The 53,742-nt window shown below is 75.3% G+C and carries 63 protein-coding genes and 2 pseudogenes (2 of these 65 only partly in view); 20 read left to right on the plus strand and 45 right to left on the minus strand.

Going from position 1 to position 53,742, the window contains the following annotated elements; genetic code table 11:
- The 11 genes from F1C76_05985 to F1C76_06035 form a co-directional block, all read right to left on the minus strand.
- Positions 1-211, minus strand: the start of a protein-coding gene (locus F1C76_05985; GenBank protein ID QNG36198.1) for a TlpA family protein disulfide reductase. The gene continues 359 nt to the left of window position 1, outside the view; the window shows 211 of its 570 coding nt (coding positions 1-211); the start codon lies at positions 209-211; the stop codon falls past the left edge of the window.
- A complete protein-coding gene (locus F1C76_05990; protein ID QNG39044.1) occupies positions 208-819 on the minus strand; it encodes a histidine phosphatase family protein in 612 nt (203 codons plus the stop codon). Before F1C76_05990 ends, F1C76_05985 begins: the two co-directional genes overlap by 4 nt.
- Positions 820-839: 20 nt before the next feature.
- Positions 840-2,198 (minus strand): glutamate-1-semialdehyde-2,1-aminomutase, encoded by a 1,359-nt coding sequence (hemL, locus tag F1C76_05995; protein ID QNG36199.1) that lies wholly within the window; start codon positions 2,196-2,198, stop codon positions 840-842.
- The gene (locus tag F1C76_06000; protein ID QNG36200.1) at positions 2,195-2,689 is read right to left on the minus strand and encodes a hypothetical protein; all 495 of its coding nucleotides are present in this window, start codon (positions 2,687-2,689) and stop codon (positions 2,195-2,197) included. Before F1C76_06000 ends, hemL begins: the two co-directional genes overlap by 4 nt.
- A 19-nt stretch (positions 2,690-2,708) precedes the next feature.
- Positions 2,709-3,698, minus strand: a complete 990-nt coding sequence (hemB, locus tag F1C76_06005; protein ID QNG36201.1) for a porphobilinogen synthase — start codon at positions 3,696-3,698, stop codon at positions 2,709-2,711.
- Complete coding sequence (locus F1C76_06010) at positions 3,695-5,254, minus strand: bifunctional uroporphyrinogen-III C-methyltransferase/uroporphyrinogen-III synthase (GenBank protein QNG36202.1); 1,560 nt, start codon at positions 5,252-5,254, stop codon at positions 3,695-3,697. Before F1C76_06010 ends, hemB begins: the two co-directional genes overlap by 4 nt.
- Positions 5,255-5,339: 85 nt before the next feature.
- Positions 5,340-6,272 carry a hydroxymethylbilane synthase gene (gene hemC / locus F1C76_06015; protein ID QNG36203.1) on the minus strand — a complete coding sequence of 311 codons (933 nt, stop codon included), beginning with the start codon at positions 6,270-6,272 and terminating at the stop codon, positions 5,340-5,342.
- A complete protein-coding gene (locus tag F1C76_06020) occupies positions 6,269-7,645 on the minus strand; it encodes a glutamyl-tRNA reductase (GenBank protein ID QNG36204.1) in 1,377 nt (458 codons plus the stop codon). Before F1C76_06020 ends, hemC begins: the two co-directional genes overlap by 4 nt.
- Complete coding sequence (locus F1C76_06025; protein ID QNG36205.1) at positions 7,642-8,337, minus strand: redox-sensing transcriptional repressor Rex; 696 nt, start codon at positions 8,335-8,337, stop codon at positions 7,642-7,644. Before F1C76_06025 ends, F1C76_06020 begins: the two co-directional genes overlap by 4 nt.
- Positions 8,338-8,544: 207 nt before the next feature.
- Positions 8,545-8,799, minus strand: coding sequence for a glutaredoxin family protein (locus F1C76_06030; protein ID QNG36206.1), 255 nt, complete (start codon positions 8,797-8,799; stop codon positions 8,545-8,547).
- Positions 8,792-10,369 carry a long-chain fatty acid--CoA ligase gene (locus F1C76_06035; protein ID QNG39045.1) on the minus strand — a complete coding sequence of 526 codons (1,578 nt, stop codon included), beginning with the start codon at positions 10,367-10,369 and terminating at the stop codon, positions 8,792-8,794. The genes F1C76_06030 and F1C76_06035 overlap by 8 nt, the downstream gene beginning before the upstream one ends.
- A 117-nt stretch (positions 10,370-10,486) precedes the next feature.
- Here F1C76_06035 and F1C76_06040 point away from each other — a divergent pair, with 117 nt between their 5' ends.
- The 3 genes from F1C76_06040 to F1C76_06050 all read left to right on the plus strand — a co-directional run bounded on the left by F1C76_06040 (position 10,487) and on the right by F1C76_06050 (position 13,675).
- Positions 10,487-11,365, plus strand: coding sequence for a sigma-70 family RNA polymerase sigma factor (locus tag F1C76_06040; GenBank protein ID QNG36207.1), 879 nt, complete (start codon positions 10,487-10,489; stop codon positions 11,363-11,365).
- Positions 11,366-11,477: 112 nt separating this feature from the next.
- Complete coding sequence (locus F1C76_06045; GenBank protein ID QNG36208.1) at positions 11,478-12,707, plus strand: hypothetical protein; 1,230 nt, start codon at positions 11,478-11,480, stop codon at positions 12,705-12,707.
- Positions 12,708-12,760: 53 nt separating this feature from the next.
- A complete protein-coding gene (locus F1C76_06050) occupies positions 12,761-13,675 on the plus strand; it encodes an HAD-IB family hydrolase (GenBank protein ID QNG36209.1) in 915 nt (304 codons plus the stop codon).
- Here F1C76_06050 and F1C76_06055 read toward each other — a convergent pair.
- The 7 genes from F1C76_06055 to F1C76_06085 all read right to left on the minus strand — a co-directional run bounded on the left by F1C76_06055 (position 13,672) and on the right by F1C76_06085 (position 19,334).
- On the minus strand, positions 13,672-14,583 hold the full coding sequence (locus F1C76_06055) for an acyltransferase family protein (protein QNG36210.1): 912 nt from the start codon (positions 14,581-14,583) through the stop codon (positions 13,672-13,674). The genes F1C76_06050 and F1C76_06055 overlap by 4 nt on opposite strands.
- The gene (locus F1C76_06060) at positions 14,576-15,697 is read right to left on the minus strand and encodes an NAD-dependent epimerase/dehydratase family protein (GenBank protein QNG36211.1); all 1,122 of its coding nucleotides are present in this window, start codon (positions 15,695-15,697) and stop codon (positions 14,576-14,578) included. The genes F1C76_06055 and F1C76_06060 overlap by 8 nt, the downstream gene beginning before the upstream one ends.
- 10 nt (positions 15,698-15,707) lie before the next feature.
- The gene (locus F1C76_06065) at positions 15,708-15,806 is read right to left on the minus strand and encodes an AURKAIP1/COX24 domain-containing protein (GenBank protein ID QNG39046.1); all 99 of its coding nucleotides are present in this window, start codon (positions 15,804-15,806) and stop codon (positions 15,708-15,710) included.
- Positions 15,807-16,014: 208 nt separating this feature from the next.
- Positions 16,015-16,353 (minus strand): helix-turn-helix domain-containing protein, encoded by a 339-nt coding sequence (locus F1C76_06070; protein ID QNG39047.1) that lies wholly within the window; start codon positions 16,351-16,353, stop codon positions 16,015-16,017.
- A 418-nt stretch (positions 16,354-16,771) separates the two neighbouring features.
- Positions 16,772-17,599 (minus strand): pyrroline-5-carboxylate reductase, encoded by an 828-nt coding sequence (proC, locus tag F1C76_06075; protein QNG36212.1) that lies wholly within the window; start codon positions 17,597-17,599, stop codon positions 16,772-16,774.
- A 23-nt stretch (positions 17,600-17,622) separates the two neighbouring features.
- Complete coding sequence (locus F1C76_06080) at positions 17,623-18,393, minus strand: hypothetical protein (GenBank protein ID QNG36213.1); 771 nt, start codon at positions 18,391-18,393, stop codon at positions 17,623-17,625.
- Entirely contained in the window at positions 18,390-19,334 is a 945-nt protein-coding gene (locus tag F1C76_06085; protein QNG36214.1) for a hypothetical protein, read from the minus strand. Before F1C76_06085 ends, F1C76_06080 begins: the two co-directional genes overlap by 4 nt.
- 56 nt (positions 19,335-19,390) lie before the next feature.
- Here F1C76_06085 and F1C76_06090 point away from each other — a divergent pair, with 56 nt between their 5' ends.
- Entirely contained in the window at positions 19,391-20,200 is an 810-nt protein-coding gene (locus tag F1C76_06090; protein ID QNG36215.1) for a hypothetical protein, read from the plus strand.
- Here F1C76_06090 and F1C76_06095 read toward each other — a convergent pair.
- Positions 20,093-21,169, minus strand: a complete 1,077-nt coding sequence (locus F1C76_06095; protein ID QNG36216.1) for a helix-turn-helix domain-containing protein — start codon at positions 21,167-21,169, stop codon at positions 20,093-20,095. The genes F1C76_06090 and F1C76_06095 overlap by 108 nt on opposite strands.
- A gap of 82 nt (positions 21,170-21,251) precedes the next feature.
- On the opposite strand from F1C76_06095, the gene F1C76_06100 reads away from it, so the two are divergent.
- Complete coding sequence (locus F1C76_06100; protein QNG36217.1) at positions 21,252-21,503, plus strand: hypothetical protein; 252 nt, start codon at positions 21,252-21,254, stop codon at positions 21,501-21,503.
- 10 nt (positions 21,504-21,513) lie between these two features.
- A complete protein-coding gene (locus tag F1C76_06105) occupies positions 21,514-21,741 on the plus strand; it encodes a DUF3072 domain-containing protein (GenBank protein QNG36218.1) in 228 nt (75 codons plus the stop codon).
- Between the two features lie 75 nt (positions 21,742-21,816).
- Here F1C76_06105 and F1C76_06110 read toward each other — a convergent pair whose 3' ends face one another.
- Both F1C76_06110 and F1C76_06115 read right to left on the minus strand, forming a co-directional pair.
- Complete coding sequence (locus F1C76_06110) at positions 21,817-22,497, minus strand: response regulator transcription factor (GenBank protein QNG36219.1); 681 nt, start codon at positions 22,495-22,497, stop codon at positions 21,817-21,819.
- Positions 22,494-23,783, minus strand: coding sequence for a two-component sensor histidine kinase (locus tag F1C76_06115; protein ID QNG36220.1), 1,290 nt, complete (start codon positions 23,781-23,783; stop codon positions 22,494-22,496). The genes F1C76_06110 and F1C76_06115 overlap by 4 nt, the downstream gene beginning before the upstream one ends.
- A 225-nt stretch (positions 23,784-24,008) precedes the next feature.
- On the opposite strand from F1C76_06115, the gene phoU reads away from it, so the two are divergent.
- On the plus strand, positions 24,009-24,665 hold the full coding sequence (gene phoU, locus F1C76_06120) for a phosphate signaling complex protein PhoU (protein ID QNG36221.1): 657 nt from the start codon (positions 24,009-24,011) through the stop codon (positions 24,663-24,665).
- A gap of 72 nt (positions 24,666-24,737) precedes the next feature.
- Here phoU and F1C76_06125 read toward each other — a convergent pair whose 3' ends face one another.
- The 6 genes from F1C76_06125 to mshA form a co-directional block, all read right to left on the minus strand.
- Positions 24,738-25,493: a phosphoglyceromutase gene (locus F1C76_06125; GenBank protein ID QNG36222.1), complete on the minus strand. Its 756-nt coding sequence runs from the start codon at positions 25,491-25,493 to the stop codon at positions 24,738-24,740.
- A 20-nt stretch (positions 25,494-25,513) separates the two neighbouring features.
- The gene (locus F1C76_06130; protein QNG36223.1) at positions 25,514-25,816 is read right to left on the minus strand and encodes a hypothetical protein; all 303 of its coding nucleotides are present in this window, start codon (positions 25,814-25,816) and stop codon (positions 25,514-25,516) included.
- Positions 25,817-25,821: 5 nt separating this feature from the next.
- Complete coding sequence (locus F1C76_06135; protein QNG36224.1) at positions 25,822-26,445, minus strand: hypothetical protein; 624 nt, start codon at positions 26,443-26,445, stop codon at positions 25,822-25,824.
- A 79-nt stretch (positions 26,446-26,524) separates the two neighbouring features.
- Positions 26,525-28,000 carry an MFS transporter gene (locus F1C76_06140; GenBank protein QNG39048.1) on the minus strand — a complete coding sequence of 492 codons (1,476 nt, stop codon included), beginning with the start codon at positions 27,998-28,000 and terminating at the stop codon, positions 26,525-26,527.
- Positions 28,001-28,071: 71 nt separating this feature from the next.
- Positions 28,072-28,587 (minus strand): YbjN domain-containing protein, encoded by a 516-nt coding sequence (locus F1C76_06145; GenBank protein QNG36225.1) that lies wholly within the window; start codon positions 28,585-28,587, stop codon positions 28,072-28,074.
- Entirely contained in the window at positions 28,584-30,008 is a 1,425-nt protein-coding gene (mshA, locus tag F1C76_06150; protein QNG36226.1) for a D-inositol-3-phosphate glycosyltransferase, read from the minus strand. The genes F1C76_06145 and mshA overlap by 4 nt, the downstream gene beginning before the upstream one ends.
- Positions 30,009-30,030: 22 nt before the next feature.
- Between mshA and F1C76_06155 the strand changes: the two genes are divergently transcribed.
- Positions 30,031-30,816: an SDR family oxidoreductase gene (locus F1C76_06155; protein QNG36227.1), complete on the plus strand. Its 786-nt coding sequence runs from the start codon at positions 30,031-30,033 to the stop codon at positions 30,814-30,816.
- Here the strand turns inward: F1C76_06155 and F1C76_06160 are convergent.
- Positions 30,813-31,817, minus strand: coding sequence for a UDP-N-acetylmuramate dehydrogenase (locus tag F1C76_06160; GenBank protein QNG36228.1), 1,005 nt, complete (start codon positions 31,815-31,817; stop codon positions 30,813-30,815). The two genes, F1C76_06155 and F1C76_06160, sit on opposite strands and share 4 nt — an antisense overlap.
- Positions 31,818-31,856: 39 nt before the next feature.
- Between F1C76_06160 and F1C76_06165 the strand changes: the two genes are divergently transcribed.
- From F1C76_06165 to F1C76_06180, 4 genes are read left to right on the plus strand one after another with little or no spacing between them, the layout of a single operon-like run.
- Complete coding sequence (locus tag F1C76_06165) at positions 31,857-32,714, plus strand: class I SAM-dependent methyltransferase (GenBank protein ID QNG36229.1); 858 nt, start codon at positions 31,857-31,859, stop codon at positions 32,712-32,714.
- Positions 32,527-33,492 (plus strand): maleylpyruvate isomerase family mycothiol-dependent enzyme, encoded by a 966-nt coding sequence (locus F1C76_06170; protein ID QNG36230.1) that lies wholly within the window; start codon positions 32,527-32,529, stop codon positions 33,490-33,492. The genes F1C76_06165 and F1C76_06170 overlap by 188 nt, the downstream gene beginning before the upstream one ends.
- On the plus strand, positions 33,492-34,370 hold the full coding sequence (locus F1C76_06175) for a methyltransferase domain-containing protein (protein QNG36231.1): 879 nt from the start codon (positions 33,492-33,494) through the stop codon (positions 34,368-34,370). Before F1C76_06170 ends, F1C76_06175 begins: the two co-directional genes overlap by 1 nt.
- Positions 34,371-34,406: 36 nt before the next feature.
- Positions 34,407-34,598: a PspC domain-containing protein gene (locus tag F1C76_06180; protein QNG36232.1), complete on the plus strand. Its 192-nt coding sequence runs from the start codon at positions 34,407-34,409 to the stop codon at positions 34,596-34,598.
- Here F1C76_06180 and F1C76_06185 read toward each other — a convergent pair whose 3' ends face one another.
- The 10 genes and pseudogenes from F1C76_06185 to F1C76_06230 all read right to left on the minus strand — a co-directional run bounded on the left by F1C76_06185 (position 34,599) and on the right by F1C76_06230 (position 41,646).
- Complete coding sequence (locus F1C76_06185) at positions 34,599-35,000, minus strand: PaaI family thioesterase (protein ID QNG39049.1); 402 nt, start codon at positions 34,998-35,000, stop codon at positions 34,599-34,601.
- 59 nt (positions 35,001-35,059) lie between these two features.
- The gene (locus F1C76_06190) at positions 35,060-35,347 is read right to left on the minus strand and encodes a DUF2516 family protein (GenBank protein QNG36233.1); all 288 of its coding nucleotides are present in this window, start codon (positions 35,345-35,347) and stop codon (positions 35,060-35,062) included.
- 133 nt (positions 35,348-35,480) lie between these two features.
- A pseudogene (locus F1C76_06195) lies at positions 35,481-36,140 on the minus strand (hypothetical protein).
- A 41-nt stretch (positions 36,141-36,181) separates the two neighbouring features.
- Entirely contained in the window at positions 36,182-36,646 is a 465-nt protein-coding gene (locus F1C76_06200; GenBank protein ID QNG36234.1) for a helix-turn-helix transcriptional regulator, read from the minus strand.
- Positions 36,647-36,711: 65 nt separating this feature from the next.
- Positions 36,712-37,674, minus strand: coding sequence for an asparaginase (locus tag F1C76_06205; protein ID QNG36235.1), 963 nt, complete (start codon positions 37,672-37,674; stop codon positions 36,712-36,714).
- Complete coding sequence (locus F1C76_06210; protein ID QNG36236.1) at positions 37,674-38,243, minus strand: aerial mycelium formation protein; 570 nt, start codon at positions 38,241-38,243, stop codon at positions 37,674-37,676. The genes F1C76_06205 and F1C76_06210 overlap by 1 nt, the downstream gene beginning before the upstream one ends.
- A complete protein-coding gene (locus tag F1C76_06215; protein ID QNG36237.1) occupies positions 38,240-39,085 on the minus strand; it encodes a 3-keto-5-aminohexanoate cleavage protein in 846 nt (281 codons plus the stop codon). The genes F1C76_06210 and F1C76_06215 overlap by 4 nt, the downstream gene beginning before the upstream one ends.
- Positions 39,082-40,200: a folate-binding protein YgfZ gene (locus F1C76_06220; protein QNG36238.1), complete on the minus strand. Its 1,119-nt coding sequence runs from the start codon at positions 40,198-40,200 to the stop codon at positions 39,082-39,084. Before F1C76_06220 ends, F1C76_06215 begins: the two co-directional genes overlap by 4 nt.
- A complete protein-coding gene (locus F1C76_06225; GenBank protein QNG36239.1) occupies positions 40,197-40,667 on the minus strand; it encodes a transcriptional repressor in 471 nt (156 codons plus the stop codon). The genes F1C76_06220 and F1C76_06225 overlap by 4 nt, the downstream gene beginning before the upstream one ends.
- Before the next feature lie 10 nt (positions 40,668-40,677).
- The gene (locus tag F1C76_06230; GenBank protein ID QNG36240.1) at positions 40,678-41,646 is read right to left on the minus strand and encodes a squalene cyclase; all 969 of its coding nucleotides are present in this window, start codon (positions 41,644-41,646) and stop codon (positions 40,678-40,680) included.
- Positions 41,647-41,679: 33 nt separating this feature from the next.
- Between F1C76_06230 and F1C76_06235 the strand changes: the two genes are divergently transcribed.
- The 5 genes from F1C76_06235 to F1C76_06255 all read left to right on the plus strand — a co-directional run bounded on the left by F1C76_06235 (position 41,680) and on the right by F1C76_06255 (position 44,355).
- A complete protein-coding gene (locus F1C76_06235; GenBank protein ID QNG36241.1) occupies positions 41,680-41,883 on the plus strand; it encodes a zinc-ribbon domain-containing protein in 204 nt (67 codons plus the stop codon).
- A gap of 3 nt (positions 41,884-41,886) precedes the next feature.
- Positions 41,887-42,735 carry a branched-chain amino acid aminotransferase gene (locus tag F1C76_06240; protein ID QNG36242.1) on the plus strand — a complete coding sequence of 283 codons (849 nt, stop codon included), beginning with the start codon at positions 41,887-41,889 and terminating at the stop codon, positions 42,733-42,735.
- Between the two features lie 10 nt (positions 42,736-42,745).
- On the plus strand, positions 42,746-43,552 hold the full coding sequence (locus tag F1C76_06245; GenBank protein QNG36243.1) for a nucleoside hydrolase: 807 nt from the start codon (positions 42,746-42,748) through the stop codon (positions 43,550-43,552).
- A 63-nt stretch (positions 43,553-43,615) separates the two neighbouring features.
- Complete coding sequence (locus tag F1C76_06250; GenBank protein ID QNG36244.1) at positions 43,616-44,146, plus strand: AAA family ATPase; 531 nt, start codon at positions 43,616-43,618, stop codon at positions 44,144-44,146.
- Complete coding sequence (locus tag F1C76_06255) at positions 44,143-44,355, plus strand: hypothetical protein (protein ID QNG36245.1); 213 nt, start codon at positions 44,143-44,145, stop codon at positions 44,353-44,355. The genes F1C76_06250 and F1C76_06255 overlap by 4 nt, the downstream gene beginning before the upstream one ends.
- A gap of 14 nt (positions 44,356-44,369) precedes the next feature.
- Here F1C76_06255 and F1C76_06260 read toward each other — a convergent pair whose 3' ends face one another.
- The 3 genes from F1C76_06260 to F1C76_06270 all read right to left on the minus strand — a co-directional run bounded on the left by F1C76_06260 (position 44,370) and on the right by F1C76_06270 (position 47,266).
- Positions 44,370-45,587, minus strand: a complete 1,218-nt coding sequence (locus tag F1C76_06260) for a DUF222 domain-containing protein (protein ID QNG36246.1) — start codon at positions 45,585-45,587, stop codon at positions 44,370-44,372.
- Positions 45,588-45,704: 117 nt separating this feature from the next.
- The gene (locus tag F1C76_06265) at positions 45,705-46,601 is read right to left on the minus strand and encodes a pyridoxal-phosphate dependent enzyme (GenBank protein QNG36247.1); all 897 of its coding nucleotides are present in this window, start codon (positions 46,599-46,601) and stop codon (positions 45,705-45,707) included.
- A complete protein-coding gene (locus F1C76_06270; protein QNG36248.1) occupies positions 46,598-47,266 on the minus strand; it encodes an SDR family NAD(P)-dependent oxidoreductase in 669 nt (222 codons plus the stop codon). The genes F1C76_06265 and F1C76_06270 overlap by 4 nt, the downstream gene beginning before the upstream one ends.
- A 113-nt stretch (positions 47,267-47,379) precedes the next feature.
- On the opposite strand from F1C76_06270, the gene nhaA reads away from it, so the two are divergent.
- Positions 47,380-48,741 carry a Na+/H+ antiporter NhaA gene (gene nhaA, locus F1C76_06275; protein QNG36249.1) on the plus strand — a complete coding sequence of 454 codons (1,362 nt, stop codon included), beginning with the start codon at positions 47,380-47,382 and terminating at the stop codon, positions 48,739-48,741.
- Between the two features lie 354 nt (positions 48,742-49,095).
- Here the strand turns inward: nhaA and F1C76_06280 are convergent.
- Positions 49,096-49,185 (minus strand): annotated as a pseudogene (locus F1C76_06280) (RNA-binding protein).
- A gap of 518 nt (positions 49,186-49,703) precedes the next feature.
- Between F1C76_06280 and F1C76_06285 the strand changes: the two are divergent.
- A complete protein-coding gene (locus tag F1C76_06285; GenBank protein ID QNG36250.1) occupies positions 49,704-50,090 on the plus strand; it encodes a hypothetical protein in 387 nt (128 codons plus the stop codon).
- On the opposite strand, the gene F1C76_06290 is transcribed toward F1C76_06285, so the two are convergent.
- The 3 genes from F1C76_06290 to F1C76_06300 all read right to left on the minus strand — a co-directional run bounded on the left by F1C76_06290 (position 50,077) and on the right by F1C76_06300 (position 53,389).
- Positions 50,077-51,768 carry a DUF885 domain-containing protein gene (locus F1C76_06290; protein ID QNG36251.1) on the minus strand — a complete coding sequence of 564 codons (1,692 nt, stop codon included), beginning with the start codon at positions 51,766-51,768 and terminating at the stop codon, positions 50,077-50,079. The genes F1C76_06285 and F1C76_06290 overlap by 14 nt on opposite strands.
- The gene (locus tag F1C76_06295) at positions 51,765-52,337 is read right to left on the minus strand and encodes an FABP family protein (GenBank protein QNG36252.1); all 573 of its coding nucleotides are present in this window, start codon (positions 52,335-52,337) and stop codon (positions 51,765-51,767) included. The genes F1C76_06290 and F1C76_06295 overlap by 4 nt, the downstream gene beginning before the upstream one ends.
- Before the next feature lie 131 nt (positions 52,338-52,468).
- On the minus strand, positions 52,469-53,389 hold the full coding sequence (locus F1C76_06300) for an NAD(P)H-binding protein (GenBank protein ID QNG39050.1): 921 nt from the start codon (positions 53,387-53,389) through the stop codon (positions 52,469-52,471).
- Positions 53,390-53,518: 129 nt separating this feature from the next.
- Here F1C76_06300 and F1C76_06305 point away from each other — a divergent pair, with 129 nt between their 5' ends.
- Positions 53,519-53,742, plus strand: partial view of a TetR/AcrR family transcriptional regulator gene (locus F1C76_06305; GenBank protein QNG36253.1) — the start only. The gene runs 454 nt beyond the window's last position; the window shows 224 of its 678 coding nt (coding positions 1-224); its start codon is at positions 53,519-53,521; its stop codon lies off the right edge, out of view.

Below are 53,742 nucleotides of genomic sequence, written 5' to 3' on the forward strand. Positions count from 1 at the left end.
CCAGCGAGGTGGACTCGAACTCCCCGCCGCCGAGCAGCGTGCCGGAGAACTCCGGACCGGAGGCCCGCTCGGCCTCGGGGATGACGTCACCGGACGGGGTGCCCTCGACGAACCGGAACTCCCCGCCGTTGTTGACGTCCACGGCGTTGGCCCCGGTGGTGCACCCGGTCAGCACGGCGCCGGCGAGTGCGAGACCCAGCAGCCTCCTCATGCGCCACCCACCGTGCCCTTCCCCGCGGGGCCGGCGGGCTCGGCGTAGTCGACCCGGGCCAGCCGGTCGTCCTCGAAGGTGAACGAGGTGACGCTGGCCAGCCCGCACTGCCGCTTGCGGGGGTCGTGCAGGTAGGAGCGGCCCTCGGCGTTCAGCCGCAGGGTCCAGATCGGCAGCTGGTGGCTGACGCAGACGGCGGCCGAGCCGCGGGCGGCGTCCCGGGCGGCGTGCACGGCACCGGTCATCCGCCCGGCGATCTCGGTGTACGGCTCGCCCCAGGAGGGCGTCCACGGGTTGCGCAGCCGCCACCAGTTGGCCGGGTGCTTGAGCGCGCCGTCGCCGACCCCGAAGGTCTGGCCCTCGAAGGAGTTGCCGGCCTCGATCAGCCGCTCGTCGGTGGCGATGGGCAGGTCCAGCGCGGTGGCGATCGGGGCCGCGGTCTCCTGCGCGCGCTGCAGCGGCGAGGCGACCAGGTGGGTGATCGGCGGCCGCTGGGCGAACCAGTCGGCGGCCGTGGCGGCCATCCCGTGGCCGGCGTCGGACAGGTGGAACCCGGGCAGCCGGCCGTAGAGCACGCCGGTCGGGTTGAACACCTCGCCGTGCCGCATCACGTGCACCACGGTGGTCGTCACGGCTGGAGCACCTGGGCGTCGTGGGAGACCGCGGGGGCGGTGCCCGGGGTGGCCACGGCGGCGGCGCGGGCCGCGGCCGGCAGCGCGTCGAGCACGTGGGAGACGGCCTCGTCGTCCATCGCGGCGTTGACGAACCACGACTCGAAGGCCGAGGGCGGCAGGTAGACGCCCTGGGCGAGCATCGAGTGGAAGAACGCGGTGTGCTGCGCGGTCTCCTGGGTGCGGGCGTCGTCGTAGTCGCGCACCACGCGCTCGTCGGGGACGAAGAAGACCGAGAACATCGAGCCGGCCTGCTGCACCCGGTGCGGCACCCCGGCCGCCGACAGTGCGGTCGACACCGCACCGCGCAGGGTGGCGGCGACCGCGTCGCAGCGCTCGTAGACCTCGGGGGTGCAGTGCTGCAGCGTGGTCAACCCCGCGGCGACCGCGACCGGGTTCCCGGCCAGCGTCCCTGCCTGGTAGACCGGCCCGAGCGGGGCCAGCTGCTCCATGAGGTGCTGCTTGCCGCCGAAGGCCGCGGCCGGCAGGCCACCGCCCATCACCTTGCCGAAGGTGAACAGGTCGGCGTCGACGGGGTCCAGGCCCTGCCAGCCGGCCCGGGTGACCCGGAAGCCGGTCATCACCTCGTCGACCACCAGCAGGGCACCGTGCGCGGCGGTGATCCGGCGCAGGTGCGCGTTGAACCCGTCCAGCGGGGGGACGACGCCCATGTTGCCGGCGGCGCCCTCGGTGATCACGCAGGCGATCTCGCTGCCGCGCTCGGCGAACACGGCCTCGACCGCGGCGACGTCGTTGTAGGGGAGCACCACGGTGTCCGCGGCCGCCCCGGTGGTGACACCGGGGGTGTCGGGCAGGCCCAGGGTCGCGACGCCGGAACCGGCCGAGGCCAGCAGCGCGTCGACGTGCCCGTGGTAGCACCCGGCGAACTTGACGACGACGGGACGACCGGTCGCACCGCGGGCCAGCCGGATCGCCGACAGCACCGCCTCGGTGCCGGAGTTGACCAGCCGGACCTGCTCGACGGCGTCCACCCGGTCGACGATCTCGGCCGCCAGGTCGATCTCCCCGGCGGTGGGGGTGCCGAAGGAGAACCCGCGCCCGGCGGCGGCCACCACGGCCTCGACGACGGCGGGGTGCGCGTGGCCCAGGATCATCGGGCCCCAGCTGCTGACCAGGTCGACGTAGCGGCGCCCGTCCACGTCGGTGATCCAGGGGCCGGACCCCGACGCCATGAAGCGCGGGGTGCCCCCCACGGCGCGGAACGCGCGCACGGGTGAGTTGACGCCACCGGGGGTCACCCGGGCGGCCCGGGCGAACAGCTCGGCCGATGCGGGGGCCTCGTACGGGAAGGTCACGTCCCCACTGTCCCAGGCGCGTCGGGCGGGGTGGTGGCCCCCGGGTGAGCTGTGAGCAGGGCCTCCGTCAGCTGTGCGGGGCGGCGCGTGGGGGCGAGCACGGTGGTGCCGTCGGTGCGCCGCAGCGGCAGGCCGACCCGGCCCTTGGGCACGGTGACCCCGCCGCCGAGCACCGGGGCGCCGACGTCGACCCCCGCACTGCCGGTGCGCAGCGCGTGCAGGTCGACCTCGGCCAGCGGCAGCCGCTCCCGGCCGACGACCAGGGTCGCGTCGGTGCCCCGGCCCTCGACCTGCACGGTCCAGACCCGGTCGGCCGACACGACGCCGGCGGCGATGATGCCCAGCACCACGACGATGGCCAGCACCCACAGCAGCGGCGGCACGTCGCCCCCGGGCAGCAGCACGTCGGCGACAGCGAGGACGAGGAACACCGCGGTGACGCCGTAGAAGGTCCGCCAGGACCCACCCGGCTCCCGGTAGCTGGGTTCCATCAGCGGTTCAGCACCGGGATCAGCGCAGCCAGCCGGCTGCCTCGACCGCCCAGTAGGTCAGCACGGTCCCCGCGCCGGCCCGGCGGATCGAGGTGAGGGTCTCCAGCACCGCGCGCTGCCGGTCGACCATGCCGCGGGCGGCGGCCGCCTCGACCATCGCGTACTCACCGCTCACCTGGTAGGCGCTGACCGGCACGTCGACGGCGTCGGCGACCTGCCGGACGATGTCCAGGTAGGGCAGCGCCGGCTTGACCATGACGGCGTCGGCGCCCTCGGCGAGGTCCTGGGCCACCTCGCGCAGCGCCTCGGCCGCGTTGGGCGGGTCCATCTGGTAGGTCGACCGGTCGCCGAACTGCGGGGCGCCTTCGGCGGCCTCGCGGAACGGACCGTAGAAGCCCGAGGCGTACTTGGCCGCGTAGGCCAGGATCGGCACCTCGGTGAAGGCCGCGGCGTCCAGGCCGGCGCGGATCGCCGCGACCTGCCCGTCCATCATCCCGCTGGGGGCGACCAGGTGGGCCCCGGCCTGCGCCTGGGCCACGGCGACGGCGGCATAGCGGTCCAGGGTGGGGTCGTTGTCGACCACGCCGGCCGGGGTCACCACGCCGCAGTGCCCGTGGTCGGTGTACTCGCACAGGCACAGGTCGGCCATCAGCACGAGCTCGTCGCCCAGGTCGGCCCGCAGCTGCTGCAGCGCCACGTTGACGATCCCGTCGGCGGCGTCGGCCTGGGAGCCCACGGCGTCCTTGTCGGCGGGGATGCCGAAGAGCATCAGCCCGCTGATCCCGGCCTTGGCCGCCTCGTGGGCGGCCTTCCGCAGCGAGTCCAGCGAGTGCTGGACGACGCCGGGCATCGAGCTGATCGGCACCGGGGCGGTGACGCCCTGCTTGACGAAGACCGGCAGCACGAGGTCGGCGGGGCTCACCCGGGTCTGCGCGGTCATCCGGCGCATCGCCGGGGTCGAGCGCAGCCGCCGTCCCCGCGCGAAGCCCGGGTGCGCCCCGCCGGTCACTCGGCGTCCTCGCTGGTGGCGGTCTCCCCGGCGGCCTCGGCGCGGCGGGCCTCGGCGAACGCGGCGAGGGCGTCCACCAGCGGGCCGACCGCGGCGGTCTCGGGCTGCACGTCGACCCGCAGGCCGAACTCGGTGGCGCTGGCCGCGGTGGCCGGGCCGATCACCGAGACGACGGTGCGGGCGTGCGGCTTGCCGGCGATGCCGACCAGGTTGCGCACGGTGGAGGAGGAGGTGAAGCAGACGGCGTCGAAGCCGCCGCCCTTGATCGCCTCGCGCACGGCGGCGGCGGGCGGCGCGGCGCGCACCGTCCGGTAGGCGGTGACGTCGTCGACCTCCCAGCCGCGGTCCTTCAGGCCCGCGGTGAGGGTCTCGGTGGCGATGTCGGCACGCGGCAGGAGGACCCGGTCGATCGGGTCGAACACGTCGTCGTAGGGCGGGAAGTCCACCAGCAGGCCCTCGGAGGACTGCTCCCCGGCCGGCAGCAGCTCGGGCACGATGCCGAACTCGCGGACGGCGTCGGCGGTCTGCTCACCGACGCAGGCGACCTTGACCCCGGCGAACGCGCGGGCGTCCAGGCCGAGCTCGGCGAACTTCTCCCGGACGGCGCGCACGGCGTTGGTGGAGGTGAACACGATCCAGCCGTAGCGGCCGGTGACCAGGCCCTTGACGGCGCGGTCCATCTGGGCCGGGCTGCGCGGGGGCTCCACGGCGATGGTGGGCACCTCGACCGGGACGGCGCCGTAGGCACGCAGCCGGTCGCTCATCTCCCCGGCCTGCTCACGGGTGCGCGGGACCAGCACGCGCCAGCCGAACAGCGGGCGGGACTCCCACCAGGAGAGCTTGGCGCGCTTGTCCACGACGGCGCCGACGGTGACGACGACGGAGCCGGTGAGGGCCTCGACCCCGGCGGTCTTCTCCGCGACCGCGGACAGCTTGGCGGTGACCGACTTCTGCGAGGTGCCGGTGCCCTCGGCGGTGACGACCACCGGGGTGGAACCCGACAGCCCGCCCTCGACGAGGCCCGCGGCGACGCTGGGCAGCTGGTCGGCAGCGACCTGGAGCACCAGCGGGCTGCCGGTGCCGGTGGACGCGGCGGCCAGCGCTGCGAGGTCGGTGGGGGTCTCCCCGCGCAGGTCGGCCTGCACCGAGCCGGCACCGATCGCGACACCGGCGTAGGCCGGCACCGCGGTGCCCACGGCCACGCCGGGGACGACGTCGAAGGGCACGCTGGTCCGGGTGACCGCGAGGGTCTCCTTGACCACCGCGTCGGTGGTGAACGGGTCACCGGCGACGAGCCGGACGACGACCGAGCCGTTCTTGGCCGCGGCCACCGCCGTCTTGGCGATGTCGGCGGGCTCGCCGGTGGCGACGGTCAGCTCGACGTCGGGGTGGGCCTCGCGGACCGCGTCGGTCAGCGGCGCCGGGACGTCGGCGTCGGTGATGACCAGGTCGGCGGCGGCCAGGGCGTCGGCGGCGCGGGTGGTCAGCAGTCCGGGGTCGCCGGGACCGGCGCCGACGAACACGACTCGGCCGGTCTGCTTGCGTGAGCGCGTCATCGCGTGCTCCTCATCTGATCCCCGGGGTGGGGTCGCTTGCGGGTGGATCGGGGGTCTGTGGGGTGCTGCTGGGTGGTGCGGTGGGTCATCGGCTGACGGCCATGAGGGCCGCCGCGCCGCGGTCGAGCAGCTCGGCGGCGAGCTCGCGGCCCAGCCGGGCCGGGTCGGCCGCGGGACCCGAGACCGACCCGCGGACGGCGTCGCTGCCGTCGATCGCGGTGACCGAGGCCCGCAGGTACAGCTCGTCGCCGCCGTCCTCGGCCTCGCCGATCTCCGCGTGCGCGGCGACCGGGGCACTGCAGCCGGCCTCCAGGGTGGCCAACACGGTGCGCTCGGCCACGACGCAGGCGCGGACGCCCGCGTCGTCGAGGGCGGCCAGCAACGACCGGGTGGTCGCGTCGTCGCTGCGGCACTCCACGGCGAGCGCCCCCTGCGCCGGCGCGGGGAGCACCTGCAGCGGGTCGAGCACCTCGGTGACCGCCTCGAGCCGGTCGAGCCGGGCCAAGCCTGCCCGGGCGAGGACCACCGCGTCCAGTTCGCCGCTGCTGACCTTGCCCATGCGGGTGTCCACGTTGCCGCGGATCGGCACGACCTCCAGGCCCAGACCGAGCGCGCGCAGCTGGGCCACCCGGCGCGGGGCGCCGGTGCCGACGGTGGAGCCGACGGGCAGCTCCCCCAGGGTCAGGCCGTCGCGGGCGACGAGGGCGTCGCGGGGGTCCTGCCGGGCCGGGACGGCGGCGATGGTCAGCCCCGGCTCCTCTGCGGTGGGCAGGTCCTTGTAGCTGTGCACGGCGAGGTCGACCGTGCCGGCGTGCAACGCGTCGCGCAGCGCGCTGACGAACACCCCGGTGCTGCCCAGCTGGGTGATCGCCGCGGCCGACCGGTCGCCCTCGGTGGTGATGTGCACCAGCTCGACGGGGACCCCGCTGGCCGCGGTGATCGCATCGGCGACGTGCTGGGACTGGGTGAGCGCCAGCCGGCTGCGCCGGGTGCCCAGCCGCAGCGGCGGGCGGGTCACGAGACCTCCCGGTCGACGCGGAGCCGGCCGGTGCCCGCCGCGGGCAGGTCGGCGTCCACGACGGCCTCGGCCAGGGTGGCCGAGCTCGTGTCGGCGTCCAGGCCCAGCCCGAACAGTGCACGCAGCGCGTCGGCGTAGTCGGTGCCGCCGGGGGCCCCGGCCAGCTCCTTGACCCGCACGGTCGGCTCGTGCAGCAGCTTGTCCACGACCCGGCGCACGGTGCGGGCGATCTCGCTGCGCGCCCGGGCGTCGAGGTCGGGCAACCGGGTCGACAGCCGCAGCAGCTCGGCGTCGACGACCCCGGCGGCCTGGCTGCGCAGCGCGGACACCGTGGGCGCCACGGCGGCGGCCTGCCGCTCGGCGCGCAGCAGCGAGGTCTCCAGCTCGACCAGGGCGTGCGCAGCGGCGATGTCGTCGCTGGCCACCGTCCCCGCCAACGAGCCGGCGTGCCGCTCGGCGCGCTCGCCCTGCAGCATCGCGAGGTCGACCACGTGCACCCCGGGCAGCGCGCCCACGGCCGGGTCGACGTCGCGCGGCAGGGCCAGGTCGACGACCACCAGCGGACGGTCGCGGCCGACCATCGCCGAGGTGACCACGTCGGTGCCGATCACGGTGCCGGTGGCACCGGTGCAGGTGACCAGCACGTCGGCGAGGGCCAGCTCCTCGGCGAGGGACTCCAGGTCGGCGGACCGGCCCTGCAGGGACTCGGCGAGCCGGGCGGCCGAGGCCGGCGTCCGGCTGGCGACGGTGAGGGCGGCGCCGCGGCGGGCCAGCGTGGTCGCGGCCAGTGCGCCCATCGAGCCCGCGCCGACGACGAGCACCGGGCGCCCGGCCAGGTCGCCGATCCGCTCGGTGACCCGCTCCAGGGCCACCGACACCAGCGAGGCGCCGGCCTTGTCGATGCCGGTCTCCGAGTGCACCCTCTTGCCCACCCGCAGCGCGCGCTGGGTGATCGGGTGCAGCTCGCGGCCGATCGTGCCCTCGGCCTGCGCGAGCGCGTACGCCGCCCGCAGCTGCCCGAGCACCTGGGTCTCCCCGACGACCATCGAGTCCAGACCGGCGGCGACGGTGCAGAGGTGGCCGATGGCCTGGTCCTCGTAGTGCACCGTGACGTAGGGCGACAGGTCCTCCACGGTGGCCCCGGCGTGCCGGGCGAGCACCCGGCTGACGTCGGTGACCCCGCCGTGGAAGCGGTCGACCTCGGCGAAGACCTCGACCCGGTTGCACGTCGCGAGCACCAGGGCCTCGGAGACGTGCTCGGAGTCCAGCAGCTCGTGCAGGGTCTTGGCCGTGTCGTCCCCGGTCATCGCGACCTGCTCGAGCAGGGCGACCGGCGCGGTCTGGTGGCTGATGCCGACGGCGAGCAGGCTCATCGGGCGACCCCCACGGCGGTGAGGTCGGTCGGGACGGTGTCGGGCACCAGCTGCACGCCCTTCTGCTGGTCGAGGAAGGCGAGCACCTGCAGCTCGACGGAGAGGTCCACCTGCCGGACGTCGACGCCGGCGGGGACGGTGAGCGCCTGGGGGGCGAAGTTCACGATGCTGCGCACGCCGGCGGCGACGAGCCGGTCGCAGACCGACTGGGCGACCTCGGCCGGGGTGGTGACCACGGCGATGGTCACGCCGTGCTCGGCCACCACGGCCTCCAGGTCCTCGACCGGGCGCACGGTGGTGTCCCCGACGAGGTCACCGACCCGGGCGGGGTCGGCGTCCAGCAGCCCGACGAAGGTGAAGCCGCGGCTGCCGAAGCCGGCGTACCCGGCCAGGGCCGAGCCCAGGTTGCCCATGCCGACCAGCACACAGGCGCGCTGCTGCTCGACCCCGAGGGCCCGGGCCAGCCGCTCGCGCAGCGCGGGCACCGCGTAACCGACCCCGCGGACCCCGCAGGGGCCCAGGTAGGAGAGGTCCTTGCGCAGGCCGGCCGGGTTGACCCCGGCGGCCGAGGCCAGCTCCTGGCTGGACACGTGGCTGCGGCCGCCGCCGGAGAGCCCGGCGAGCACACGCAGGTACACCGCCAACCGGGCGACGGTGGCCTCCGGGATCATCCGGGGCCGCGGCTGCATCACGGGCCAACTCCACAGCGGTCGGAGACCGCGCGACGGGCGGGAGCCCGGGCGATCTCGCAGACATCGGGGGTGCCGGGGCACGTCTCGCTCCGGCAACGCCACGGTAACCGCTTGTGAACGCAGGAACAAAGTCGCTGCGGGCGTCTGTGCAGGTCATGCGCGTCCGCTGTGGTGGAGAGCACCCTACGGCGGCCCGCCGGAGCCGTCTCAGGCGGTGCCGAGGTCCCGGCGCAGCCGCGGCACGTCGACGGTGAAGTAGGAGTGCTCCCGCCCGTCGAGCAGCACCACCGGCACCCGGTCGCCGAACTCGGCCTGCAGCTCGGGGTCGGCGTCCACGTCGACGGCGGTCACCGTGAGCGACGCCTCCTCGGCCAGCCGACCCAGGGTCTCGGCCGCCACCGCGCACAGGTGGCAGCCGTCCCGGGTCAGCAGCTGCAGCCGCGGGGTCTCCGGCTCAGTCACCCCGGGTCACCCCCTCGACCTCCTGGGTCTCCGCGGCCATCCGGTCCAGCCCCAGCTCGCGCAGCCGGGCGCGGCTCACCTTGCCGGTGAGGGAGTGCGGCAGCTGGTCCACGAAGCGCACCGAGGAGGGCACCTTGAACCGGGCCAGCGAGCGGGCCGCGAAGGTGCGCAGCGTCTGGACGTCGACCTGCGACCCGGGCGTGCGGACGACGACGGCGCGCACCGACTCCCCGGTCCGGTCGTCGGGGACCCCGATGACCGCGGCCTCCGCCACCTCCGGGTGGGCGTCGAGCACCCGCTCGACCTCGCCGGGGTAGACGTTGAACCCGCTCACCAGCACCAGGTCACGGCGGCGGTCGACCAGGTGCAGGTCGCCGACCGCGTCCCGGTAGGCGATGTCCCCGGTGACCAGCCAGCCCTCGTCGTCCGGGCCGTCGGCGCCGTCGGGCCAGTAGCCGGAGAACAGGTTGGCCCCGCGCACGCAGACCTCGCCGGCGCTGTCCGGGGGGTCGTCGCCCCACGGGTCGCCGAACACGTCCTCGCGCACCTTGCTGCCGGGGTCCGGCCCGGCGCCCGGGCCGCCGGCGGTGTCGCGCAGCACCAGCTCCACCCCGGGCACCGGGGCGCCGATGCAGCTGGGCTTGGCCCGGCCGGTGACCAGCGTGGTGGCCAGCACCGGGGCTGCCTCGGTGAGCCCGTAGCCCTCCCAGACCGTCACCGCGGCCCGGTCGCGCATCGCCGTCCAGACCCGGGCCGGCAGTGGGGCGGCCCCGCAGCTGGCGGTGTGCACGGCGGCGAACGCCCGGCGCAGCGCGGTGTCCGAGCCGGTGTGGTCGGCCGCGGCCAGCCAGGCCTGGTACATCGGCGGGGCGCCGGGGACGGCCGAGACGCCCTCGGCGGCCATCAGCTCCAGCGAGGACACCGGGTCGAAGGCGTCCACCAGCACCCCGCACGCCCCGGTCGCCGCGGTCAGCCCGAGCCCGCCGTTGAGCCCGTAGACGTGGAACAGGGGCAGCACCAGCAGCACGACGTCGCCCGGGCGCACCGGTGCCGGCTCGACGGCGAGCACCTGCCGCTGGTTGGTCAGCAGCGCCGCGTGGGTGAGCATCGCGCCGCGCGGGCGCCCGGTCGTGCCGCTGGTGTAGGCCAGCAGGGCCAGTGCGGAGGCGTCCGACGGCGGGGCCGGCGGGGCGTCGTCGGACTCCGGCGGGCCGGCCAGCACCGGCACCCCGGCCGGGCCGGTGCGCTCCTGCGTGGCCACCACCAGCCGGGCGCCGGAGTCGGTGAGCAGGTGCTCGAGCTCGGGGTCGGTGTAGGCCGGGTTGACCGGGACGACGACCAGGCCGGCCCGCAACGCGCCCACCACCGCCAGCACCCAGTCCACGCCGTTGGGCAGCTGGACGGCCACCCGGTCGCCGGCGGCGAGCCCGCGGGCGGCGTAGCCGGCGGCGGTCCGGTCCACCGCGGCGTCGACCTCGGACCAGCTGAGCCGCCGGTCGCCCTGCACCAGCGCCGGGGCGTCCGGGGTCGCCCGGGCCGCCCGGCGGAACAGCCCGTCGAAGCTCGCCACGGCGTCGGCGGTGTCGTCGGGCGTGCGGACGTCGGGTCCTGCCGGCACCGGGACCACTCCCTCGTCAGTCGGCTGCGTCGCTCGTCCCGGGGGGTCCCGCGTGGACGCAGGCCACGGATGTTGTCACCATGGGCCCCACCTGCGCAGGTCGCCCCGTGCGAGGTCCGCCGGTCCGGTGACGAGGAGGTGCACGAGGCAGTGGCCCGTCCGCACCCGACCGATGCCGCCCCGCTGTCCGGTCGCGCCGCCGCCCCCGACGCCGAGGACCTCCCCACGGTCCCCCGCCCCCGGCCCTCGCCCCGCCCGCGCACGACGGACCGGCCCACCCCGGCACCCCGCCGCCCGGTCGACGACGCCCCGCCGGTCGTCGCCGTCCCCGTGGAGCCGGAGCCGGAGGAGGACGTCGAGGACCTCGGCGACGACCTCACCCTCGAGCCCGAGGGCGAGGAGCAGATCGCCGTCTGGACCCTGGTCCAGCGCGCCCAGGAGGGCGAGGCCGAGGCGTTCGGCCTGCTCTACGACCGGTACGCCGACATGGTCTTCCGCTTCCTCTACCACCGGGTCTCCGACCGGCAGACCGCCGAGGACTTCACCAGCGAGACCTTCGTCCGCGCGCTGCGCCGGATCGACTCGCTGTCCTTCCAGGGCCGCGACGTCGGGGCCTGGCTGGTCACCATCGCCCGCAACATCGTCCGGGACCACGTGAAGAGCAGCCGGTTCCGGCTGGAGGTCAGCACCGCCGACATGCGCGACGCCGACCGGGCCACCGACGGCCCGGAGGACGCCGTGCTGCAGGGGCTCACCAACGCCGAGCTGCTCTCCTGCATCGGCCGGCTCGGCGACGAGCAGCGCGAGTGCATCGAGCTGCGGTTCCTGCAGGGCCTCTCGGTGGCCGAGACCGCTGCCGCGATGGGCAAGAAGGACGGCGCGATCAAGGCGCTGCAGCACCGGGCGGTCAAGCGGCTGGGCTCGCTGTTGCCGGAGGGTCTGCGATGAGCCCGACGGGTGTGACAAGTTACCCATCGGTACCCCGTACCGGTACCCGGCGACCGTCGTTGCGCCTGGTGACGGCCCCCTCGGGGCTGCACGGGGCAGACGGAGGACGGCAGTGAGGCACGGCGCGCAGGAGGGACCCACGGTCGAGGCCGGGGACGGCCCGGTCACGCCCGCCGACGCCCTGCTGACGCGGCTGGCGCTGCTCTCCCGGGACGCCCCCGACCTCGAGGCCGACGTCCGGTCGGCCCAGCGGGCCCGGCTCGTGGCCATGGCCGCCGTCCGCACGCCGGAGCCCGCACCGACCCTGGCGCAGCGGGTCCTGGCCCGCCGCGCCGTCGACGCACCCGCGTCGCCGTGGCGGACCCGCCTCACCGCGGGGCTGGCCGGTGCCTCGCTGACCGTCGCCGCACTGGGCGGTGTGGTGGCCCTGGCGCAGGGCGCCGAGCCCGGCGACCTGCTCTACGACCTCAAGCGGGGCACCGAGCAGACCCAGCTCGCGCTCGCCTCGGACTCCGAGCGCGGGCTCACCCTGCTGGGCTTCGCCTCGACCCGGCTCCAGGAGCTCGGCGAGCTGGCCGCCGGCGAGGCCGGTGCCCTGCCCGCGGCCGCCCCGACGGCCGACGGTCCCGACGTCGTGCTGGCCGCCGGCGGCCTGGACGCGGCCACCGTGACCAGCGTGCTCGACACCATGGACGACCAGACCCGGGAGGGCGCCTCGGCGCTCACCACCTACGCCCTGCAGGCCCAGGACCGGGCCTCCTTCGGCGTGCTGTCGGACTGGGCGGACGGCCAGCGCAGCGGGCTCGACGCGCTCCAGCCCTCGGTGCCCGAGGCCGCGGTGACCGAGGTCAGCGAATCCCGGCAGATCGTCTCCCAGGTGGCCGCCCGGGCCACCGCCCTCCTGGCCGCCCTGGACTGCCCCGGCGGCCCGGTCACCGCCGGCAGCGATGCCCTGGGTCCCGTCCCCAGCGCCTGCGTCAGCGCCACCGGGCCGGCCACCTCGACCACCACGGCCCCGGTGCCCGGCTCGGTCGCCCCGAGCACCGCGGCCCCCGCGCCCGGGACGGCGGCCCCGACCGCGGCCCCCACCTCCGGGGGCGCTGCGAGCACCGGGGGCGGTCAGGGCGGCGGCGCCGGCGGGACCGGTGGCGCCGGCTCACCGGCACCCACCACGGCTGCTCCCGCCGCCCCGACGTCGTCCGCGCCGACGGCCGGGCTGCCCCTCCCGGTCCCGGTCCCCACCGCGGTCCCCACGACCTCGGGTGGCGCGCTGGTCGAGCTGCCCCCGGTGGGCCCGATCGAGGCCTGCCTGCCCCCGCTGGTGACGGTCGGCTGCCGCTAGGGTCGTCCCCGGTCGACCGTCCGTCCGTCCCGACAGTCCCAGGGGGTCCACCGGTGGCTCGAGTCCCCTTCCGCGGAACCCGCGCCCGCACGCCGGCGCTGATCGAGGACGAGGAGACCCGCGCCCTCGTCGCCGGGGCCGCCGCGGCGGCGGCCACGGAGGTCGAGCCCCCCGCGGCCGCCGAGCCCGACCCCACCGCGGCGGCGTTCTTCGACTGCGACAACACGATGATGATGGGCGCCTCGCTGTTCTGGTTCGCCCGTGGCCTGGCCGCCCGCAAGTACTTCACCGGCCGCGACGTGGCCTCCTTCGTCTGGCAGCAGGCCAAGTTCCGGGTGGCCGGCAGCGAGCAGGCCATCGACCTGCACACCGTGCGCGACAACGCACTGGCCTTCATCGCCGGGAAGACGGTGGTCGAGATCGTCGACGCCGGCGAGGAGATCTACGACGAGCTGATGGCCGACCGCATCTGGGCCGGCACCCGGCTGCTGGCCCAGCAACACCTCGACGCCGGTCAGCGGGTCTGGCTGGTCACCGCGACCCCGATCGAGCTGGCCTCGATCATCGCCCACCGGCTGGGCCTGACCGGCGCCCTGGGCACGGTCTCCGAGGTGGTGGACGGCGCCTACACCGGCCGGCTGGTCGGTGAGCTGATGCACCACGAGGCCAAGGCGCAGGCGGTGCGGGCGCTGGCCGAGCGGGAGGGCCTGGACCTGCGTCGCTGCACCGCCTACAGCGACTCCTCCAACGACCTGCCCATGCTGTCCCTGGTGGGCACCGCGGTCGCGGTGAACCCCGACGCCGAGCTCAAGGCGGTCGCCCGGTCCCGCGGCTGGGTGGTCAAGGACTTCCGCACCGGCCGCAAGGCGGCGCGCATCGGCGTCCCCACCCTGGGTGCGGCGGCCCTCGGCGGCGGCGCGGTCAGCGGCCTGCTGGCGCTGCGCCGGCGCAACGTCTGGCCGTTCTAGCTGAAGACCGACCGGCGCTTGAGGAGCAGCTGGTAGAGCGAGTGCTGGATGGTCTCGCGCACCTGGTCGGTGAGGTTGAAGACCAGCATCGGGTCCTCGGCGGCGTTCGGGCCGAAGTGCGCGGTCTCGATCGGCTCGCCGAAGGCGATGAACCACTTCGACGGCAACGGCACCAGCCCGGCGGGGCCCAGCAGCGGGAACGTCGGGGTGACCGGGAAGTAGGGGAGGCCGAGCACCCGGGCGACGGTCTTGGCGTTGCCGATCATCGGGTAGATCTCCTCGGCCCCGACGATGGCGCACGGCACGATCGGCGCCCCGGTGCGCAGGGCGGCGGTGACGAACCCGCCGCGGCCGAAGCGCTGCAGGGTGTACCGCTCGCTGAAGGGCTTGCCCACGCCCTTGAACCCCTCGGGGAAGACCCCGACGAGCTCGCCCTCCGAGAGCAGCCGTTCGGCGTCCTCGTTGCAGGCCAGCGTCGCGCCGAGCTTGCGGGCCATCGCACCGATGAAGGGCACCTGGAACACCAGGTCGGCACCCAGCAGCCGGAAGCGGCGCTCGGCGGGGTGCTCGTCGTGCAGCGCGACGGTGGTCATCAGCGCGTCGACCGGGATGGTGCCGGAGTGGTTGGCGACGACCAGGGCGCCCCCGACGTCGGGCACGTTCTCCAGGCCGAGCACCTCGACCCGGAACCACTTCTCGAACAGCGGGCGCAGCACCGGCATGAGCAGGTGGTCGGCGAGGTCGGGGTCGAACCCGAACTCGTCGGTGGCGTACTCCCCGGTGAGCCGGCGGCGGAGGAACTCCAGCCCGCCGGCGACGTGGGCGTCCCAGCCCTTGCCGGGCGGGGCCGGCTCGGGCGGGGGCTCCGGGCCGTCGGGGTGCAACCGGATGACGCGGGCCTCAGGCATCGCGCACCGCCCGGAGCCCGGCGGCGACCGGGGTGCCGGGGCGACGACGCCCGCCGGCGAGCGAGCCGACGTCGTCGAGGAGGGTGGCCACCTGCCCGACCACGTGCTCGGCCGCGGCCGCGACGCCGCCGACCAGCTCGGGCCGCACGACGGGGGCGACGGTGCGGGCGTAGTCGGCCAGGGCCTGCTCGGTGGTGAAGCGCGGGGTGTAGCCGAACTCCTCGCGCAGCACCCGGGTGTCGACGACCCGGCCGAAGTTGAGGAAGCGCATCTGCTCCGGGGAGTAGTCGGTGATCCCGGCCTGGCGGGTGAGCCGGCCCAGCGGCCCCATCGCCGCACTGGGCAGCGGCAACGCGACCCGGCCCAGCCGGCGGATCGCCTGGGAGAGCAGCACGGTGCCGGGGGCGCCGACGTTGACCGTCCCGGCGAAGTCCCCGGTGGTGGCCCGCACCAGCACGGCCACGGCGTCGTCCTCGTGGAGCAGTTGGACGCGGGCGTCGAAGCCCAGCGCGGTCGGCACCACGGGCATCCGCAGGAAGCCGGTGAGCAGCGAGTCGATCCGCGGGCCGATGAAGTTGGTGAACCGCAGCACGGCGACGTCGACCTCGGGCCGCCGGCGGGTGAAGGACCGGACGTAGCCCTCGATGTCCAGGCTGTCCTTGGCGAAGCCACCACCGGGCACCCGGCGGGCCTGCATGGACTCGGTGAACACCGCGGGGTCGCGGGGGCTGGCGCCGTAGACCGCACTGGTGGACTTGAGCACCAGGCGCCGGACGGAGGGCGCGCGCTGGCAGGCGGCCAGCAGCTGCATCGTGCCGATGACGTTGAGCTCCTTCATCGACGTGCGCCCGCCGGAGCCGCCCGGGGTGGAGCTGATGTTCATGTGCACGACGGTGTCGACCGACGCCGAGGCGATGACCTTGCCGATCAGCGGGTTGCGGATGTCGGCACGCACGAACTCGGTGCGCCCGAGGCGACGGAGCGCCTCGGGGCCGGGGGGCACGGAGTCCACCCCGATGACCCGCTCGATCGAGGGGTCGGCCGCCAGCTCGGCCGCCAGCGCCCCGCCCAGCCACCGGCTCACACCGGTGACGAGCACGACCGCGGGCGGCACGAGCGTCAGCTCACTTCTTGTTGCGACGCTGGACGCGCGTCTTCTTCAGCAGCTTGCGGTGCTTCTTCTTCGCCATCCGCTTGCGGCGCTTCTTGATGACCGAACCCATGTGATGCTCCCGACGTCGTGGTCGCCGGCACCCGACGAGCGACCCGGAGGTCACGCCGGGCACCGCGCGAGGGTGTTCCGCTCGTGACGCCGCCCCCGGTGGGGGCACGGCGTTCAGCGACCGAGCCTACCTGGGGCCCTCGGCCCCGGCCCCTCCGCAGGGTCCCGGCCGGCACGGAGCCTCGGTCGGGGGGCGGAGGGGTCCTTCCTCAGGCGATGTCGGTGTACGCGTCGCGCAGGTAGTCCTGCACGGCGCGCTCGGGCACGCGGAAGGACCGGCCGACGCGGACGGCCGAGAGCTCGCCACCGTGCACCAGGCGGTACACCGTCATCTTGGAGACCCGCATCATCGCGGCGACCTCGGCGACGGTGAGGAACGTGACGGCCGACCGCTGCGGGGCCGCAGGGGCCTGGCGGTTGACCGGGCCGGCGGCCGGGTGGGCTGCAGGCACGGGACGGGCGACCGACGCAGCCGAGACCGGGCGGGCGACGGGTCGCGGGCCGGGCTGAGCGGGACGGGCGTTGTAGCCGGTGCTGCGCTGGGGCATGGTCATCTGTTCATCTCCGCTACCTGGCACGAATCGGGCCGCCGGCTTCCCCACCGGCGGACGGGACACGTACGTGCTGGAAGAGACGTTAGGGGGCGGTTGGGACAGATGCGATGGGTGAAGCGGACAAGCGGACCGGTCCGTCCTGGGCACATGTCGACACGACAGAGCGTGGTCACCCCCTGACGGCGCGTCGTTGCCGGGTCGACACGTCGTCATGACGCTCGGTGGCGACAGGATTGTGCCGGTCTGGACGGACTGCTGTCACATGTTCACCACGGGTGAGGACGGAGCGGTTCGCTCGAAAACAACCGCACCACGTGCCACTCGGGCGTGTCGCAGCCCCACGGACGGGTGTCGAGGGGCGTAGAGACCGACGGCCGTCCCCGTCACCCCCTCGGACGACCCCCGATCGGGCTCAGCGACCGAGCTCGACCGAGCGGTCGTGGGCGGCCTCGATGGCGGCGATCAGGGCGGCCCGCACCCCGTGCCGCTCGAGCTCGCGGATGGCCGCGATCGTGGTCCCGCCGGGGCTCGTGACCGCCTCGCGCAGCTGCACCGGGTGCTCCCCGGAGTCCCGCAGCATGGTCGCCGCGCCCAGGGCGGTCTGCACGATCAGGTCCGCGGCCAGCGTGCGCGGCAGGCCGAGCAGGATCCCGGCGTCGATCATCGCCTCGACGAGGAAGAAGAAGTAGGCCGGGCCGCTGCCCGACAGCGCGGTGACCGCGTCCTGCTGGGACTCCGGCACCCGGCGCACCTGGCCGACTGCCGACAGCAGCGCCTCGGCCTCGTCCAGGTGGGTCTCGTCGGCGTGCGCCCCGGCCGACAGCACGCTCATGCCCTCGTCGACCAGCGCCGGGGTGTTGGGCATGACGCGCACGACCGGCGTGCCCGGGGGCAGGGCGGCCTCGATCCGGGCGGTCGGGACGCCGGCGGCGACGGAGACGACGAGGTGGTCGCCGTCCACGTGCGGGGCCAGCAGGCCCAGCAGGGTGTCGACGTCCTGCGGCTTGACCGCCAGCAGCAGCACCCTGCTGGCCGCGGCGGCCGCGGCGAGGTCCATCGCGCGGATGCCGTGCCGCTCGACGAGCTCGGCGGCCCGCTGGGGGCTGCGCTCGACGACGACGATGCCCGCGGCGGCGCCGGGACGCCGGACCAGGCCGGACACGAGGGCCTCGCCGATCTTCCCGCCGCCGACGACGGCGAGTCCGGTGCGGCCGGGTGCGGGGGTGGGTGCGCTGGTCACGCGCAGACGCTAGCGGGGGCCGGTCAGGTGCCCGAGAGCAACCCGGCCGCGGGCACCACCGCCAGCAGGGTGCCGGCGAACAGCAGCACGAGCAGCACCCGGGTCTCCAGCGGCGGCTGCTTCTGCCTCGCCCGCCAGGTGGCGACCCCACCGACCAGCCCGGTGACGACCACCGGGGCGGCGACCGCCGCCAGGTAGGGCAGGAGCTCCCAGAGCACGGTGAACAGGTAGTAGACGCCGATGCCGACCCCGACGGCCACCAGCAGCTCCGCGGCGAAGCGGGCCCAGGCCAGCGCCGACTGCCTCCCCGTGAGCGGTTCGCGCTCCTCCTCGGCCGCCGGCAGCACGACCTTGGGGATCGGACCGGTCGAGGCCAGGTCGGGCGCACCGGACCGCGACCCCACGCCACCGGGCACCCCGGGGGTGCGGGAGGGGCGCAGGCCGGGGATGGCGGCCGTGGTGGGCCCGCTCTCGAAGAGCACGCCCTGTCCGGGGGCGACCGGCTCGGGGAGGTCGACGTCGGTCTTGCGTCGACCGACACGGGGTGGCGCGGGCTCGGCTGCCGGGCCCGCGGGGGTGGCCTCGTCGTCCGCCCGGCGGCCGCCGCCGCGGCGGTCGCCCGTGCGCCGGTCCCCGCCGGAGACCGGGGGCCTGGCCGACCCCTCACCCGGGCGGCGGCGCCGTCCCGCGGGTGGGCCCGACGTACCCGGCCGGGTGCCCGCCTCGGACTCCAGGCCGTGCTCACGCAGGATCTCGGCCAGGGAGCGGACCGAGTGGTCCACGGGATCGCTCACGCGCCCTCCAGTGCGTCCAGTCGGCGCAGGATGATGCCCTCGCGCAACGCCCAGGGGCAGATTGCCACGAACGGGACGTCGACCGCCCGCAGCGCCGCCCGGGCCACGACCGCCCCGGCCGCGACCTGGTGGGCCCGGTCGACCGAGACGCCCTGCAGCTGCGACAGGGCCCCGGCGTCGATCCGGGAGACGAACCCGACCAGCTGCCCGAGGCTCACCGCGCTCATCTGGCGGGGCACCCGGAGGCCGGCCGAGTAGGGCGCGGCCCCGGTCAGCCGGGCCAGCGTGCGGAAGGTCTTCGAGGTGGCGACCACGAGATCGGGGGGCCCGGCCGCGGCCAGCCGCCGGGCCGCCGGGGCGAGCAGGCGGGAGGCGTGCGCGTCGAGCTCGGCGAGGGCCTCCAAGCTCGGGGTGCCGCCGCCGTGCGCCGAGGGCAGGAACCGGCGGGTCATCCGGCCGGCGCCCAGGGGCAGCGACAGGGCGACGTCGGGGTCCTCGTCGATGCCGGTGGCCAGCTCCAGCGAGCCGCCGCCGATGTCCAGGGCCAGCAGCCGGCCCGCGCTCCACCCGAACCAGCGGCGGACGGCGAGGAAGGTCAGCCGCGCCTCGTCCTCCCCGGTGAGCACCTGCAGGTCGACGCCGGTGGCCTCGCGCACCCGCTCGAGCACCCGCGGGCCGTTGGAGGCCTCCCGGATGGCCGAGGTGACGAAGGCCAGCAGCTCCTCGCAGCCCTGCTCGTCGGCGACCTGCCGGGCCCGGCGGACGGCGGCCAGCAGCGCCTTCTCCCCCGCCTTGGACAGCACTCCGTCGTCCCCGACGTGCTCGGAGAGCCGCAGCACCGACTTGTCGTCGTGCGCCGGGGTCGGGTGGGCGCCGCGGTGGGCGTCCACCACGAGGAGGTGCACCGTGTTCGAACCGACGTCGAGCACTCCCAGCCGCATGGTCGGACAGTCTGCCGGGTGGCCGGGCGCCGGCCCGCACGTGGTGGACTGGACCGGTGCCCGAGGACGACGTGAGCGGTGAGGTCGGGCCGGACTTCGCCCGGGAGTGGGTGGAGTTCACCGACCCGGCCGACCCCGACCACCGGGTGCGTGCCGACCTGACCTGGCTGACCTCGGCGTGGACCTGCGTCTACGGCCGGGGCTGCGCAGGGGTGGTCGCCGGGCGGGCCGAGGACGGGTGCTGCAACCACGGCGCGTTCTTCACCGACACCGACGACCTGGAGCGGGTCACCGCGGCCGTCGCCGAGCTGACCGACGCCGACTGGCAGCGTCGCCCGGAGTGGGGCGCGGACTGGACCGAGCCCGACGAGCTCGAGGACGACGGGGAGCAGGCGCTGCGCACCCGGGTGGTGGACGGCGCCTGCGTGTTCCTCAACCGGGCCGACCACCCCGGCGGCGGGGGCTGCGCGCTGCACGGGCTGGCCGAGCGCACCGGCCGGCACCCGCTGGAGACCAAGCCCGACGTGTGCTGGCAGCTGCCGGTGCGCCGCGAGCAGGAGTGGGTGGACCGCCCCGACGACACCCGGGTGCTGGTGAGCAGCATCGGGGAGTTCGACCGTCGCGGCTGGGGCCCCGGCGGCGCCGACCTGCACTGGTGGTGCACCGGGTCACCGCTGGCCCACGTCGCGCCCGAGCCGCTGGTGCTGACCTACGCCGCCGAGCTCACCGAGCTCCTGGGCAGGCCCGCCTACGCCGAGCTACGCCGGCTGACCGAGGCCCGCCTGGACCTCGGCCTGATCGCCCCGCACCCCGCCAGCCCCCGCCCGGTGCCGGTCCAGGTCCACCGGCGCCGACCCACCACCTGAGCCCAGCCGGGTGCGGAAGGCCTGCCGGTAGGCCCGCGGGCTGATCCCCCGGCGGCGGGCGAACTGCTCGCGCAACCCGGCCGCGGTGCCGAAGCCGACCAGCCGGGCCACCTCCTCCACCGGTGCGTCGGAGTCGGTCAGCAGCGTCTCGGCCGCGCCCAGCCGCTGGTCCAGCAACCAGGCGTGCGGCGTCGTCCCGGTGGTGGCCTTGAAGCGGCGGGCGAAGGTGCGCGGGCTCATCAGCGCCCGGCGGGCCAGGCCGTCGACGGTGATCTCCTCGGCCAGGTGCGCCTGGGCCCACCCCAGGACGACGCCCAGCAGGTCGTCCTCGCACCGGGCCACCGGGGTGTCGACGTACTGGGCCTGCCCGCCGTCCCGGTGCGGGGGCACGACCATCTCCCGGGCCAGCGCGTTGGCCGGTCCCGGCCCGTACTCGCGGCGCACCCAGTGCAGCAGGGCGTCGACCCCGGCGGCCGTGCCGGCCCCGGTGATGACCGACCCCTCGTCGACGTAGAGCACCCGGGGGTCGACGTCGACGGCGGGGAACCGGGCAGCCAGGTCACCGGCCATCCGCCAGTGCGTGGTGGCCCGCAGGCCGTCCAGCAGGCCGGCCTCGGCCAGCACGAAGGCGCCGCTGCAGTGGCTGATCAGCTGGCCGCCGCGGGCGTGGACCGCGCGCAACGCGTCGAGCACCGCGGGCGGGCAGGGCGCCTCCTCGTCGTGCCGGGCGGTCACCACCACGACGTCGGAGACTGCCAGGCGGTCCAGCCCGTGCTCGACGACCACGGTCAGGCCGGTGTCGGTGCGGACCAGGCCCGGCACCTCGGCCACCAGCGCGTAGTCGAAGCGCGGCAGGCCGAAGCGGGTGTGGTCGTAGCCGAACACCTCGCTGGCCGAGCCCAGCCCGAAGGCCCCGAGCGTGCCGTTGCCGGCCAGGACGCTCACCACCAGGGGACGCGGGTCGCTCATGCGGCAGAGCATGGCAGGAAATCGACGATCGTGGTCGTTCCTGCCACTTCTGGTCCCGGCCGGACCGCGCCAGGCTGCTCCCATGCTGCTGATCACCTGCCCCGTGACCCACTCCGACCAGCTGGTCGCCGACCGTCGGGTGCGCCCGGTCGCCGACCCCCGGACCCGTCCCGGCGTGGTCGCCGTGGCGGTCGCGTGCCCGTGCGGGCAGAGCCACGTCTACCTCACCGGACGGCGCATCGAGGAGGCCCGGGCGCGGCTGTCCTGCACCGCCCGGGGCCGGGCCCCGCAGCCCGCGGGCGCTCACCGCGCGGACTCCCCGGTACCCGCCTAGCCTCGAACACATGAGCGAATCAGAGTCGAAGGTCAACACCGGCCAGCCCGGTGACCCCACCGCCGAGAAGGACCCCAACGACTGGGTGACCGGCGATGAGCCCGCCACCGGTGCGCAGAAGAGCTACCTGTCGACGCTGGCCCAGCAGGCCGGTGAGGACGTCCCCACCGACATCAGCAAGGCCGACGCCTCGATCAAGATCGACGAGCTCCAGGAAGAGACCGGCCGCGGCAAGTAACCGCAGCCCGATGGAACGGCCCCCTCGCAGGGACCCGCGGCGTGCGGAGCACGTCGTGGGGGGCGAGGGGGTCCTTCACGCCTCGAACTTGTAGCCGAGCCCCCGCACCGTCACCAGCCACTTCGGGGTGGCGGGGTCGGGCTCGATCTTGGCGCGCAACCGCTTGACGTGGACGTCGAGGGTCTTGGTGTCGCCCACGTAGTCCGAGCCCCAGACCCGGTCGATGAGCTGCCCGCGGGTGAGCACCCGGCCCGCGTTGCGGAGCAGCAGCTCCAGGAGGTCGAACTCCTTGAGCGGCAGGGAGACCGGCTCGCCGTCCACGGCCACGGTGTGACGTTCGACGTCCATCCGCACGGGGCCGGCGCCCAGCGTGGCCTCACCGACCTGCTCGGTGTCGGTGCCCCGGCGCAGCACCGCGCGGATGCGGGCCAGCAGCTCCCGCGCGGAGTAGGGCTTGGTGACGTAGTCGTCGGCCCCGAGCTCCAGGCCCACGACCTTGTCGATCTCGGTGTCCTTGGCGGTCAGCATGATGATCGGCACCGCGCTCTTGGAGCGCATGGTGCGGCACACCTCGGTGCCCGACAGCCCGGGCAGCATGAGGTCCAGCAGCACGATGTCGGCGCCGTTGCGGTCGAACTCGGCCAGGGCGTCGATGCCGTTGGCGGCGACGACCGCCTCGTACCCCTCACGGCGCAGCATGTAGGACAACGCGTCGGAGAAGGACTCCTCGTCCTCCACGACCAGCACTCGGGTCATGACCGTCCTCTCGGGGAACTCGGTTCGGCGTCGGCGTGACCCACGGGGGTCGCTCCGACGGCAGCTCGCAGGGCGGCGACCCGGTCGACCGACCGGCCCGCCTGGTCGTCGGTGGGTGCGGTGGTCGTCTCGGCGGGCTCCACGGGGGCCAGCGGGATGCGCAGGGTGAACGTCGACCCCAGGCCCTCCTCGCTCCACACCGTCACCGAGCCACCGTGGTTGGTGGCCACGTGCTTGACGATCGCCAGCCCGAGCCCGGTGCCGCCGGTGGCGCTGGCCCGCGACTGGTCGACCCGGTAGAAGCGCTCGAACACCCGGGCGCGGTCCGCGCGCGGGATCCCGATGCCGGAGTCGGTCACCGCGATCTCGGCGAACCCGGAGCGGGCCCGGGTGCCCACGGCGATCTTCGTGGCGTCCGGGGAGTAGGCCACCGCGTTGGCCAGCATGTTGGTCACCGCGGTGGCCAGCTGGGCCTCCACCCCGCGCACGACCAGGCCCTCCTGCTCCCCGACGGCCAGGTCGATGCCCTTGGCGGCCGCGGCCAGCCGGGTGCGGTCCACGGCCTCGGCGACGACGGTGGAGACCTCGACGGGGGCCAGGTCGGGCAGCGGCTCGGCGCCCTGGAGCCGGGACAGGTCGATCAGCTCGCGGACCAGCCGGGCCAGCCGGTCGGCCTCGTGGGTCATCCGGGCGGCGAAGCGCTGCACCGTCTCCGGATCGTCGGCGGCACCCTGGGTGGCCTCGGCCAGCAGCGCGAGCGCCCCGACCGGCGTCTTCAGCTCGTGCCCGACGTTCGCGACGAAGTCGCGGCGGACCGCCTCGACCCGGCGGGCCTCGGTGACGTCCTGCAGCACCAGGGCGACCGGGCCGGGCTCCAGCGCAGGGCCTCCGCCCAGCCGGACGCCGTGCACGCCCACCATCCGAGGGCCGGAGCCCACGAGGTCACCGGGCAGCTGGACGTCGGCCCGGCAGCTGCTGCCCCCGCGCACGTCCTGGGCGATGGTCAGCAGACCCGGGACCAGGAGCCGGGTGCCCCGGACGATGCCCAGCGCGCGGGCCGACGGGTTGGCCAGGACCACCTCGTCGGCGGCGTCGAGCAGCACGACCGCGGGGTCCATCAGGTCCACCAGCCGGCGGCTCAGGACGGCGACCGGGGGCGCCGGGTCGGGCTCGTCGACCGGCGACGTGGGCGGCCCGGCACCCACGGGACGGGAGCGGGCGACGAGGAGGCCGACGGTCACCCCGCCCAGCAGCAGGCCGAGCGCCAGCCACAGCAGCGGGTGCACGGGATCGATGCTAGGCCGCTCCGGGCCCCGTCCTGCCCCGGATCCGGCCCGCGCACCCCCACCGGGGGGAGGTGTTCACGGGCGCGTGTCCGGTCGTTCACCTGCGAGGCCCGACAGCGGTGCCCCGCCCTCCCTATCCTGGCCCCAGGCGCGACGGAGGCACCCAGACCGGGGTGCGCCGCGCCGGTGACGACGCGGCGAACGGGCCGCGTGCTGGAGGGGACCATGCGGGACAGCTACCGCGAAGAGCTCGACGACATCAACGCCCAGCTGGTCGAGATGACCAACTCGGTGGGCTCGGCGATGAGCAAGGCCACCACCGCCCTGCTCGACGCCGACGTGGCCCTGGCCGACCTCGTGATCGCCGGCGACGCGCACATCGACGCCGTGCGGGAGAACGTCGACGACCGGTGCTTCACCCTGCTGGCCCGCCAGCAGCCGGTGGCCACCGACCTGCGCGCCATCACCACCGCGATGGCCACCGTGCAGGACCTGGAGCGGATGGGCGACCTCGCCCAGCACATCGCCAAGGTCGCCCGGATGCGCTTCCCCGACCACGCGGTGCCGCAGGAGGTCCGCCCGGTCTTCCTGGACATGGGCCACATCGCCGAGAGCCTCGTCGCCCAGGCCGGCACGATCATCGCCAAGCGCGACGTCGAGGCCGCCGTCCGCCTCGAGGCCGACGACGACCTGATGGACCGCAACCACCAGCAGCTCTTCCGCGAGCTGCTCAGCGACGACTGGCCGCACGGCATCGAGTCGGCCATCGACATCACCCTGCTGGGCCGCTACTACGAGCGCTTCGCCGACCACGCCGTCAGCGTCGCCCGCCGGGTCGTCTACCTCGTGACCGGCGAGCGCCCCCTCCCCATCGCGAGCTGACTGAAGGACCCCCGCGCCCCCCACGCTTCGCAAGCTCAGCGCGGGCCCCTGCGCGGGGGCCGGGGGGGTCCTCTACTTCTTCCCCTGGTTCGCGACGGCCTCGATGGCGGCAGCAGCGGCGTCGGGGTCGAGGTAGCGGCCGCCGGGGGTGGTCGGCCTCAGGTCGGCGTCCAGGTCGTAGCGCAGCGGCACACCGGTAGGGATGTTCAGCCCCACGACCTCGTCGTCGCCCATGCCGTCGAGGTGCTTGACCAGCGCCCGCAGGCTGTTGCCGTGCGCGGTGACCAGCACGGTCTTCCCCGCCCGCAGGTCCGGGACGATCGCGTCGTACCAGTACGGCAGCATCCGGACGACGACGTCGGCCAGGCACTCGGTGGCCGGCCGGGCCTCCGGGGGCAGGAAGGCGTAGCGCGGGTCGGCGTCCTGGCTGTACTCGTCGCCGGCGTCGATGGGCGGCGGCGGGGTGGCGTAGCTGCGCCGCCAGGTCATGAACTGCTCCTCGCCGTACTCGGCGAGGGTGGCGGCCTTGTCCTTGCCCTGCAGCGCGCCGTAGTGCCGCTCGTTGAGCCGCCAGGAGCGGGTCACCGGGATCCACTGCCGGTCGGCGGCGGCCAGCGCCAGCTCGGCGGTGGTGATCGCCCGCTTCAGCAGCGAGGTGTGCAGCACGTCGGGCAGCAGGCCCTCGGCGGCCAGCAGCTCGCCCCCGCGGGCGGCCTCGGCGCGGCCCTTCTCCGACAGCTCGACGTCCACCCAGCCGGTGAACAGGTTGGCCTTGTTCCACTCGCTCTCGCCGTGGCGGAGCAACACGAGAGTCCCGGTATCGGTCACGGGACCATCCTGCCCGACGCTCAGCCGGTCAGGAGCGGCCAGGCCAGCCAGAGCTCCAGCAGCGCCGGAGGCACCAGCCCGACCAGCAGCCAGACGCTGCGCACCCGCCGCCCGGTGCTCCAGCGGACGACGCCGACGACCGCCACGCACAGCGCCACGGTCAGCACGCCGTAGACCACGGCCGCGCCGTCGTCACCGGTGGCGAACTGGGCGAAGGCCGAGCGCACCGCGCACCACAGCAGCGGGTAGGCCAGCGCGGAGGCCAGCACCACGCCGGTCAGCGCCCGGGTGCGCTCCCGGGCGGCCTGCTGGCGCGGATCCACCGGACTCAGCCCAGGGTGCCGGCCCGCCAGCGGCGGGCCGTGGCGGCGAGCTGCTCGGCGGTGCGCCCCAGCGCGTGCCCGCCGCGGGTCACCCGGTCGGCGGCCGCGGAGTCGGTGTCGTCGAGCTCGTCGGCCAGCGCGGCCCGCCCACCGGCGACCACCCAGCAGAACGCCGCGGCCCGGTCCAGGGCGACGTCGAGGTCACCCTCGAACACCCCGGTGAGCACCGCGTCGGCGAGGTCGCGCACGCCGTCGGGACCCGGCGGGTCGGCCAGCCCGGCGACGACCTCGCGGGGCAGCACCCGGCCCCGGCCGGCCTCGAACTGGCGGGCCGCGGCGACCGGGTCGCGCTGCACCCAGGCACGCAGCAGGTACAGCCGCCACAGCGCACCGGGCAGCGACACCGGCGGGCTGTCGGCCCACAGCTCGGCGAGCTCGTCGAGGCCCTCGTCGTCGGCCAGGGTGACCAGCCGGCGGGTGACCTCGGGGTCGTCGGTGTCGCGGGCCCGGTCGACCAGGGCGAAGGCGACCCCGCGGGCGGCCTCGACCGCGGCGATCGGGTCGACCTCCCCGGCGAGGTGGTCGCCGAGGGTGGCGCGCAGCAGCGGTCGGCGGGATCGGGCGGCCATCGGTCCTCCTCGGTGGTGACGGCCGCGGGTGGGACGACCTCCTCCGTTGTACGTGGCCGAGCGCCGGGAGGCCAGCCGGTCAGCCCCGGTCCCCCGCCGGTTCGACCCGACGGCCCGGCAGCCAGACCAGGCAGATGACCGCGGCCACGACGGCCGAGGCCGCCGTCCCCACGGCCGTGACGTGCATGGCCTCCACGAACGCCTGGCGCGCCGGGGCGAGCAGCCCCTCGGCGTCCGGCCCGGCGACCCGCACCGCCTCGATGGTGGCCACCACCGACTGCCGGGCCTGCTCCCGGGCACCCTCGGGCAGCAGCTCGACGGCGTCCCCGAGCCGGGCGGCGTAGACCCCGGCCACCAGCGACCCCAGGATCGCGACGCCCAGGGCGCCACCGACCTGGCGGACGGTGTTGTTCACCGCTCCCCCGGCGCCGGCCTTCTCCCGGGGCACCACGCTCATGATCGACTCGGTGGCCGGGGCGAGGACGGTGCCCAGGCCGAGGCCCTGCACGAACAGCACGACGAGCACCAGCCAGACCGGTGGGTCGACGTCGAGCAGCTGGTTGGCCGCGAACGCCGAGGCCATCAGCCCGAACCCGGCCGCGCAGACCAGCTTGGCGCCGAACCGGTCGGCCAGCCGGGACGCCCGCGGGGAGGCGATGGCGATGGCCACCGCCATCGGCACCAGGGCGGCGCCGGACTGCAGCGGCGAGTAGCCCAGGGCGCCCTGCAGGTAGTAGACGAGGTAGAACGTCGCGCCCTGGAGGGCGAAGAAGTTCAGCGCGAGCGCGGCCGCGGCGGCCGAGAAGGCCGGCAGCCGGAACAGCGACACGTCCAGGGCCGGGTGCTCCGTGCGGCGCTGCCACCACACGAACACCCCGAGCACGAGCAGCCCGCCCAGCAGCGGTGCGAGCACCCCCGGGGTGCCCCAGCCGACGCCCTCGCCACCCCGGATGATGCCGAACACCAGAGCGCCCAGCCCGGCCACCGACATCAGCACACCGGGGACGTCGAGCCGGCCGGGAGCCGGGTCGCGGGACTCCGGCACCAGGAACAGCACCCCGAGTGCGCCCAGCGCCGCCACCGGGATGCCGAGCAGGAAGACCGCGCCCCACCAGTAGTGCTCCAGGACGAGGCCCCCGGCCAGCGGCCCGCCGGCGATGCCGATGCCGGCGGCCCCGGCCCAGACCCCGATCGCCCGACTGCGCTCGGCGGCGGGGAAGACGTTGCTGATCACGGCCAGCGTGGCCGGTTGCACGGCGGCCCCGCCGACGCCCATCAGGGCCCGCCAGGCGATCAGCTCGCCGGCCGAGCCGGAGAAGGCGGCCAGCAGGGAGCCCACGGAGAACACCGCGAGGCCGATGAACAGCACCCGCCGCCGGCCGATCCGGTCGCCGATGACACCCCAGCTGAACAGCAGCCCGGCGAACACCAGGATGTAGGAGTCGATGGCCCACTGCAGCTGGCTCTGCGTGGCGCCGAGGTCGCGCTGCAGGGTCGGCAGCGCCACGTTCAGCACCGAGTTCCCCATGATCACGACCAGGACGCAGACGATCATGGTGACCAGCACCCACCAGCGGCGCCCGTGGGCCTCCCCCGTCGTCGCGGTGGGCGGCTGCTCCGTGCGGGTCACGACTCCGGCGCGGGGTCCGGACGGCGCTGCGCGAAGTCGGCGAAGGCCTCCAGGTTGCGCAGGGACTCCCCGCGCTTGACCCGCCAGTCCCACTCGCGCCGGATGGAGCTGCCGAAGCCGATCTCCAGCATGGTGTTGAAGTGGTCGTCGGCGTAGCTGAGGACCGCACCCAGCAGCCGGTCCAGCTCCTCGGCGCTCACCGCGGCGTGGCTGAGCCGACCGGTCAGGTACACGTCCCCGACGCTGTCGACGGAGTAGCTGACGCCGTACATCCGGGCGTTGTGCTGCAGCAGCCAGGTCCACAGCTGCTCGCGGTTCTCGTCGGGCTGACGGCAGACGAACGCCTCGACGCGCAACCCGTGGTCGCCCAGGATCAGCCCGCAGACGGTCGTGAGCTTGTTGTGCCCGGGCAGGTCGACCAGGAAGCGGCCGGCCGCCGGGTGCTCGTAGACCAGCTCGGCGTCGCGCAGCGCGGCGTCCACGACGGCCTCGAGCTCGTCCAGCGACCTCACCGGGAGCCCCCGGTGCCCGAGAGCGCCCGGACGGCGTCGCGCACCCGGTCCCGCGGCGAGCGGACCTGCTGGGCGGCGTCGAGCTCGACGATCGCGGCGGAGTACGCGCCCAGCAGGGAGTCCGCGGTGCGGTCCCAGCTGAACCGGGCGGCGTGCCGGCGGGCGCCCGGTGCCAGCACGTCACGCTGCTCGACGACCTTGCGGATCGCCGCGGCGTAGTCGGCCGGGTCGTGCCCGTCGACCAGGACGCCGGAGACGCCGTCCTCGACCGCGGTGGGCAGCCCGCCGACCGCGGCCGCCACCACCGGGGTGGCGCAGGCCTGGGACTCCAGCGCGACCAGCCCGAAGGACTCGTTGTGGCTGGGCACCACGGTGACGTCGGCGGCCCGGTAGTGCTCGGCGAGGGAGTCCGGGGCCTGCGGCGGGACGAACCGGACGACGTCGGCGATGCCCAGGGAGACCGCCAGCTCCTGCAGCTGGCGCGGCTCGGCCAGGCCGCTCCCGCTGGGGGCCCCGACCACCAGCACCTGCAGCCGGTCGCGCAGCGCGGGCTCGTCGGCGAGCATCCGGGCCGCGGCGTACAGCAGCACGTCGGGGGCCTTCAGCGGCTGGATGCGGCCGACGAACAGCAGCACCAGGGCGTCGTCGGCGACCCCGACGGCGCGTCGGGCGGCCCCCCGGTCACCCGGGGAGAACCGCTCCAGGTCCACACCCGGCGGGACGACGAGGGTGCGCGCCGGGTCGGCGTCGTACCAGCGCACGAGCTGGCGGGCCTCCTCGGCGGTGTTGGCGATGAGCCGGTCGGCCTCGGCGACCACCTGCTCCTCGCCGATCACCCGGGCGCGGGGCTCGGGGGCGTCCCCGTCGGCGAGCGCTGCGTTCTTGACCTTGGCCAGCGTGTGCGCCGAGTGCACCAGCGGCACGCCCCAGCGGTCCCGGGCCAGCCAGCCGACCTGCCCGGAGAGCCAGTAGTGGCTGTGCAGGACGTCGAAGTGCCCCGGTTCGTGCCGGGCCTCCTCGCGCAGCACCGCGGCGGTGAAGGCGCACAGCTGGGCCGGCAGGTCGTCCTTGCCCAGGCCCTCGAAGGGCCCGGCCGACACGTGCCGCACGGTCACCCCCGGCACCATCTCCACGACCGGCGGCAGGTCGGAGCTGGTGGCCCGGGTGAACACCTCGACGGCCACGCCGCGGGCGGCCAGCCGCCGGGAGACCTCGACGATGTAGACGTTCATGCCCCCGGCGTCACCGGCCCCGGGCTGGTCCAGCGGGCTGGTGTGCACGCTGAGCGTGGCGACCCGGCGGGGCAGCAGCGGCTCGCCGGAGCGGAGCACGCCCGGGCGCAGCGGACGGCGAGCGGGCACGTGGCTCCTCCCGCCGGTTCGTGTCCAGCGCTCGGACGGGCACCGGTGTCGACTCACCATCCTGCACCAGCAGACTGGGGGCATGCCTGCCGAGCACCCCACAGCGCGCCCCTCCGCCCACCCGTTCCCCGGCGACGGCCGGGTCGCCGTCGTCACCGGGGCCTCCAGCGGCATCGGTGCCGCCACCGCCCGCCGCCTGGCCGCCGACGGGTTCACCGTCGTCCTGGGCGCCCGCCGGATGGACCGGCTGATGCCGCTGGCCCAGGAGATCGGCGGCACGGCCGTCGAGCTGGACGTGACCGACGACGCGTCGGTCGCGTCCTTCGCGGCCGGTCTGGAGCGCGTCGACGTCCTGGTCAACAACGCCGGTGGCGCCTTCGACGCCGCCCCCGTCGCCGAGGCCGACCTGGACTCCTGGTCGCGCAGCTTCGAGGTCAACGTGCTGGGCACCGTGCGGGTGACCAAGGCGCTGCTGCCGGCGCTGCGGGCCTCGGGCGCCGGGGACGTGGTGTTCGTCGGCTCCACCGCCGGGCTGGTCAGCTACGAGGGCGGGGCGTCCTACACCGCGGCCAAGCACGGCGTGCACACGCTGGCCGGGACGATGCGGCTGGAGCTCGTCGCCGAGCCCGTGCGCATCGTGGAGATCGCCCCCGGCATGGTGAAGACCGAGGAGTTCGCGCTCAACCGCACCGGCGACCCGGCGAAGGCCGCCGCGGTCTACCAGGGCGTGCGCGAGCCGCTGGTCGCCGACGACGTCGCCGACTGCATCGCCTGGGCCGTCACCCGCCCGCACCACGTGAACATCGACCTGATGGTCGTCCGCCCGCGCGCCCAGGCCGCGCAGCACAAGGTGCACCGCGAGGGCTAGGGACGGACCGCCGTCGGCTCCGGGACGAGGGTCACGCCGAAGCGGTCCCGGACGGCCTCGACGACGCGGCCGGCGAAGGCGAGCAGCTCGTCGGCCGTGGCGCCCGGTTCGGTGGTGAGCGCCAACGAGTGCCGGGACGACGTCCCCACGTGGCCGTCGCGGGTGCCGCGGCCGAAACCGGCGTGCTGCACCAGCCAGGCCGCCGACAGCTTCACGTCGTCCCCGGCCGGCCAGCTCGGGCAGCCCTCGACCGCCATCGACGCGGGCACCACGGGGTTGGTGAAGAACGAGCCCGCGCTGCGGGAGTCGGGGTCGCCCGGGTCGAGCACCATGCCCTTGCCGCGGCGGAGCTCGACGACGGCGGCCCGGACGTCGGCCAGCGGGGCCCGGTCGCCGGGAGCCACCCCCAGCCGCTTCGCCAGTTCCGCGTAGCCGACCGGCATCGACAGCGGCGAGGCCTGGAGCCCGAACGTCACGGTGAGGACGACGAAGACGCCGGGGTGCTGCTTGAGCGCGGAGTCCCGGTAGCCGAACCCGCAGTCGGCCGGGGTCAGCGTGCGCACCGACCCGTCGCGCCGGTCCAGCACCTGCACGGCGGTGATCGTCTGGGCGACCTCCTGGCCGTAGGCGCCGACGTTCTGCACCGGGGTCGCGCCGGTGCTGCCCGGGATCCCCGACAGCGCCTCGATGCCGGCCAGCCCCTCGGCGACGGTGTGCGCGACCAGGTCGTCCCAGGGCTCGCCGGCCTGCACCTCGAGCGCGTCGCCGGTGCGGACGACCCCCCGCGACCGGACCGCGACGACGTCCCCCGGCCAGCCGGCGTCGGGGGCGACCACGTTGGAGCCACCGCCGAGCACCAGCAGCGGACGGCCGGCGTCGTCGGCCTCGCGGACGGCGGCGACCAGCTCGTCGGCGGTGGTCACCTCGACGAGCCGGTCGACCGGCCCCCCGACCCGCAGCGTGGTGAGCTCGGACAGCGGGACCCCGGTCAGCAGCTGCACGGCACCACGGTAGCCACCGCGCGACTACCCTCCGGCCCGGTGAGCGACTCCGGCAGTGACCACACCGCCAAGGCGGTCCTGCCCCCCACGCGCAAGCGGCCCCGGCTGGCCGCCGGACGGGCCCGGGCGATGGGCCTGCCCACCCGCGGGACGACGAACGCCAACCGGCTGCGCCGGGTGGACCGCTGGCTGGTGGCCACGCAGGTGCCCCGGCTGCGCGACGCGGCCCGCCCGCTGGTGGTCGACCTGGGGTACGGCGCGTCGGCGGTGACGACGCTGGAGCTGGTCTCCCGGCTGGGCGACGAGGTCGACGGCCTGGAGGTGGTGGGCCTGGAGATCGACCCGGAACGGGTGGCGTCGGTCGAGGCCGACCGGGACCCGCCGCGGGTGGACTTCCGGGTGGGCGGCTTCGAGCTGGCCGGGTTGCAGCCGGTGGTGGTGCGGGCGTTCAACGTGCTCCGCCAGTACGACGAGGAGTCCGCCGCCCGGGCCTGGCAGACGATGTGCGCGGCGCTGGGCGCCGGCGGCCTCCTCGTGGAGGGCACCTGCGACGAGTGGGGACGCCGGGCGACCTGGGTGGCGCTGGACGAGTCCGGGCCGCTGACCCTGACGCTGAGCGCGCGGGCCTCGGACCTGGAGCGGCCCTCCGACCTGGCCGAGCGGCTGCCCAAGGCACTGATCCACCACAACGTGCCCGGGCAGCCGGTACATGCGTTCCTGCAGGCCTTCGACGCCGCGTGGGCCGCGGCCGCGGGCTTCTCCACGTTCGGCCCGCGGCAGCGCTGGACGGCCTCGGTCGAGGCGCTGGCCGAGCAGGGCTGGCCGCTGGTGGGCTCCAGCCGGCGCTGGCGGCACGGCGAGACGACCGTCCGCTGGGAGGCCGTCGCACCGGTCTGACCGGCGGCTGCGCGAGGATGGCCGGGTGCACCTGCCCGTGGATCGTCTGGTCGACGCCGTCGTCTCCGACGGCGAGCGCTTCGGGGTGGTCGCCGAGCTGCTGGCCACCGGCCGCACCCCGGTGCAGGGCGGGCTCGCCGCCCCCGTGCCCTGGGTGCCGGAGTGGACCGCCCGCGACCTCGTCGTCCACCTGGGCACCGTGCACCGCTGGGTCACCGGCATCCTCCGGGCCGGCGCCGCGGGAGACACCTCGCCGCCCCCGTCGCCGCACCACCCGCCGCACGACGACCTGCACGGCTGGTTCGCCCTCGGCCTCACCGAGCTGGTGGCCACGCTGCGCACCACCGACCCCGACCAGCCGACCTGGCACATGAGTCCGGCCGCCGACACCGCGCGCGACTGGGCGCACCGGCAGGCCAGCGAGCACCTGGTGCACCGGCTGGACCTCGAGGCCGCCGCGGGGGTCGAGCAGGCACCGGTCGACCCGGAGCTCGCCGCCGACGGGGTGGGCGAGCTGCTGCACGTCGTCGTCCCCCGCTGGGCGCACACCGCCCCGCTGGCCGACGCCCGGGCGACGGTGCAGGTCCGGGCCACCGACACCGGGGCCACCTGGTCGGTGTCGGTGCGCGACGGCGTGGTCGGCGCGGACCCCGACAGCGAGCCCGACGCCGTCCTCACCGGTACCGCCGAACACCTGCTGCGCCGGCTCTGGGGCCGCCCGGCCGAGGTCGACGTGACCGGCGACCCCGCCGCCGAGCGCCTGCTGCGCGGCCGCTGATGGCCCGCCGCGAGAAGCGCACCGCACCGCCGCCGGAGCACCCCGAGCTGCCCGGTCCGGTGGCCACCGCCGGGGGCACCGCGGAGATCCTGGGCGACGCCGACCGGGAGCGCTCCTACGTGCTGATGCTCGACGGGGTGCCGCAGTCCCACGTCGACCTCGACGACCCCGCGCACCTGGAGTTCGAGTACGTCCGGCGGATGGGCCACGTGCTCGACCTGCACGGGGACGACGACAGCAGCCCGTTGGACGTCGTCCACCTCGGCGGCGGGGCGCTCACCCTGGCCCGGTACGTCGCGGTGACCCGCCCCGGGTCCCGCCAGCGGGTGGTCGAGCTCGACGAGCCGCTCACCGACCTGGTGCGCGCCCACCTGCCGCTCCCCCGCGCCGCCCGGGTGCGGGTGCGCGCCGCCGACGCCCGGGCCGGTCTGGAGGCGTTGCACGACGCGAGCGCCGACGTCGTCCTCGTCGACGTGTTCGCCGGCGCCCGCACGCCCGCGCACCTGACCAGCACGCAGTTCGCCGCGCAGGTCGCCCGGGTGCTCAAGCCGGGCGGGGTGACCGCCTGGAACGTCTCCGACGGCCCGCCGCTGACCTTCCTGCGCACCCAGGCCGCGACGCTGGCCGGGGTCTTCGCCCACGTGCTGCTGGTCGCCGAGCCCGGCACGCTGCGCGGGCGGCGCTACGGCAACACCGTCGCCGTCGCCTCGGACGCCGAGCTGCCCGTCGCGGGCCTGACCCGGCGCACCGCGGGTGACCCGATGCCGGCCCGGGTGGTCGCCGGCCGCGACCTGACCACGTTCATCGGCACCGCGGTGCCGGTCGACGACGCGACCGCGGTGCCCTCCCCCGAGCCGCCCGCCGGCGTCTTCGGCTGACAGGCGGCCCCCAGCCGCCACCCCTAGGGTCGGGTCATGACCGCTCCCAGCCGCCGCTTCGCCCGCGACACGAACAACAAGGTCATCGCCGGGGTGTGCTCCGGCCTGGCCCGCCAGTTCGGGATCTCCCGCAACGGCCTGCGCATCGCCGCCGTCGTGTCCTGCATCCTGCCGGGCCCGCAGTTCATCGCCTACGTCGTGCTCTGGGTGGTCATGCCCAAGGGCTGATCAGCCCACCGGTTCCACCGGCGGGGTCGGCGGCGGCGCGACGGCCATCATGGTCGCCTGCATCGCCGCCACCAGCTTCTCCCCGCCGGCGCCGTCCAGGGCGTGCACGTCGCCCCGGGTGACCACGATCGTCCGGCCGGCGCGCAGCACGGTGGCCGTCGCCCGGAAGCGGGCACCCGCCGCGGGGGCGACGAAGTTGGCCGTGAAGTCCACCGTCAGCACCTCCCGGTCCGCGCCCATCGTGGACAGCGCCGCGTACCCGCAGGCGGTGTCGACCAGCGTGGTGACCGCGCCCGCGTGGGTGTAGCCGAACTGCTGGGAGAAGCGTGTATCGCTGGGCATCTCCAGCACCGCCCGGCCGTGGCTGATCTCGACCAGCTCGGCGCCCAGGGTGGCGAGCATGGCCTGGCGGTCGAAGCTGGCCCGCAGCCGCTGCTCCTCGGACTCCGGCAGCGGCTCGGTCACCAGCTGGTGTTGCCCTGCTGCAGGCCCTTGAGCGCCGGCCGCACGTCGACCAGGTACACGATGATCGCGATGATCGCCGGCAGGCCGAGGAAGCTCATCGGCGAGAAGGCGAAGACGATCAGCGTCGCGACGGCGGTGATGCCCACCCAGGCCGGCTTGGACAGCTTCCCGGCCGCGACGTACCCGGGCGCCGGTCGGATGATCGCGTCGACCGTCGCCCACGCGCCCAACGCCAGCACGGCGTAGGTGATGACGGCGAACAGTGCGCTGTCGAAGCCCGGCATGGCCCGAGGGTAGCCGCCGCCGACCGCCCCCGGGCCGATCCGGTCAGCTCTGGGAGGACGGCGCCGAGCTGGAGGACGACGGCGCCTGCGAGGAGGCCGACGGCGCGTTGCTGGAGGCCGAGGGGGCCGTGGACTTCGCCGGGACGGCGGTGGCGCGGGGCAACGGGGCCTTGGTGGTGGCCTTCGCGGGGGTCCGCTTGGCGGCGGCCCGCTTCGCGGGGGCCTTCTTCGCCGGCGTCTCCTTGGCCTCGTCGACGGCCTTGCTGGTGCGTGCCTTGGTCTTCTGGGCGGCCGAGGTCACCTCGTTCGCCGCCTTCGAGGCCTTCGACGCGCTCTTCTGGGCCACCGAGGTCACCTCGTCGGAGGCCTTCGCGACGACCTCGTCGGTGGTGTCCAGGACGTCCTCGAGGGCGTCCTCGACCGTGTCCACGGCGCGCTCGGCGCGGCCGACGACCGAGCGGAAGCCGGGCTGGCGACGCAGGTCCTCCACGACCTCCTCGCCGCGGGCGGCCAGGCCGGACAGCGTGCTGGCGGCCTGCTCCCGGACGGTCCCGACGAGACCGCCGGCGTTGCCGGCCTTGCTGCGCGCGGCCTCGGCCCGGGTGCGGACCTCCTTGGCGGCGAGATCGGCCTGGACCTGGGCCTCGCCGGGCAGCGCCTCGGCCTTGGACCGCAGCGAACCGACCACGGATCGGGCGTGGTCGACGACGACGTCGGTGGCGCCGATGGCGGCCAGCACGCCGGTCTTGCCGGTCTCGACGAGCGCGTCGGCGACCTTGCGGCCCTCGGTCACGGCGGCCTCGCCGTAGCTCTTGATGGTCTCGGTGGGCTTGCTCATGCCGACTCCTCCTGGGGGTCCGGTGCGGGGTTGGTCAGTGCGTGCTCGCGGGCGTACGTCTCGTACAGCTCCAGGAGCACCTGCTTGTGGCGCTCGGAGAGGGACAGGTCGGCGCGGATGGCCGCGACGGTGTCCGGGTTGCCTGACCGGCGGTCGAGGATCCCGGCCTGCTCGTAGAGCGTCTCGGCGGAGATCTTCAGGCCCCGGGCGATCTGGGCCAGGATCTCCGCCGACGGCTTGCGCAGTCCCCGCTCCACCTGCGAGAGGTAGGGGTTGCTGACCCCGGCGGTGCGGGCCAGCTCGCGCAGCGACACCTGGGCGGTGTTGCGCTGGCTGCGGATGAAGTCACCCACCTGGGAGCTGACCGCCGTCGACACCGTGGTCGCCTCGGCCGCCGCGGAGGCGGCAGCATGGGTCACGCTGTCGCGGACGGTGCTGACGATCTCCGACGGGTTCTGCACACCGGCGACGCTAACCGTGGGTGCTAGCTCCAGCAAGCGGGGCAGTCGGCGGAGTGACCGATCCCTCAGCCGAGCACGGGGGCGGGGCGCACCTCGCCGACGGTACCGTCCCCGCCGCTCACCGGGGTCACCGCGAACGGGGCGAGCTCGGCCTCGGAGACCCCGAGGAGACGCAGCCCGGCGCTCAGCGCGGGCATCCGGCCACGGTCGCCGCCGTCCTCCAGCTTGAGCGCGACCGCGCCGCGACCGGGCAGCGCGGCGACGTGCACGCCGTCGGCACCGCCCTTGACCAGCAGGTCGGGCACGGCACCCATCAGCAGGGTGTCGTCCCGGCCGGTGCCGGCCACCAGCCACGGGTGGGCGCGCATCGCGTCGGCGACCGAGCGGTCCCGGCTGCCCTCGGGCGCCTGGACCAGGGAGAGCACGCCGCGGGCCAGCGCGGTCACCGACAGCGCGTGCTGGGGTGCCCCGCACCCGTCGACGACGACGGCGCTGACCGGCTCGCGACCGGCCTCGCCCAGCCGGGCCTCGACGGCCTGCTGCAGCGGGTGTGCCGGGTCCAGGTAGCCCTGGGTGGGCCAGCCGGCGGCGACGCAGGCCGACAGCATCGCGGCGTGCTTGCCCGAGCAGTTCATCGCCGCGCGCCGGGGCGCCCGGCCCTCGACCAGCCAGGTGGCCCGTTCGTGTTCGTCCGAGGGCAGCGCGGGCGGGCAGCCCAGGTCGTCCTCGGTGAGCCCGACGGCGGCCAGCATGGCCAGGGCCAGCTCGACGTGCCCGGGCTCGCCGGTGTGCGACCCGGCGCCGATCGCCAGCTCCTCCGTCGTCCGCGGCGTCCAGCCGGCGGCCAGCAGCGCGGTGGCCTGCACCGGCTTGTTCGACGACCGCGGCAGGGTGGGCCGGTCGACGGCGCCGACGGCGTGCGTCACGGCCCCGTCGGCGTCCAGCACGACCAGCGAGCCGCGGTGCGCGGACTCGGGGAACCCCGACCGCCACACCTCGACCAGGACGGGCTGGTCCGGGAAGTCCATCAGTGGCGACCTTCTGCGGCGAGGAGCTGGGCGACGTCGGCCTCGCCGTCCCGGTACCGGCGGCCGAGCTCGCCGGCCAGGGCGTCCATCACCTGCTGCACACCGCGGCGGCGCTCGGACAGCCCACGCTCACCGGCGGCCAGCGAGCGGGCGGCGTGCTCCAGCTGGTCGTCGGGCAGCTCGCCCACGTCGGACAGGTCGACCCCGGGCGCCAGGGAGTTCACCCAGTGCTCGTGGTCGGCGGGGTTGCTGGGCTGCACGGTCTGGTGCCGGCCCAGGCCGTGCGCGGGGCCGCGTCCCTTCTCGGACAGGATCTCGGGCAGCAGGTCGACCAGCGATCGGCCGTCGTGCTCGGCCCGGCGCTGGAGCTCGCGGCGGACGATGTCGAGCCGGCCCTGCAGCAGCCGACGGGTGTAGGAGAGGTCGACCTCGGACTGCTCGGCCTGCCGGCGCAACGCGCGGACGTCGGTCATCGTGCGCTGCTCGACCCCCTCGAGGAACTGCGGCGCCAGCAGGGTGTCCACGGCGGGCCCGCCGGCGGTGGACGCGACGGGGGTGGGCTCGGTCATCGGGGTGCCTCCTGCAGGGAACGGATGCCCAGCAGCTCGCGCGCCTGGGTGGTGGTCAGGGCCGGCCGCTGGGCGATCCGGGCGAGGCCGGCCGCGCGGGCGACCAGCTGGACGTTGTCGCGCACGGGTTCGCCGGGCGCGTAGGTGAGCGTGTCCTCCATGCCGACCCGCAGGTGACCGCCGGCCGAGAGCGCGGCCAGCATCACCGGCAGCGACGTCCGGCCGACGCCGGTGGCGGCGAAGGTCCAGCTCGGGTCCAGGACGGGCAGGCACGCCGCGAGCGCACCGGTCGTGCCGGGCATCCCGCCGGGCACGCCCATCACCAGGTCGACGTGCACGTGCCCGCCGTGCGGCAACCCGTGCCTGTCCAGCAGCCGGCGCAGCGTGGTCAGGTGCCCGAGGTCGAAGGCCTCGTACTCCGGCACGATGCCGCGCTGCTGCATCTGGGTGTGCAGCTCGACGATGAGGTCCCACGGGTTGCTGAAGACGTCCCGGCCGAAGTTGACCGTGCCCAGCGACAGGGACGCAGCGTCGGGCTCGGCGTCGAGCACCGCGACCCGGTCGGGCAGCGGGTCGGTGACCGCGCCTCCGGAGGACAGCTGCACGACCAGGTCGGTGGACTCCCGGACGGCGGCGACGACCTCGCGCACCCGGACCAGGTCCAGCGTCGGCCGGGTGTCCAGGTCACGGACGTGCAGGTGGACGACGGCGGCACCGACGGCCTCGCAGTCCCGGGCGGTGGACACGACCTCCTCCACCGTCACCGGCAGGGCGGGGACGTCGGCCTTGGCCGACTCCGCTCCCGTGGGGGCGAGGGTGATGAGGGTGCCCGGCTGGCTCACCGGCCGATCGTCGCAGACCGGACCGCGCGCACCCGCTCCCGGGCGGCGACCAGGGTGTCGTCGAGGGTGACCACCAGGTCGTCGGGGTCGACGACGGCGACGCTGCCGCCCACCCGCAGCTCCACCGGGGCCGCGGCGGACTTCTCCAGCACCGAGGACTTCACCAGCGCCAGGCCGACGACGCCGAGCTCGTGGTGCCGGACGACGGTGCCGACCCGGCCCACCTCCTTGGTGCCCGAGAGCAGCGGGGTGCCCGCCTCGGGGAGGTGCTCCTCCATGCCGTCCAGGTGCACCAGCACCAGGCGGCGCGGCGGACGGCCCAGGTTGTGCACCCGGGCGACGGTCTCCTGGCCCCGGTAGCAGCCCTTCTCCAGGTGCACCGCGGTGCGCAGCCAGGGCGTCTCGTTGGGGATGGTGCGGTGGTCGGTGTCCACGCCCAGCCGGGGGCGGTGGGCCTCCACGGCCAGCGCGGTCAGGGCGTCGACCCCGGCGAGGGTGGCGCCGGCGTCCAGCAGGACCTGCGCCCGGGCGTCGAGCTCCGCGCGCGGCACGAGCAGGTCGACGACCTCGGCGGTGCCGTCACCGACGGCCGGGGAGCGGCGGGCCCAGCCGCCGCCGTCCAGCGCGACGACCGACCACGGACCGACCGGCACGGGCAGCCCGGCGGCGGTGAGGACGTCGTCCCCGCGCGGGCCGACGAGGCTCAGCAGCGCCCACTCGGGCGTCACCAGGGCGGGCTCGACGCGCAGCATGAAGCGCATCCGGTCCAGCCAGCCGACCAGCTCGGCGCCCCGGCCGGGCTCGGTGTCGCCCCAGGTGGTGCCGCCGAGCTCGGCGAGGACGACGTGGTGCTCGACGTGGCCCTGCGGGCTCAGCACGAGCGCCTCGGTGCCCGCGCCGTCGGTGAGCTGGTCCAGGTGCTGGCTGAGCAGGCTGTGCAGCCAGGTCAGCCGGTCGACGCCGGGGACGACGAGGACGTCGCGGTCGCTGCGGTCGACGAGCACGGCGGCCTCGGCGCCACGGCGCTGCTCGGACAGCGGTGAGCCGTAGTGCGCGGCGACCGCGCCGGACTCGGTGGCCACAGCAGCCGGTCGGTGCAGCAGGGGCGAGCTCATGGGGACTCCGTTCCGGCCGCGGCGCTGCAGTCCCGGCAGGTGCCGGACAGCGCCACATGACCCACGTCCACCCTGAAACCCAGGTCGGCGCCCAGACGTTCCGCGACGCCGTCCATCAGGCCCGGGTCGACGGACTCGATCTTCCCGCAGGTGGCGCAGACGACGTGCAGGTGCGGGTGCTCGGCGGCGTGGTAGACCGGCGCGCCCTTGCCCAGGTGGGTGTGCCAGACCAGGCCGAGCCGGTCCAGCAGCTCCAGCGTCCGGTAGACCGTCGAGGTGTCCGGGGCGGCTCCCCCGGGCCCGGCGTCGGCGCGCAGCCGGGCGCCGATCTCCTCGGGCGTGCCGTGCTCGAGGTCGGCGACCGCGGCCAGCACGCGCTGCCGCTGGTTGGTCAGCCGCAGACCGCGCGAGCGCAGCTGGTCGGCCAGCGGGGGCGCCTGCTGCGGGTCGTGGCTGTGGTCGGGCACGCCCGCGAGCCTAGGACCGCCCCTCCCACCACGACAGCACCCGCATCGCACCGAGGGTCACCCACCGGGAGGGCTCGCCGGTGGGGACGTCGACGTCGAACCAGACGGCCCCCGCCTCGACCGGCCCCTGCAGCCAGCGGCCGTCGGGCTGCCGGCCGGCCCGGAGCAGGTCGACGGCGTCGGCGGCCCGCGGGTCGGGCGGGGTGCCGTCGACCTGGCTCGCCGACCGGAGGTGCTCCAGCGCGCGGAGGACGTCGTAGCGCCAGCGCGAGGGGTGCGTCGGCGGGGTCAGGCACGCGTCGAGCAGTTCGTCGGTGGAGAGCCGACGGGTCAGCCGACGCTCCAGCAGGTACCGCTCCCCGCGTTGGCGGGCCGCGCGCAGGTCGGCGTCCCCACCGGTGGCGAGCTCGTGGGCCAGCAGGCCGCGGACGGCGTTGAGCGTGGAGTGCACCGAGGAGCGGGTGGAGCCCTCGACCCACTCGCAGTTCCAGCCGCCGTCGGCGAGCTGGTGCTCGGGGAACCAGTGCGCCAGGGCCTCGACGTCGGCGCCGAGCCAGCCACCGGTCGCCAGGGTGGTGGCGTTGATGCAGACGTCGACCTCGCCACCCCAGAACGGGAGCCGCTCGTCGTACTCCCAGCGGCTGTTCGCGGCGAGCAGCTCGGCGGTGTCGGCCAGCCGGGCGGCGCCCAGACCCCACTCGCGCAGCGTGGCCAGCGACCAGGTGGTCGCCGTCCAGGGCTGGCCCTCGCCCTCGGGGACGTGCACCTGCCCGTCGACCTTGGGGAAGAAGGCGCCGCCGGCCCACTGGCCGTCGGGGTCCTGGTGGGCGAGCAGCCGGGCGCCGAACCCCTCGGTGGCCACCCGCGCACGCGTCGCCTGCCAGACGTCGTCGGGGGCGCCCGCCAGGTCGCGCTCGACCTGCCAGCGCAACGCGGGGTCGCTGTCGAGCAGCCAGCCGAGGACGTCGTCGTCCGCCATGCCGGAGACCGTAGGGCCTCCTAGGCTCTCCCGGTGTTCTTCCTCTTCGGGTTCGGCGACAAGCAGAAGGACCTCGGTCCGGGCCAGACCCGCACCTGTCCCCGCTGCAGCAACACGACGACCTGGGGCCGGGTGAAGCGGTACCGGCAGTTCACCGTCTTCTTCGTGCCGCTGCTGCGCTGGAAGCGCCAGGAGCTCGAGGTCTGCGGGATCTGCGGCACGACGCTGGCGGTCTGACCGGTGGGCGACGTGCGCGCGGTGGCCGTCTGGCGGGACGGGACGGCGGTGCGGGTGCCCGCCGACGAGCCGGTGGTGACCGCCTTCGACACCGGCCTGGCCCGTGGGGACGGCGTCTTCGAGTCCGTCTGGGTCGTCGGGGGCCGTACCCCGCACCTGGCCGACCACCTGGCCCGGCTGCACCGCTCGGCGGCGCTGCTCGACCTGCCGCCGGTGGACGACGAGGTGTGGACCGCCCTGGTGGCCGCCGCGATCGACGGCTGGCCGGCCGACGTCGAGGGCGCGTGCCGGCTGTTCCTCACCCGCGGTCTGGGCGAGGGCCACCCGCCGACCGCCCTGGCCCTGCTGGCCCCGGTGCCGCCGGAGACCGTCACCCAGCGCACGGCGGGCATCTCCGTGGTCGCGCTGACCCTGGGCGTCGCGGCCGACGTCCGCGCGGTGTCGCCGTGGCTGCTGGGCGGGGCGAAGACGTTGTCCTACGCGGTGAACATGGCCGCGCAGCGGCACGCCCACACCGTCGGTGCCGACGACGTCGTCTTCACCTCGATCGAGGGCCGCCTGCTGGAGGGCCCCACCTCGACGGTGGTCTGGGCCGCCGGCGGCACGCTGCACACCCCGCCCCTGGACACCGGGATCCTGGCCGGCACCACCCAGGCCCGGCTGTTCGCCGCCGCGGAGGCCACCGGCTGGCCCACCGCCGTCACCCCCGGCACCCTCGCCGACCTGCACGCCGCCGACGCCGTCTGGCTGCTCTCCGGCATCCGCGGCGCCGCCCCGGTCACCTCCCTGGACGGCGCAGCGCGTGGCGATGCCGGCTTGACCGCTCGCGTGCAGGGACTGCTCGCCGGCTGATCCAGGTGGCCTGCTGGGACGGTGGGCGATCGCGCTGTTGGTGTCCCGGCCCGAGCTGGAGCTGGTGGGGGTCGGCAGCGTCTCGGGGAACCTCGACGCCGCCCGCGCCGCCCAGAACACCCTCCAGGTCCTGGACCTGTTCGGGGCGCCGTCCGTGCCCGTGGCGGTCGGCCCCCGGGACTTCTCGACCCGGGCGTACACCGGCGGGGCTCCCGACGTGCACGGCGCCAACGGCATCGGCCACGACGTCCTCCCCGACACCGCGCGGACGCTCGACCCCCGCGGGTCGGTGCAGCTGCTCGTCGACCTCGTGCGTCGTCACCGGGGCGCCCTGCGCGTGCTCGCGATCGGTCCGCTCACCAACCTCGCTGCCGCACTGGAGCACGAACCGGAGGCTGCAGACGTCGTGTTCGCAGCCCCGTGGGCCGTCACCGTCCTGCCCGTCGACGCTGCCCGGCGGCAACGGCTCGAGGACGAGGACCTGGCGGCGCTGCTGGAGGACACGTCCCCGGTCGTGCGCACCGTCGGCAGGATGCTCGGGGTGTACGGCGACTTCTACCGGGGCGTCTACGGCCGGCGGCTCGCGGTGCTCTACGACCCGCTCGCCGCTGCGCTGCTGACCGACCTCGTGCAGGTCACCCGTGAGCTCGAGCAGCCGGTGGTCGTCGTGACCGGGGACGGCGGAGAACGGGGCAGGACCATCGCCGGGGCGGCCGGGGACCACGACGTGCGCGACCGGCGGCCCTGTCGGATCGTCCTGGCCACCGAGCCTGCCTTCGCGCCGGCCCTCGTCGACGCGTTGCGGTCGCTCGGGTGATCTGACGCCCGCCGACAGGCAAGCCGTGCGAGCTCGGACGGGCGTGGCGGGCATGCTGCAGCCGTGCTCGTGGCCATCGGTGGACTCCCCGGCGTCGGCAAGACCACCGTGGCCCGGGCGGTGGCCGGCGCGCTGCCCGCGGCCCACGTGCGGATCGACGCGCTCGAGGTGGCGCTGGTGCGGCAGGGCGTGGTCGCCGAGGGCGAGGTCGGACCACACGGGTACGGCCTGGCGCTCGCCGTGGCCGACACCTGCCTGGCTGCGGGTGGGCACGTCGTCGTCGACGCGGTGTTCGACGTGGAGGAGGCCAGGGAGCCCTGGGACGAGCTCGCCGCCCGGCACGGGACCGACCTGCACTGGACCCGGCTGGTCTGCAGTGACGGGGCCGAGCACCGACGCCGGGTGGTGGAACGCAGCGCGGACATCGCGGGCCACCAGCTGCCGAGCTGGGACGACGTGACCGGGCGCGACGTGGACACCTGGGAGCAGCCGCACAGCGTCGTGGACACCGCAGCCGGCGATCCCGTTGCAACCGTTCTCGCAGCTCTACGGGGTGTTCAGGACCCCGGCGATGGCCCTACGGTCCGCTCATGACGACGTTCTGGATCGTGGTGGGCGTGCTGGTGGTGGCCGCGCTGGCGGCGATGCTGGTGCACGACCGCCGCGCCGCGGCCCGTGGCTCCCGGTTCGACGCCGACGGCATCGGCGGAGGGGCGACGGGCAGCCCGGAGGCCTACCGCAGCTCGCCCGGCAGCCACCCGACCGGCTGGGGTCGGGGAACAGGCGGCGGCGGCGCAGGCTGACGAGCCCGCACCGGTCAGACGCGCAGGCGGTCGAGCACGATCTCGGTGCCGTCGGGGCGGAACGTGCGCCAGCGACGCCCGGGCGGCGCCCCGTCGTCACGCTCGACGCGGAACCCGTGGTGGACCTTCGTGTGGTGCCGTTCGCAGAGGAGTGCCGAGTTCTCGAGGCTGGTGTCGCCCTGGTCGCGGAGCCACTCGAGCAGGTGGTGGACGTCGCACCAGTGGGTGGGGGCGTGGCAGCCGGCGAACACGCAGTGCCCGTCCCTGGCTTCGACGGCCTTGCGGATGTGCGGGGGGACGACCCGCTTGGTGCGCCCGACGTCGAGGGGGAGCCCGTCGGGGCCCATGACGATGCGGGTGACCGCGGAGTCGCAGGCGATCCAGCGGGCACGGGCGGCGGAGATGGTGGCGCCGAAGCCGGTGGTGGCGGTGTCGTGGCCGGTGGCGGGGTCGACCAGGTCCTCGAGGTCGATGGTGACCACGACCTGCGGCTTGACCGTGCGCAGGAACGGCAGGTCGCTGGCGGCCAGGGCGTTGTCGCAGAGCTGGACCAGCGCATCACCCTGCTGCTGGGCGCGGGTGCGCAGATCGCCCAGCGGACGGTCGGCCTGCACGATCGACTCGATCGCGGCCAGGGCCTTCTCGAACCCGACCGGGTCCAGGTCGAACCGTCCCGAGCCCGAGCCGTCGGCGCGGCGGCTGAACGTCAACGACCGCCCCTCGGTGGGGTCTGGCTCGGGCCCGTCGGGGTCCAGCGCGGTGCGGAACGCGTTCACCGCGGTCGCGAGCTTCGCGTGCGGCAGGGTGCGGGCGACCTCGGTCCACGCCTCGTCGAAGGCGTCGAGGTCGACGTCCTGCTCGGCGGCCGCCGCGATGTCGCACGGCCGCAGCGCGTCAGCCACGACACCCACCTGGGCCGCGGTCACCGCACCCTCGGCGAACGCGGCCTGCAACCGTGGCAGGTGCTCCAGCACCCGGCCGGCCCGCACCACGGCAGCGGCTGCTCCGCTCGAGAAGTGGTGGTGACCGCGCAGCAGCGACTGCATCGACTTGAGCCCGTCGTGCTCGGCAGCACCGACCACGTCGGCGTGCCGGACCGTACGGGTCAACTCGGCGGAGGCCCGGTTGACGAACTCGACCAGATCGGCCGTCCGCTCCAGCAACGCACCGTCAGGCAGCGCATGGAGGTCGTCGACAGCAAAGGCATCCAGCGCGGACCGCAGTTCGCTCACGACACCTCCCAGCTGTTCGATCAGGTGTTCGAAGTCTACCGCAGCAGAGGGCCCCGGAACGGCTGAATCCCCAGCTCAGCGGCCTGTCCACAGATGCGTGAACGGGCTTGACACAGGTCAGAACTCCGGGTGCCCGAACAGCCCGGGCAGCCCCCCGGTGTGCAGGAAGACCACCCGCCCCGGCGGCAACGACCCGGCGGTCGCCGCGGCGACGAGGCCCGCCATCGCCCGGCCGGTGTACGTGGGGTCCAGCAGGACGCCCTCGGTCCGGGCCACGAGGGTGAGGGCGTCCCGCGTCGCCGGGGTCAGGTGCTCGTAGCCCTCCCCGATCTGCCCGTCGTCGACCCGCAGACCCGCAGCGGAGACCCCCATCTCGGCGAGCAGCGTCGCCACCGTGTCGTGGGCATCGACGACGGCACCGGTGGCCACCCCGAGCACCCGCGAGGTGCCCAGCGCTGCCACGAGGCCCGCCATCGTCCCGCCCGACCCGACCGCGACCACGACCAGACCGACGTCCGGCACCTGCTCCAGCAGCTCCTCCCCCGCCCGCCGGTAGGCCTCGGCGCTGCGGGCGCTGGTGCCACCGAACGGGATGAGGTGGGCGTAGCGCTGCTGGGCGAGTCCGGCGGCGACGGCTGCGGGGTCGTCGTCCCCGGCGAACACGACCTCGGCACCGAGGAGGTCGTCCAGCAGGAGGTTCCCCCGCCGCTGCTCGGGCTCGTGCCCCGACAGCACCAGGACGCAGCCCAGCCCGCACCGGGCGGCCGCGGCGGCGGTGAGCCGGGCGTGGTTGCTCTGCGGCGCCCCGGTGGTGACGACGACGTCGGCGCCGGCCTCGAGGGCGTCGCCGATCGTGACCTCCAGCTTGCGGACCTTGTTGCCGCCCCCGCCCAGACCGATGAGGTCGTCGCGCTTCACCAGCAGCCGGTCGACGGGCAGCCCCAGGGCGTCCGCCAGGCGTGGTGCGGCGTCGATCGGCGTGGGCCCGCCGACGAACGGGGGTGCGCCGGTCATCGCCCGTCCACCACCGTGTCCACCGTCCACTCCCCACGGGGCTGGGCGTGCAGCTCCCAGTACGCGTCGGCGAGCCGGTCGGGGTCGAGGACCGTGCCCGGGGCGATGACCCCGACGACGGTCACGCTCGCGACGTGCACGCCGTCCTCGGCCAGCTGCTCGTGCAGCACCGCCACCGCGTTGCGCAGCGCCGCCTTGCCCAGCGTGAGCGAGGCGTGCTCCGGGTCGGGGTACAGCGCCGGTCCGCCGCCGGTCACCAGCAGCGTCCCGGCACCGGCCGCGCGCATCGCCGGGGTGAACACCTGCGCTGCGACCACGGCGCCGACCACGTCGACGGTCAGCGCGTGCTGCAGGTGCTCGGCGTCCGCGGTGAGCAGGTCGTCGCTGACCACGAGGCCGACGTTGTAGACCACCACGTCCGGGGAGCCGACGGTCTCCAGGGCGGCGCGGAAGGCGGTCGGGTCACCGGCGTCGGCGGTCACGGTGGAGACGGCCACCCCGGCCGCTCGCAGGTCGGCCGCCAGCGGGGACAGCGTCGAGGCGGTGCGGGCCACCAGGGTGACGGCGGAGCCCTCCCGGCCGAAGCGGCGGGCGATGCCGGCCCCGAGGCCGGGGCCGGCGCCGATGACGACGACGTGGCGGGGGGCGGTGGAGTCAGTGGTCACAGAGACCGTCGTTGCCCCGGCCGGGCCGCTCCGACACCGGTAACCTGGACGACGGTGCGCCGGGAAGTCTGGTCGGCAACTCCTCAGTCGACCCCTGCACCCGGAGCCGCCCCGTGACCACCCCCGCCCGGCTCTTCTCCCGCGGCACGTACTCCGAAGCCACCCGGATCGCCGCCCTCCTGCGCAAGGAGACCGTCGGCGGCGTCCTGCTGATCCTCGGCGCCGCCATCGCCCTGGTCTGGGCCAACACCCCCTGGGCCGCGGCCTACGAGGGGCTGCGCGACACCGTCGTCGGGCCGTCCGCGCTGCACCTGGACCTCAGCCTCGGCACGTGGGCCGCCGACGGGCTGCTGGCGGTCTTCTTCTTCGTCGCCGGCCTGGAGCTCAAGCGCGAGTTCGTCGCCGGCGACCTGCGCGACCCCAAGAAGGCCGCCCTCCCGGTCGCCGCGGCCGTCGGCGGCATGGCCGTCCCGGCGCTCATCTACACCGCGATCAACCTCGGCAGCGACGACGGGCTGACCGGCTGGGCCATCCCCACCGCGACCGACATCGCCTTCGCCCTGGCCGTCCTGGCCGTGATCAGCACCCACCTGCCGGCCGCGCTGCGCACCTTCCTGCTGACCCTCGCGATCGTCGACGACCTGCTGGCCATCACGATCATCGCGGTCTTCTACACGTCGTCGCTGGCCTTCGGGCCGCTCGCCCTGGCGCTCGTCCCGCTGGCGCTGTTCGGGTTCCTGGTCCAGAAGCGGATCCGGCACTGGTGGCTGTTGATCCCGCTCGCCGTCCTCACCTGGGGCCTGGTGCACGAGTCCGGGGTGCACGCCACGGTCGCCGCCGTCCTGCTGGCCTTCACGGTCCCGGTCGTGCGGCAGGCCCCCGGCGAGGGCCCCGGCCTCGCCGAGCACTTCGAGCACCGCATCCGGCCGATCTCGGCGGGCATCGCCGTCCCGGTCTTCGCGTTCTTCTCCGCCGGCGTGACCGTCGGCGGGTTGTCCGGTCTGGGCGCCTCGCTCACCGACTCCGTGGCCATCGGGATCATCGCCGGCCTGGTGCTCGGCAAGGCCGTCGGCATCACCGGGGCCACCTGGCTGGTCAGCCGGTTCACCAAGGCCGAGCTGGACACCGACCTGCGCTGGCCCGACGTCGTCGGCCTCTCGCTGCTGGCCGGCATCGGGTTCACCGTCTCGCTGCTGATCGGGGAGCTGGCCTTCGGAGCCGGGTCGCTGCGCGACGAGCACGTCAAGGTCGGGGTGCTCACCGGCACGCTGCTGGCGGCGCTGCTGGCCACCGCGGTGCTCAAGCCGCGCGACCGGGTCTACCGCCGGCTGGCCGAGGCCGAGGCCCGGGACGACGACGGCGACGGCATCCCCGACGTCTACCAGGAGCACGGTCGCGCCGTGGAGCAGACGCCTCCCCGGGAGACCGTCGACGAGGCCTCCGAGCGCCGCCGCCAGCCGTTCACGGACAGCTGAAAAAGGGTGTTGCGCGGGTGCGAAAACCGGTCGTACGGTGACTGCACACGAGAGAGGAGGTGGTCCGAACAATTGATGTCGTTCAGGACGCGTGAGGTGGCTGTCCGCTAGCCGCCGTCCAGATGGGCCGCCCGCTCGGCACCGGATCAACCCGGTCTGAGCGCGTGCATCGCCCGTCCGCCGATGGCGGCGAGCGAATACCGGACAGTCACCCGACCCCCGGGCCGCCGACCCAGTCCAGTCGGCCCGCGAGCCGCTCCCCCGCCCCAGGGCAGGGTCCAGCGCCGCGGAGCAGCCCGGGGGTTGTCCACGTCCAGGGCCGGTCAGAACCCCCGCGCGGCCGCCACCCCTGCTGCCAGGTCGGCGTCCAGCGGACCCAGCACCGCCGCCAGGTCGGCCTCGGTGAGCCCCGCTCCCGCCCGGCCCAGCGCCTGCACCGCCGCCCGCGGCGTCGGCCAGTTCTGGCCCTGCTCGTCGGCGACCCCGTCCAGGTAGGAGTCCACGAACCCGACCAACGCCGCGTCGCCGCCCGCCGGCAGCTGCAGCTCGGCGAAGCCGTCGGGCAGGTCGTAGGTCGCGCGCTGCCACCGGGCGCCGTCCCAGCCGTAGACGAACCCGACCTCTCCCTCGCGTGGCACCCCGGCCGCCCACCACTCGGGGACGTCGACCAGCAGCTCCCCGGCCGGCTCGCCGTCGCCGGATCGGGTCAGCGCCGTGCGGGAACCCTCGTGGTCCCAGCCGCTGAGCACCGCGAACCCGGGCGCGGGCTGCACCAGCTGCGCGGTGTTCCCGCCGCCGTCGTCGTGCCACCAGAGCCGACCCGCGGCGTCGTCCCGGGCGTGCGAGGTGCCCGGGAAGCCGAGGGCGGCGACGACGGCCGAGCAGGCCGCCCACCGTCCCCGCAGCACGTCGAGCGGGTCGAGGTCCACGGTCTCCAGCGGCACGGCTCGACACTAGGCACGATGGCCCGCATGGACTCATCGACGGTCGAGACCCGACTCACCCAGGTGCTCGCCGGCTGGGCGGCGGCCTCGGTGGTCGTCGGAGCCGCGTTGTCGATCGACCCGTGCACCCGCGGGTTCGGCCGGCAGACCGCTGCCTGGGGCGCGGTCGACGGCCTCATCGCCGGCGTGGGCGCGCGCAACCGGACCCGCCGCGGGCCCACCGACCCGGCCCGCCTGCGGAAGGTCCTGCTGGTCAACGCCGGTCTCGACGTCGGCTACCTCGCGCTCGGGGCGGCCCTGCTGCGCACGACGCGTTGGCGTGGGGACGGCGCGGCGGTGGTCGTCCAGGGCGCGTTCCTGCTCGTCCTGGACGCCACCGCCGCCTCAGCCCTCAGAGGCGACTGAGCTCGTCGGCGAGGTCGTCCAGGCCGAGCGACCCCTGCGACAGCGCCGCCATGTGCCAGGCCTTGAGGTCGAAGTCGGCCCCGCGGGCGGCCTGCGCGGCGGCCCGGCCCTCGAGCCAGGCCCGCTCCCCCAGCTTGTAGCTGATCGCCTGCCCGGGCATGCCCAGGTAGCGCACGAGCTCGCTGTCCAGGAAGGCTGCGTCCCGGCCACAGTACTCACCGAAGAACGCCCGTGCCAGCTCCGGGGTCCAGGGCTGGCCGCGGTGCTCGGTGAGCGCGCCGTCGGCGTCCTCGGGGATCGGCAGCTCCAGGTGCATGCCGATGTCCACGACCACCCGGACCGCGCGCATCTGCTGGGCGTCCAGGTAGCCCAGCCGGGCGCCGGGGTCGGTGAGGAAGCCGAGCTCGTCCATCAGGCGCTCGGCGTAGAGGGCCCAGCCCTCGAGGTTGGCGCTCACCCCGCCGACCGCGGTCTGGTAGGTCGAGAGGTCCTTGGCGACGTACGTCCACTGCGCCAGCTGGAGGTGGTGGCCGGGGACGCCCTCGTGGTACCAGGTCGAGACCAGGTCCCAGAGCGGGAAACGGTCCTTGCCCAGCGTGGGGAGCCAGGTGCGGCCGGGCCGGGAGAAGTCCAGCGAGGGCCGGCTGTAGTACGGCGCGGCGGCGCTGCCCGGCGGGGCGATCATCGCCTCGACCCGCTTGATCGGCTCGGCGATGTCGAAGTGCGTGCCGTCCAGGGCGACCATCGCCTCGTCCATCATCTGCTGCAGCCGCTCGCGGATGGCCTCGACGCCCTCCACGGCCTCCCCGTGCTCGCCCAGCCAGCGCATCGCCTCCATGGGCGTGGACCCGGGCAGCACCTGCTCGGCCGCGGCCCGCTGCTCCTCACGGATCCGCAGGTGCTCGGCCCAACCCCAGGCGTAGGCGTCCTCCAGGCCGGTGCCGGCACCCAGGTCGCTGCCGTTCCACCGGCGGGCGAAGCGGGCGTACCGCTCCCGGCCGACGGCGTCCGGGGTGCCCTGGGCCTGGGGCAGGTAGACGTCCCGCAGGAAGTCGCGGACGTCGGCCACCGCACCGTCCGCCGCGGCGGCAGCGGCGTCCAGCTCGGCGCGCAGCTCGGCCGGACCGTCGGCGACGAGCCCGGCGAAGTACGGCCCGGACAGCCACTCGCCCAGCTGGCCGACGACGGTCTCCACCTGCCGCGGGGCGGCGAACAGGCCGCGGGAGGCGCCCTCGGTGAGGGCCTCGAGGTAGCCGCGGTACGCCCCGGGCACCCGGGCCATCCGGCGGCCCAGCACGGCCCAGTCCTCGGTGCTCGCCAGCGGCATCATCGAGAACACCTGGCGGACCGAGTGCACCGGGGAGAACAGGTTGGACAGGTCCCGCAGACCCTCGTCCGCCTCGTGCACGTCGAGGGCGGCGCCCAAGCGCTCACGCAGCAGGCGGGCGCAGCGGAACTCGACCGGGTCGTCGGCCAGCGCGGGGTCGGCGGCCAGCACCCGGTCCAGCTCGGCGAGGGTGTCCCGGACCAGCTGGGCCTCGGCCTCGAGACCGGCCGGGGAGTACGTGGGCAGCCGGTCGTCACCGGGGCGGGTGCCCAGCGCGGTGGCGGTGATCGGGTCGAGGTCGCAGAGGGCGTCGACGTAGGCGTCGGCGACCTGTCGGGGGGTCGTGTTCATCGGATCCTCTCCAGGCGTGCCGACATCACCGGGCGCAGCTGGCCGTCGTCCCCGGCGCGGTCGACGGCGTACATCAGCGCGCCCTCGACGATGCCGTAGAGCCGGGCCGCCTTGGTGACGTCGGGGTGGTCGGGGGTGCGGGCCAGCACGTCGCTGGCCAGCTCCCAGCTGGTGGTGGTGCGGGCGGTGCCGACGTAGATCTCGACGAGGCCCTCGGGGTGGGCCACGAGCAGCTCGACCTCGTCGTCCCCGCGGGGCCGCCAGAACCCGGACTCCCGGACGTCGGGGCCGGCGACGGTGCCGTCCTCGGCGATCCGCCAGGTGCGGGACTCGTAGGACAGGAAGTCCCGGCCGTCGTGGGCGAAGCGCACCCACTGGCCGAACCGGTGGTCGCCCTGCGTGCCGGCCGCCTGGCCCTCGCCGTGCCACTCCCCCAGCAGCGGCAGCACCGACAGCAGCTCGTGGGCCACCTCGGGGCCGGTGCGCACGTCGGTGGTGTCCACGACGGGCAGCTCGGTGGGACCGGAGACGGGCTGCTCGGGCAGCCCGGCCGGGGTCGGGTTCGTCATCGGGGGCGTTCCGTCCTCTCGTGGCGGGTGAGTCGCAGGGCACCGGCGGCGCACGCCAGCGCGGCCAGCACGGTGAGGGCGACGAGCACCCAGGCAGTGACCAGACCCATGCCCGCCACGGTAACGAGCCCTCAGGCCGCGCCCACCCGGGCCGTCGCGACCGTCACCCGGCAGACCTCGTCCCAGGGGGTCGGCTCGATCCCGAGCACCGTGGTGGTCTCCGCGCCGTCGACGGTGAAGTCGGCGTCCCACTGGTGTCGGATCGCGGTGATCTCCCGCATCTGGGGGACGACGAGGCCCATCGCGGTGAGCACCGGCCACGGGATGCCCGAGACCCGGGCCGGCCGTGCGCCCATCGCGGCAGCCAGGTCGGTGAGCGCCCGCCGCTGGCTGCGGGCCGGGGTGGACGGCACGATCCACGGCCGTCCCCAGGCCCGCTCGTCGGTGCCCAGCACCGCCATCGAGGCACCGACGTCGGGCAGGTACGCCCAGCTGTGCAGCACGTCCGGGTCACCGACCACCCAGGCCCGCCTCCCGGCCCGCAGCCCGGCCAGCTGACGCACCAGGTGCGAGTGCGCCGGGGGCACCGTCGGCCCGACGAAGTCCGACGCCCGCGCCTCGGTGACCCGCACCCGGCCGGCCTCGTGCGCGGCTGCCATGTCGGTCCACACCCGGGTTCGCACCCGGCCCTTCACGTCGGTGGCGGCCAGCGGGCTGTGCGCGGTCATCGGCCCGGTCGGGCGGCCGTGCACGTAGAGGTTGCCCATCGCGACGAGCACGGCTCCGGTCTGCTCGGCCGCACCCAGCAACGCCGCCGCCAGCGGGGGCCAGTCGGTGGCCCAGCGGTGGTACTCCGGGTTCACCGCGTTGTAGAGCGCGTCGGCACCCCGGGCGGCTGCGGCGATCGCGGCGGCGTCGGTCGCGTCGACGGCGACGTGCTCGACGTCGGCCGTCGACGTCCCGCCGCTGCGGGAGAGCACCCGCACCTCGTGCCCGGCCCGCAGCAGCGCCTCCGCCGTCGCCGTCCCGACCGGTCCCTTGCCCACGATCACGTGTCGTCCCACGACTGCTCCTCAGCTCGGTGCGAGAGCACTGCTCTCGCTGCATGGGGAGCCTGGTCCGCTGCACGTCCCTTGTCAAGAGCGGTGCTCTCGTCGCAGATCGCTGCTAACGTCCGCTGCATGGTGAGCACCGCCCGGGAACGCGCCCGCGTCGCGTTGACCGAGGAGATCCTCGAGGCGGCGCGCGGCCAACTGGGCACCGTCGGCGCCGCCGCGCTGTCGCTGCGCGCGGTCGCCCGGGAGCTGGGGATGGCCTCCTCGGCGGTCTACCGGTACTTCCCCAGCCGGGACGACCTGCTCACCCGGCTCATCACCGAGTCCTACGACGCGCTGGGCGCAGCTGC

This window comes from Geodermatophilaceae bacterium NBWT11, assembly GCA_014218215.1.
Classification (GTDB): domain Bacteria; phylum Actinomycetota; class Actinomycetes; order Mycobacteriales; family Geodermatophilaceae; genus Klenkia.

What these genes read in the sequence shown, in the direction of transcription:
- F1C76_06180 (QNG36232.1), top strand. Translation starts at nt 34,407, where the DNA reads ATGACCGCTCCCAGCCGCCGCTTCGCCCGCGACACGAACAACAAGGTC.
- F1C76_06000 (QNG36200.1), bottom strand. Translation starts at nt 2,689, where the DNA reads ATGGAACCCAGCTACCGGGAGCCGGGTGGGTCCTGGCGGACCTTCTAC.
- F1C76_06210 (QNG36236.1), bottom strand. Translation starts at nt 38,243, where the DNA reads ATGACCGAGCCCACCCCCGTCGCGTCCACCGCCGGCGGGCCCGCCGTG.
- F1C76_06135 (QNG36224.1), bottom strand. Translation starts at nt 26,445, where the DNA reads ATGGCCGCCCGATCCCGCCGACCGCTGCTGCGCGCCACCCTCGGCGAC.
- F1C76_06095 (QNG36216.1), bottom strand. Translation starts at nt 21,169, where the DNA reads ATGAGCGACCCGCGTCCCCTGGTGGTGAGCGTCCTGGCCGGCAACGGC.
- F1C76_06230 (QNG36240.1), bottom strand. Translation starts at nt 41,646, where the DNA reads ATGGCGGACGACGACGTCCTCGGCTGGCTGCTCGACAGCGACCCCGCG.
- mshA (QNG36226.1), bottom strand. Translation starts at nt 30,008, where the DNA reads ATGGTGAGTCGACACCGGTGCCCGTCCGAGCGCTGGACACGAACCGGC.
- F1C76_06020 (QNG36204.1), bottom strand. Translation starts at nt 7,645, where the DNA reads ATGAGCCTGCTCGCCGTCGGCATCAGCCACCAGACCGCGCCGGTCGCC.
- F1C76_06155 (QNG36227.1), top strand. Translation starts at nt 30,031, where the DNA reads ATGCCTGCCGAGCACCCCACAGCGCGCCCCTCCGCCCACCCGTTCCCC.
- F1C76_06290 (QNG36251.1), bottom strand. Translation starts at nt 51,768, where the DNA reads ATGAACACGACCCCCCGACAGGTCGCCGACGCCTACGTCGACGCCCTC.
- F1C76_06085 (QNG36214.1), bottom strand. Translation starts at nt 19,334, where the DNA reads ATGCGGCTGGGAGTGCTCGACGTCGGTTCGAACACGGTGCACCTCCTC.
- F1C76_05990 (QNG39044.1), bottom strand. Translation starts at nt 819, where the DNA reads ATGCGGCACGGCGAGGTGTTCAACCCGACCGGCGTGCTCTACGGCCGG.
- F1C76_06055 (QNG36210.1), bottom strand. Translation starts at nt 14,583, where the DNA reads ATGCCTGAGGCCCGCGTCATCCGGTTGCACCCCGACGGCCCGGAGCCC.
- F1C76_06065 (QNG39046.1), bottom strand. Translation starts at nt 15,806, where the DNA reads ATGGGTTCGGTCATCAAGAAGCGCCGCAAGCGGATGGCGAAGAAGAAG.
- F1C76_06185 (QNG39049.1), bottom strand. Translation starts at nt 35,000, where the DNA reads ATGCTCGCCACCCTGGGCGCCGAGCTGGTCGAGATCAGCCACGGCCGG.
- F1C76_06190 (QNG36233.1), bottom strand. Translation starts at nt 35,347, where the DNA reads ATGCCGGGCTTCGACAGCGCACTGTTCGCCGTCATCACCTACGCCGTG.
- F1C76_06010 (QNG36202.1), bottom strand. Translation starts at nt 5,254, where the DNA reads ATGACGCGCTCACGCAAGCAGACCGGCCGAGTCGTGTTCGTCGGCGCC.
- F1C76_06140 (QNG39048.1), bottom strand. Translation starts at nt 28,000, where the DNA reads ATGATCGTCTGCGTCCTGGTCGTGATCATGGGGAACTCGGTGCTGAAC.
- F1C76_06265 (QNG36247.1), bottom strand. Translation starts at nt 46,601, where the DNA reads ATGACCGGCGCACCCCCGTTCGTCGGCGGGCCCACGCCGATCGACGCC.
- F1C76_06205 (QNG36235.1), bottom strand. Translation starts at nt 37,674, where the DNA reads ATGGACTTCCCGGACCAGCCCGTCCTGGTCGAGGTGTGGCGGTCGGGG.
- F1C76_06285 (QNG36250.1), top strand. Translation starts at nt 49,704, where the DNA reads ATGGCCCGCATGGACTCATCGACGGTCGAGACCCGACTCACCCAGGTG.
- F1C76_06100 (QNG36217.1), top strand. Translation starts at nt 21,252, where the DNA reads ATGCTGCTGATCACCTGCCCCGTGACCCACTCCGACCAGCTGGTCGCC.
- F1C76_06110 (QNG36219.1), bottom strand. Translation starts at nt 22,497, where the DNA reads ATGACCCGAGTGCTGGTCGTGGAGGACGAGGAGTCCTTCTCCGACGCG.
- F1C76_06255 (QNG36245.1), top strand. Translation starts at nt 44,143, where the DNA reads ATGACGACGTTCTGGATCGTGGTGGGCGTGCTGGTGGTGGCCGCGCTG.
- F1C76_06175 (QNG36231.1), top strand. Translation starts at nt 33,492, where the DNA reads ATGGCCCGCCGCGAGAAGCGCACCGCACCGCCGCCGGAGCACCCCGAG.
- F1C76_06295 (QNG36252.1), bottom strand. Translation starts at nt 52,337, where the DNA reads ATGACGAACCCGACCCCGGCCGGGCTGCCCGAGCAGCCCGTCTCCGGT.
- F1C76_06070 (QNG39047.1), bottom strand. Translation starts at nt 16,353, where the DNA reads ATGCCCCAGCGCAGCACCGGCTACAACGCCCGTCCCGCTCAGCCCGGC.
- F1C76_06170 (QNG36230.1), top strand. Translation starts at nt 32,527, where the DNA reads ATGCGTTCCTGCAGGCCTTCGACGCCGCGTGGGCCGCGGCCGCGGGCT.
- F1C76_06220 (QNG36238.1), bottom strand. Translation starts at nt 40,200, where the DNA reads ATGAGCTCGCCCCTGCTGCACCGACCGGCTGCTGTGGCCACCGAGTCC.
- F1C76_06105 (QNG36218.1), top strand. Translation starts at nt 21,514, where the DNA reads ATGAGCGAATCAGAGTCGAAGGTCAACACCGGCCAGCCCGGTGACCCC.
- phoU (QNG36221.1), top strand. Translation starts at nt 24,009, where the DNA reads ATGCGGGACAGCTACCGCGAAGAGCTCGACGACATCAACGCCCAGCTG.
- F1C76_06040 (QNG36207.1), top strand. Translation starts at nt 10,487, where the DNA reads ATGTTGTCACCATGGGCCCCACCTGCGCAGGTCGCCCCGTGCGAGGTC.